42 protein-coding genes, 2 pseudogenes and 1 riboswitch are annotated in these 40,385 nt (G+C 47.6%); of the genes and pseudogenes, 10 read left to right on the forward strand and 34 right to left on the reverse strand.

Annotated elements, in window-relative coordinates; translation table 11 throughout:
- Window positions 1-80: 80 nt before the first annotated feature.
- The 4 genes from ACTRXH_RS14620 to ACTRXH_RS14635 form a co-directional block, all read right to left on the reverse strand.
- Complete coding sequence (locus ACTRXH_RS14620; protein ID WP_474282761.1) at window positions 81-557, reverse strand: S-ribosylhomocysteine lyase; 477 nt, start codon at window positions 555-557, stop codon at window positions 81-83.
- Between the two features lie 120 nt (window positions 558-677).
- Window positions 678-1,754, reverse strand: a complete 1,077-nt coding sequence (dctP, locus tag ACTRXH_RS14625) for a TRAP transporter substrate-binding protein DctP (RefSeq protein WP_474263749.1) — start codon at window positions 1,752-1,754, stop codon at window positions 678-680.
- 90 nt (window positions 1,755-1,844) lie between these two features.
- Window positions 1,845-3,119: a TRAP transporter large permease gene (locus ACTRXH_RS14630; RefSeq protein WP_474263751.1), complete on the reverse strand. Its 1,275-nt coding sequence runs from the start codon at window positions 3,117-3,119 to the stop codon at window positions 1,845-1,847.
- 28 nt (window positions 3,120-3,147) lie between these two features.
- A complete protein-coding gene (locus tag ACTRXH_RS14635; RefSeq protein ID WP_474263753.1) occupies window positions 3,148-3,690 on the reverse strand; it encodes a TRAP transporter small permease in 543 nt (180 codons plus the stop codon).
- A gap of 439 nt (window positions 3,691-4,129) precedes the next feature.
- Here ACTRXH_RS14635 and ACTRXH_RS14640 point away from each other — a divergent pair, with 439 nt between their 5' ends.
- Window positions 4,130-4,609 (forward strand): divergent PAP2 family protein, encoded by a 480-nt coding sequence (locus ACTRXH_RS14640; protein WP_474263756.1) that lies wholly within the window; start codon window positions 4,130-4,132, stop codon window positions 4,607-4,609.
- A gap of 84 nt (window positions 4,610-4,693) precedes the next feature.
- Here ACTRXH_RS14640 and ACTRXH_RS14645 read toward each other — a convergent pair whose 3' ends face one another.
- The gene (locus ACTRXH_RS14645) at window positions 4,694-5,896 is read right to left on the reverse strand and encodes an NAD(P)/FAD-dependent oxidoreductase (RefSeq protein WP_474263758.1); all 1,203 of its coding nucleotides are present in this window, start codon (window positions 5,894-5,896) and stop codon (window positions 4,694-4,696) included.
- A 388-nt stretch (window positions 5,897-6,284) separates the two neighbouring features.
- Between ACTRXH_RS14645 and ACTRXH_RS14650 the strand changes: the two genes are divergently transcribed.
- Entirely contained in the window at window positions 6,285-7,274 is a 990-nt protein-coding gene (locus tag ACTRXH_RS14650) for an NAD(P)/FAD-dependent oxidoreductase (protein WP_474263760.1), read from the forward strand.
- A gap of 38 nt (window positions 7,275-7,312) precedes the next feature.
- On the opposite strand, the gene ACTRXH_RS14655 is transcribed toward ACTRXH_RS14650, so the two are convergent.
- Together ACTRXH_RS14655 and ACTRXH_RS14660 are read right to left on the reverse strand one after the other, a co-directional pair.
- A complete protein-coding gene (locus ACTRXH_RS14655; RefSeq protein ID WP_474282763.1) occupies window positions 7,313-7,783 on the reverse strand; it encodes a hypothetical protein in 471 nt (156 codons plus the stop codon).
- Between the two features lie 107 nt (window positions 7,784-7,890).
- The gene (locus tag ACTRXH_RS14660; protein WP_022794136.1) at window positions 7,891-8,244 is read right to left on the reverse strand and encodes a HesB/IscA family protein; all 354 of its coding nucleotides are present in this window, start codon (window positions 8,242-8,244) and stop codon (window positions 7,891-7,893) included.
- A gap of 181 nt (window positions 8,245-8,425) precedes the next feature.
- On the opposite strand from ACTRXH_RS14660, the gene ACTRXH_RS14665 reads away from it, so the two are divergent.
- Window positions 8,426-10,051: an aryl-sulfate sulfotransferase gene (locus tag ACTRXH_RS14665; RefSeq protein ID WP_474282765.1), complete on the forward strand. Its 1,626-nt coding sequence runs from the start codon at window positions 8,426-8,428 to the stop codon at window positions 10,049-10,051.
- A 217-nt stretch (window positions 10,052-10,268) separates the two neighbouring features.
- Window positions 10,269-11,366 carry an aminofutalosine synthase MqnE gene (mqnE, locus tag ACTRXH_RS14670; protein WP_474282767.1) on the forward strand — a complete coding sequence of 366 codons (1,098 nt, stop codon included), beginning with the start codon at window positions 10,269-10,271 and terminating at the stop codon, window positions 11,364-11,366.
- Between the two features lie 36 nt (window positions 11,367-11,402).
- Here the strand turns inward: mqnE and dapF are convergent, their stop codons facing one another.
- Genes dapF through ACTRXH_RS14685 form a run of 3 tightly spaced genes read right to left on the reverse strand, consistent with a single transcriptional unit; the run spans window position 11,403 to window position 12,788 of the window.
- Window positions 11,403-12,260, reverse strand: coding sequence for a diaminopimelate epimerase (gene dapF, locus ACTRXH_RS14675; protein ID WP_474282769.1), 858 nt, complete (start codon window positions 12,258-12,260; stop codon window positions 11,403-11,405).
- The gene (locus ACTRXH_RS14680) at window positions 12,257-12,634 is read right to left on the reverse strand and encodes a hypothetical protein (protein WP_474282771.1); all 378 of its coding nucleotides are present in this window, start codon (window positions 12,632-12,634) and stop codon (window positions 12,257-12,259) included. The genes dapF and ACTRXH_RS14680 overlap by 4 nt, the downstream gene beginning before the upstream one ends.
- On the reverse strand, window positions 12,576-12,788 hold the full coding sequence (locus ACTRXH_RS14685; RefSeq protein WP_040880932.1) for a DUF1450 domain-containing protein: 213 nt from the start codon (window positions 12,786-12,788) through the stop codon (window positions 12,576-12,578). Before ACTRXH_RS14685 ends, ACTRXH_RS14680 begins: the two co-directional genes overlap by 59 nt.
- Window positions 12,789-13,063: 275 nt before the next feature.
- Between ACTRXH_RS14685 and ACTRXH_RS14690 the strand changes: the two are divergent.
- The 3 genes and pseudogenes from ACTRXH_RS14690 to ACTRXH_RS14700 form a co-directional block, all read left to right on the forward strand.
- Window positions 13,064-13,183: pseudogene (locus ACTRXH_RS14690) on the forward strand (TetR/AcrR family transcriptional regulator); the annotation flags it as partial.
- 450 nt (window positions 13,184-13,633) lie between these two features.
- Window positions 13,634-14,713: an NAD(P)/FAD-dependent oxidoreductase gene (locus ACTRXH_RS14695; RefSeq protein ID WP_474263812.1), complete on the forward strand. Its 1,080-nt coding sequence runs from the start codon at window positions 13,634-13,636 to the stop codon at window positions 14,711-14,713.
- Between the two features lie 246 nt (window positions 14,714-14,959).
- Window positions 14,960-16,429 (forward strand): alkaline phosphatase, encoded by a 1,470-nt coding sequence (locus ACTRXH_RS14700; RefSeq protein ID WP_474282773.1) that lies wholly within the window; start codon window positions 14,960-14,962, stop codon window positions 16,427-16,429.
- 63 nt (window positions 16,430-16,492) lie between these two features.
- Here the strand turns inward: ACTRXH_RS14700 and ACTRXH_RS14705 are convergent, their stop codons facing one another.
- Window positions 16,493-16,819, reverse strand: a complete 327-nt coding sequence (locus ACTRXH_RS14705) for a DUF1462 family protein (protein WP_322526327.1) — start codon at window positions 16,817-16,819, stop codon at window positions 16,493-16,495.
- A 183-nt stretch (window positions 16,820-17,002) separates the two neighbouring features.
- Between ACTRXH_RS14705 and ACTRXH_RS14710 the strand changes: the two genes are divergently transcribed.
- On the forward strand, window positions 17,003-17,245 hold the full coding sequence (locus tag ACTRXH_RS14710) for a NifU family protein (protein WP_022793950.1): 243 nt from the start codon (window positions 17,003-17,005) through the stop codon (window positions 17,243-17,245).
- A 71-nt stretch (window positions 17,246-17,316) separates the two neighbouring features.
- Here ACTRXH_RS14710 and thrB read toward each other — a convergent pair whose 3' ends face one another.
- The 5 genes from thrB to ACTRXH_RS14735 all read right to left on the reverse strand — a co-directional run bounded on the left by thrB (window position 17,317) and on the right by ACTRXH_RS14735 (window position 21,995).
- On the reverse strand, window positions 17,317-18,246 hold the full coding sequence (thrB, locus tag ACTRXH_RS14715; RefSeq protein WP_474282775.1) for a homoserine kinase: 930 nt from the start codon (window positions 18,244-18,246) through the stop codon (window positions 17,317-17,319).
- Window positions 18,239-19,306, reverse strand: a complete 1,068-nt coding sequence (thrC, locus tag ACTRXH_RS14720) for a threonine synthase (protein WP_091616396.1) — start codon at window positions 19,304-19,306, stop codon at window positions 18,239-18,241. Before thrC ends, thrB begins: the two co-directional genes overlap by 8 nt.
- Window positions 19,307-20,608 (reverse strand): homoserine dehydrogenase, encoded by a 1,302-nt coding sequence (locus ACTRXH_RS14725; protein ID WP_474282777.1) that lies wholly within the window; start codon window positions 20,606-20,608, stop codon window positions 19,307-19,309.
- Between the two features lie 142 nt (window positions 20,609-20,750).
- The gene (locus ACTRXH_RS14730) at window positions 20,751-21,521 is read right to left on the reverse strand and encodes a TIGR01457 family HAD-type hydrolase (RefSeq protein ID WP_474263778.1); all 771 of its coding nucleotides are present in this window, start codon (window positions 21,519-21,521) and stop codon (window positions 20,751-20,753) included.
- 15 nt (window positions 21,522-21,536) lie between these two features.
- A complete protein-coding gene (locus tag ACTRXH_RS14735) occupies window positions 21,537-21,995 on the reverse strand; it encodes a DUF86 domain-containing protein (RefSeq protein WP_474282779.1) in 459 nt (152 codons plus the stop codon).
- Between the two features lie 156 nt (window positions 21,996-22,151).
- Here ACTRXH_RS14735 and glpX point away from each other — a divergent pair, with 156 nt between their 5' ends.
- The gene (glpX, locus tag ACTRXH_RS14740) at window positions 22,152-23,123 is read left to right on the forward strand and encodes a class II fructose-bisphosphatase (RefSeq protein WP_474282781.1); all 972 of its coding nucleotides are present in this window, start codon (window positions 22,152-22,154) and stop codon (window positions 23,121-23,123) included.
- 28 nt (window positions 23,124-23,151) lie between these two features.
- Here glpX and ACTRXH_RS14745 read toward each other — a convergent pair whose 3' ends face one another.
- From ACTRXH_RS14745 to ACTRXH_RS14830, 18 genes are all read right to left on the reverse strand, one after another.
- The gene (locus ACTRXH_RS14745) at window positions 23,152-23,523 is read right to left on the reverse strand and encodes a YutD family protein (protein ID WP_474263785.1); all 372 of its coding nucleotides are present in this window, start codon (window positions 23,521-23,523) and stop codon (window positions 23,152-23,154) included.
- 41 nt (window positions 23,524-23,564) lie between these two features.
- Window positions 23,565-24,488 (reverse strand): lipoyl synthase, encoded by a 924-nt coding sequence (gene lipA, locus ACTRXH_RS14750; RefSeq protein ID WP_474282796.1) that lies wholly within the window; start codon window positions 24,486-24,488, stop codon window positions 23,565-23,567.
- A gap of 195 nt (window positions 24,489-24,683) precedes the next feature.
- Window positions 24,684-24,788, reverse strand: a complete 105-nt coding sequence (locus ACTRXH_RS14755) for a methionine/alanine import family NSS transporter small subunit (protein WP_022793941.1) — start codon at window positions 24,786-24,788, stop codon at window positions 24,684-24,686.
- Window position 24,789: 1 nt separating this feature from the next.
- Window positions 24,790-26,301, reverse strand: coding sequence for a sodium-dependent transporter (locus ACTRXH_RS14760; RefSeq protein WP_474282783.1), 1,512 nt, complete (start codon window positions 26,299-26,301; stop codon window positions 24,790-24,792).
- A gap of 223 nt (window positions 26,302-26,524) precedes the next feature.
- Window positions 26,525-27,013, reverse strand: coding sequence for a dihydrofolate reductase (locus ACTRXH_RS14765; protein ID WP_474282785.1), 489 nt, complete (start codon window positions 27,011-27,013; stop codon window positions 26,525-26,527).
- Window positions 27,010-27,804, reverse strand: coding sequence for a thymidylate synthase (locus ACTRXH_RS14770; RefSeq protein WP_474263793.1), 795 nt, complete (start codon window positions 27,802-27,804; stop codon window positions 27,010-27,012). Before ACTRXH_RS14770 ends, ACTRXH_RS14765 begins: the two co-directional genes overlap by 4 nt.
- Window positions 27,805-27,901: 97 nt before the next feature.
- On the reverse strand, window positions 27,902-29,305 hold the full coding sequence (locus ACTRXH_RS14775; protein ID WP_474282787.1) for a bifunctional metallophosphatase/5'-nucleotidase: 1,404 nt from the start codon (window positions 29,303-29,305) through the stop codon (window positions 27,902-27,904).
- Between the two features lie 75 nt (window positions 29,306-29,380).
- Window positions 29,381-30,250 (reverse strand): DUF72 domain-containing protein, encoded by an 870-nt coding sequence (locus ACTRXH_RS14780; RefSeq protein ID WP_474263815.1) that lies wholly within the window; start codon window positions 30,248-30,250, stop codon window positions 29,381-29,383.
- Between the two features lie 121 nt (window positions 30,251-30,371).
- On the reverse strand, window positions 30,372-31,772 hold the full coding sequence (gene sufB, locus ACTRXH_RS14785) for a Fe-S cluster assembly protein SufB (protein ID WP_298785231.1): 1,401 nt from the start codon (window positions 31,770-31,772) through the stop codon (window positions 30,372-30,374).
- 69 nt (window positions 31,773-31,841) lie between these two features.
- Complete coding sequence (gene sufU, locus ACTRXH_RS14790) at window positions 31,842-32,288, reverse strand: Fe-S cluster assembly sulfur transfer protein SufU (RefSeq protein WP_091616365.1); 447 nt, start codon at window positions 32,286-32,288, stop codon at window positions 31,842-31,844.
- The gene (locus tag ACTRXH_RS14795; protein WP_474282789.1) at window positions 32,275-33,498 is read right to left on the reverse strand and encodes a cysteine desulfurase; all 1,224 of its coding nucleotides are present in this window, start codon (window positions 33,496-33,498) and stop codon (window positions 32,275-32,277) included. The genes sufU and ACTRXH_RS14795 overlap by 14 nt, the downstream gene beginning before the upstream one ends.
- Window positions 33,498-34,808, reverse strand: a complete 1,311-nt coding sequence (sufD, locus tag ACTRXH_RS14800; protein ID WP_474263800.1) for a Fe-S cluster assembly protein SufD — start codon at window positions 34,806-34,808, stop codon at window positions 33,498-33,500. The genes ACTRXH_RS14795 and sufD overlap by 1 nt, the downstream gene beginning before the upstream one ends.
- 25 nt (window positions 34,809-34,833) lie before the next feature.
- Window positions 34,834-35,622 (reverse strand): Fe-S cluster assembly ATPase SufC, encoded by a 789-nt coding sequence (sufC, locus tag ACTRXH_RS14805; RefSeq protein ID WP_474263802.1) that lies wholly within the window; start codon window positions 35,620-35,622, stop codon window positions 34,834-34,836.
- Window positions 35,623-36,023: 401 nt separating this feature from the next.
- A complete protein-coding gene (locus ACTRXH_RS14810) occupies window positions 36,024-36,860 on the reverse strand; it encodes a MetQ/NlpA family ABC transporter substrate-binding protein (RefSeq protein WP_474263804.1) in 837 nt (278 codons plus the stop codon).
- Between the two features lie 26 nt (window positions 36,861-36,886).
- On the reverse strand, window positions 36,887-37,540 hold the full coding sequence (locus tag ACTRXH_RS14815; protein WP_474282798.1) for a methionine ABC transporter permease: 654 nt from the start codon (window positions 37,538-37,540) through the stop codon (window positions 36,887-36,889).
- Between the two features lie 7 nt (window positions 37,541-37,547).
- The gene (locus tag ACTRXH_RS14820) at window positions 37,548-38,567 is read right to left on the reverse strand and encodes a methionine ABC transporter ATP-binding protein (protein ID WP_474282791.1); all 1,020 of its coding nucleotides are present in this window, start codon (window positions 38,565-38,567) and stop codon (window positions 37,548-37,550) included.
- 156 nt (window positions 38,568-38,723) lie between these two features.
- Window positions 38,724-38,829, reverse strand: a riboswitch (SAM riboswitch).
- A 156-nt stretch (window positions 38,830-38,985) separates the two neighbouring features.
- The gene (gene gcvH, locus ACTRXH_RS14825) at window positions 38,986-39,369 is read right to left on the reverse strand and encodes a glycine cleavage system protein GcvH (RefSeq protein ID WP_079475537.1); all 384 of its coding nucleotides are present in this window, start codon (window positions 39,367-39,369) and stop codon (window positions 38,986-38,988) included.
- Window positions 39,370-39,399: 30 nt separating this feature from the next.
- A complete protein-coding gene (locus ACTRXH_RS14830; protein WP_474282793.1) occupies window positions 39,400-39,759 on the reverse strand; it encodes an arsenate reductase family protein in 360 nt (119 codons plus the stop codon).
- Between the two features lie 438 nt (window positions 39,760-40,197).
- On the opposite strand from ACTRXH_RS14830, the pseudogene ACTRXH_RS14835 reads away from it, so the two are divergent.
- A pseudogene (locus ACTRXH_RS14835) lies at window positions 40,198-40,385 on the forward strand (ectoine hydroxylase); the annotation flags it as partial.

Here is a 40,385-nt window from a genome sequence, read left to right on the forward strand (position 1 = left end):
CTTTTTTACATACTGATATTTACAAACACTGCAAACTAATAAAAGCATCCTTCCGGGTGTTCCGGAAGGATGCTTAATAATTATGATTCAAATACGCGTTCGAGTGAAGCTTTGTCCTGGTTGAGCCAGTTGCGGAATACCTGCTTGGCGCCTTCAAGATCATGAAGCTTCGCCTGGCCGCACTGCAGTTCAGTTGCTGCAGGCACTTCGGTAACTTCTACTCCGTCTTTCATCGTCTTCTCAAGAATATCGATGATCTCACTTACCGCCGGCTCCCCATTCATAATCAGATAAAAGCCTGTCTGACATCCCATTGGCGACAGATCAATAACTTCAAAATGGTCGTAGTCTTCAGCATATTCGCGAATATTTAAAGCAAGCAAATGCTCCATCGTATGAATCGTCGGTGGCTCAAGGTTATCTTCGTTCGGCTGGCAGAAACGAATATCAAATTTAGTGACGATACCGTCGCTTCCAACCTTCTGCACGCCTGCCTGACGGACGTACGGAGCAACTACCTTCGTATGATCGAGTTCAAAGCTTTCTACTTTTGCCATATTGTTACGTTCACTCCTTTATCATTTTCTTCTTTCCATTGTATCTTTTCCCGTCCGTGATTCCAAATTAAACAATTGCGGACAAAAAACCCCGAGCAGATGTCGGGGTTTAAAAGTATACTATTCGACTGATTCACCGGTGATTTCTTCAATTTCGCCTTCAAGCGTCGTCAGAATTTCTTCTGCGTCACCGCCGACTTCCTCTACATAGTAATCACGCATCGGCATAGTCACTTCCCGGAATTCAGCACGCTGGTCTTCACTCAGTTCCACCTGTTCAATATCGGATTCACTGGTCATGGTCTCACGGGCCTGCTCGTTCTGCTCAACCTGTTCGTCATACACCCAGTCCTGCATTTCCGTTATTGTTTCGTCAAATGTTTCTTTCAGATCATCCGGAAGCTCATTATAGAACTGCGGGTTCACTGTCGTCATTGCTACATAAGAGTTTTGATTGGAAATCATCAAGTGACTCTGTACTTCGTCGTAGGATGAAGCTTCGATGAAGAACAATGGATTCTCCTGTCCGTCCACTGTACCGTTATCAAGGGAAGTATAAAGCTCCCCGGCACTCAGAACCTGCGGATCCGCACCGTATTCACGGTATGTCTGCTGAAGCAGCGGGGAGTTCTGGGTTCTCATTTGGAAGCCGTTGAAATCATCCGGGGACTCAATGGCCTTGTTCCCGGTCCACTGCATCGCTCCTTCACTCCAGAAGGAAAGCGGCATAATGTCCTCTTCTTCATATCTGGCAGCTAACGTATCATTTAGTGCTTCACTTTCATTCAACACCTGCTGCACGTCTTCCTGATCATTTGGAAGCAAAAACTGAAGCGAGAAAACCTGGCCTTCCTCTACCATCGTTCCAGTAAATCCAGGGGAGACCACAGCCATTTCAACCGCTCCCTGCTGGAGCTGCTCCACCTGGTCAACTTCACTGCCGAGCCCGCCGAACTCCACCGGCTCGATTGTCACCTGGCCGTCTGTCTTTTCATCCATACGGCTCGCGAATTCCTGCGCATACTCATACTGCACCTGGCCTTCGTTTTCCTCTGTCACAAAGGTCCATTCATATGTTTCTTCACCGTCGCCGCCACCGCCGCTTTCCTCACCGCCACCGCCGCCACCGCAGGCTGCGAGTACTGCTGCGGTAGAGAGCGTTGTCCCCATCAACAAACCAAGCTTTTTCTTTTTCATGTATAAATTCCCCCTTTTGAGTAGTAACACGAATGATACAGCTGTCGGAGAGACGGCCATCCGCAACCACCTTCCTCATCCAGCCCCCCGTTAATTATCAGGAAGTAAAAACGTTGAAATAGGCTCAAACGAAATCAATAGAACTGCTATAATCAGCATCATTACAATAAATGGAGGTGTCCCGCGGATCGTATCGAGATACGACCGGTTAAATACCGCGCTCGCCGTGAATATATCCACGCCAAATGGCGGAGTTGCAGAGCCAAGCGCTGCCTGGAAGGTAATAACCACCCCTAGATGGACCGGATCCACCCCTGCCTGGATCGCTGCTGGATAGAAAATCGGAGTCAATATCAGAATAACTACAATTGGATCCACAAACATACAGCCGATAAAGAAGAAAATGGATACAATAATCAAAACATAAATTGGCCCCGGATCTCCTCCAAGAAAAGTATCTGTAATCATTTGAGGGATACGGGCAAACTGAATGACCCATGCAAATACCTGACCGCCGGCTACGAGCATAAAAACAGCTGACGTTACGAGTCCTGAAGATAAAGCAATACTGAACATCTGCTTCAGCTTTACTGTACGGTAAACAATAACTTCCAATACAAAGGCATACACGACAGCCATTGCTGCTGCTTCTGTCGGTGTGAAAAGCCCGGAGTAAATTCCCCCAATAATAATGACTGGAAATAATAAAGGGAAGATTGCATCAAAGGTCATTTTCCCGCGCTCTTTCCAGGGAATTTTAGCTGCGAGCGGAATGCTGTAAATTTTTGCGTGTATGTAAGCATAAAGAGTAAAAAAGACAAATACGAGAAGGCCCGGGCCAATACCCGCAATGAACATATCTCCCAGGGAAGTACCGGAGATTAAGGAATACATAATCATCCCTATACTCGGTGGTATGAGGAGCGCGACATCGCTTGCATTAATAATAAAAGCAATAGCTGTGGAGTCTTTGTACCCTACTTTTAAAAGCCTCTGTCTCATCGGCCCGCCGATCGCTACCACTGTAGCCTGCGTAGATCCGGAAATCGAACCGAAGATAGTACAGGCAGCAGCTGTTGTAATTGCATAACCGCCCCGCAGGTGGCCGACGAAAGCGCCAATAAAATCAAGCAGCCTCTTTGATGTGTGGCCCTGGGACATAATGTCCGCTGCAAAGATAAACATGGGAACCGCTAAAAGCACGTAGCTTGATATCCCTTCAAGCATCTGCTGCAGCATGATGAACGGATCAACGGCATCAAAGAAAAACAACACTATCACCAGCGGAGCCAAAATTAATGGAACCATCATAGGGAAACCGAGTGCTAAAAAGATGACCATTATCGCAAGTAATGTAAAAAGCATAATTGGTTCCTCTCATTCTCCGAATATTTTATAGTTGGTTGGATTCTTTCGCTTCTTTTTCTGTATCGTAGTCTTTTCGTTCCGCTGCGATATATACATCTTTATTTTTCACATTTACCCAGAAGTTCCGTAAAAACTGAATACCTCCGAGCAAAAAGCCAATGGGTGCCCAAACAACCATCCACACATAGGAAATCCGGAGGTAGTTGGTGACCCTGTTCTGCGAGGAGAGCACGTAATCATAGGAATAATATGCCAGGGTAAACAGAACAAAAGCTGTAACGAGCGGAATAATGAGCGCCAGTGTTTTTCGGAACTTATACGGTACATTATCAAACAATGCCGTCATGCTGATATGCCTGCCCTGCCTGGCCACATAGCCGAGACCGAGAAACGTGGCCATGTAAATCGCAATCTGGCTGATTTCTTCTGCGAATGCCCACCCGCCGAGACCGAGGTTCCTGCTGATGGTGTTACCTGCCACCATTACCGTTATTGTAATGATCGCAAGCGACAGGACTGTCTCTTCAGTGCGTTTGAGACCTAAGTCAAGCCATTTCAATATTTTCAATTTTCAAACACCCATTTCTGCATTTTTTTCAATTTTTAAAAAATATTTGCTGCAATTTGAGCTGGATGAAGACCTGACATTCTGTTGGAATATGTAGGTATGGAATTTTTTTATAATAAGTTAGTGTAAGTATACTTAACATATACAATTGTTGCAAATGGTTTAGGTATATTTTATCTCTTTCATCCTTTATATACTAGCACCTAATCCCCAGTATTTCGTGCTGACGCCTGCTTTAGACCCGAGATCCTCCGTAGCAGCGATTTTTCTGGGTTGAATTTACTTTTTAGTTTATTTATCTTTTCCTGCTTTCTTCGAGCAATGGCACGACGAACCTGATACCATGTGATAAAATATGGTTGCCTGTACTTATATTTATCATAATGTGGGCTGTTCCTTATCCTTACTAACTGCCAAAATTCAGAAAGGACGTTCGTGAATGGAATTACTGCAGAACTTCCCACTCTTAGTGGCATTATCTTCTATTTTATTAGCACAGGCGATTAAAATACCTCTCGGTTTCATTGCTGCCAAAACCTGGGACGCTTCCCTCATCACAAGCACCGGCGGCATGCCAAGCTCCCACTCCGCAGCGGTCACTTCTCTTTCTACAGCTATCGGTATTGAGCGGGGCTTTGATTCAAGTCTTTTTGCCATCTGCATCGTTTTCGGCGTTATTGTAATGTTTGATGCTACCGGCGTCCGGAGGCACGCGGGCTATCATGCCACCGTTTTGAATCAGCTGGTTAATGACTTCAACCGCCTCGTGACCGAAGCCCGGTCCTGGCAGCAGAAACGCGAGCCCGAAAAACGCCAGGAGCTGAAGGAACTTCTTGGCCATCAGCCGATTGAAGTTATTTTCGGTGCTATTTTCGGTGTGGGTATAACGTTTGCGGCTCATGCTATTTTCATTGTGTGATCAATTCTTAGTTTGTATAGCTTCTCATGCGAAAGAAGCCCCCGGCATAGTTTGCCGGGGGCTTCTTATTTTCCTGTATTCCTTTTAGAACGGGCTCTGTCCTTTGCGGAGCAGGAAACCAAAGCCACCGAGAACCCATAGTGCACGGTTTTCGATCACTTTTTTCATAAAGTAAGCAGGACGGCCGTAAAGCTTTTTCGAACCTACGACGCCAATCGCCTCTTTTCCACCGAGAGAAGCCACTGTACCTTTGATATCAGCTACAAATGCTTCTGTCGGACGTCCTTCCATCAATGCTTTGATATTGTCGGCAGCTGTTTCGCCCTGCTGGAGAGCGATTTGAGCTGTCGGCGGGAACGGACGGTCGATTTCTGTATTGATGATCAGAGAACAGTCACCGATAATGAATTCGCGTTCATGACCGGGAGCACGCAGATCGTCATCAACTTTCACACGGGCACGGTTGTTTTCAAAACCGGATTCCTCGATAAGCGGATTGCCGCGGACACCAGTTGCCCAGATTACTGTCGATGTTTTCACGGATTCACCAGTATTCAACTCTACACTGTTTTCCGTTACTGCTTTGATCGGTGAATCCAGTTTGAATTCCACTCCGCGGTTTTCGAGTAGATTCATGGCATATTCCACAAGCTCCGGATCGAAGCCTGGAAGTGCTGTTGGCATCGCTTCGATAACGTACATTTTCACTTTATTGCGCGGTACATCGTACTCTTTACAAAGCTTAGGTACACGTTCACTCAGCTCGCCCATGAATTCCATACCGGTAAAACCAGCGCCTGCTACAACAAACGTCAGGTCTTCTTCTTTTGCTTCGTCGCTGTGATAACGGGCAAACATATACTCAATGCGGTCTTTCATCTGGCGGGCGCCGTCCACCGTCCAGCGGTGATAGGAGTTTTCATAAACGCCTTCGATGCCGAATGTTTCAGAAATAGCCCCAACGCCTACGATAATGTAGTCGTACTGCAGTTCGCCGCCGGAAGCAAGCGTTACTTTCTTTTCTTCTGTAACAACTTTTGTAGCTTCGTCCTGTACGAAGTTAATTTTATTTAAATCAAGAATTTTACTGACTTTAATACGGGTGCGGTCATGGTGAAGCGTTCCTGCAGCCGGCTCGTGCAGCCAGGTTGTCTGATAGTGATAATCGTGCCTGCTGACCAGCGTAATGTTTGCATTGTCTGTTCCTACTTCTTTTGCAAGCTTTGAAGCGGAAACGAGACCAGCATAGCCAGCACCTAAAATAACAATATTTGTTTTTCCTGCCATGTCAATCACTTCCATCTTTTAGATTTTTGTTAAAAGCAGCCCATGTATGTGATTTATTTCACGTACACAACTATATCAAACCGACTTTTCTTTAATAAAAAAGAAAAGTTCGCTTCGTTTTCTGCTTTTAACGCGTTGCTTTTTGTAAAAAAATAGACACAAACCCCGTATTTAATATTATGGGTTTTGCTATAATATTTCAACCTTTTTCCCGATTTTCACCTTTTTTTCATCCCTTCTTCCTAAACGCAGCAGGGAAATACCCTTGGCACTGATTTTGCTTATGTTACAATGTAACTCTTGAAACAATTTCTCAATTGGTTTCTATTTTTCTCAATCAGTATTATAATGGATTGAAATTTGAAAAGATTCTTGGAGGTGTACCTTAGTGGTATTAGAGTCAGATATATATGATGTGACCATTATTGGCGGCGGCCCTACCGGTTTATTTACCGCATTTTACGGAGGAATGCGCCAGGCTAAAGTTAAAATTATTGAAAGTATGCCACAGCTCGGGGGACAGCTTGCTGCCCTCTACCCCGAAAAGTTTATATATGATGTGGCAGGGTTTCCGAAAGTCCGTGCCCAGGAGCTTGTGGATAATTTAATTGAACAGATGAACCCGTTCAATCCGGAAGTAGTGCTTGAACAAAGCGTAGAAAATGTTATCCGCAACGAAGATGATCTTATCGAGCTCCATACGGATAAAGGAGTCCATTACACCCGCACTATTATTATCACTGCCGGTGTAGGCGCCTTTCAGCCAAGGAAGCTTCAAATCGACGGCATGGAACCATACGAAGATTCCAACCTTCATTATTTTGTTAACGATCTTCAGGCGTTTGCCGGTGAAAAAGTAACAATTCTAGGCGGCGGCGACTCGGCTGTTGACTGGGCAAATATGCTCGATCCGATTGCAGATGTCACTCTTGCCCACCGCCGGGATAAATTCCGTGCCCACGAGCACAGTGTCGAACAGCTTAACCAATCGAATGTGGATATTCTCACACCGTTTCAGGTTAAAGATGTTATCGGAGATGGCGAACGTATTCAGCAGGTCGTTTTCGAAGAAGTGAAAGGCTCCGATGAGCAGATCGTCGACGTTGATTCCCTGATCGTCAACTACGGATTCGTTTCTTCACTGGGCCCTATTAAAGAATGGGGACTTGATATTCATAAAAATTCCATCATTGTAAACACGAAAATGGAAACGAATATTCCGGGCGTATACGCAGCAGGAGACGTTACTTCCTACGACGGCAAAGTAAAATTAATTGCTACCGGCTTCGGAGAAGCTCCTACAGCCGTCAACAATGCGATGAATTATATTAATCCAAAGGCAAAAGTCCAGCCAGGACACAGCTCCCATATGTTTTAATAAAAAAACGATCCCGAATACGGATCGTTTTTTTTTTGCTATTCAAAGCTGATCTCTTCGCCGGTTTCTTCCTCCACCGTGTCGGCAAAGCTGCTCTCCTCATCTTCCATCCGCTCAAGCACCGGGTTGATGTTTTCTCCAATCGACTGCTGCAAATCCTCGGTGCTCATTAACTCTTCAGCAATAAACACATATTGGTTTGCATAAGAAACGTGCGCGTCATACACTGCCTGCATGTCTTCGCCCTCCGGCACGCTGATTGCTTCGACGTTATCATAGGCTGTTACAAAAATATCTTCCTGCATGCTTTGCAATTCTTCGGCTGCCCCTTCTTCTTCATTTTCTACAGCGTTTACGGCTTCTGTAAGCTGCGTATCCAGCTCGTGAATGTCTGTGGCACTTTCGTCCACTTTGTCTATGTAATGCTTTTCTTCGTCTGATAAGCTGCTTCCACAGCCTGTCAGCATAAGTATTCCAAGCGTTCCTGTAAAGATTATTCGTTTTTTCATAACTGACTCCCCTGTTTTCACATTTTACAAATTATGCCTGTATGTGACCAGTAAAACACAAAAAAAGCAGCTGTGCACTGACAGCCGCTTTTTCTAAAGCTATTTTTCTAGCATTTCTCCGGTGTACCTTCTTTGGTTGCGGTCTTAAACGATGCGCCGCAGCCGCAGGAAGCGATGGCGTTCGGATTGTCGATCGTGAAGCCGCCGCCCATCATGTTTTCCTTGAAATCGATGTTTACGCCGTCCAGGACAGGAGCACTCTCACTGTCTACTACGATTGGAACACCTTTGATTTCAAGCACCTGGTCAGTTTCTTCTACTATAGAATCAAAACCCATGCCGTAGGATAGGCCGGTGCATCCGCCGCCTTTTACACCTACACGCATATATAGTGAACTGTCGCCTTCTTCTTCAATCATGTCGAGCACACGCTGTGCTGCTGCATCCGATAATACTAACATTAGTGTTTCCTCCTTTGTGTATCTGAGGCTCATTTATATTATAGACCCTTATCCTCCGTTCTTCAAATATTCCTCTTTTGTTTTTTCTGGCGAACGTTTTTGTGGGCAAACACTTTCATTTTGCTTATACTTGTGAGAAAGTTCTAAAAAATTTAAAGTATGGAGGAGTTTTTTGAAAATAATGACTTTTCTGATCCTCGCCCTTGCCGTCGGATGGATCATTATTGCAGAAAATACTAACCAGACCGTTTCTTTTTCAATTTTCCAAAGTGCTTCCACCACGGGCAGCGAGGCCAGTTTAATCGAAGAACAGGAGGAAATGGAAAAGGAGTGGCAGCAGGAATATATCGACGGAAACCATACGTTTAACAATCCAATGATTATCCAGGACCCTTACGGAGAGGCTCCACTTACTGCTTTGACGAAATTCCGTACAGAAAGTCCCAGCCGTATCACCGTAACGGTTGCCAGCCGTGGCGGGGCCCAGGACATTACACATACATACCCTGCCTTTAACCAGGAGCATGACGTGCCTGTTCTCGGACTTTACCCTGGTACGGACAACGAAGTTACTATAGAAGCCGAAGACCGTCAGGGAAACATTCAGGAGCAGACCGTTTCCATAGAAACTAATGATACTCCTGCTTTCGCTCATGACAGAGAGGTAATAGAAAGCTCTCCAGCGGAGATGGAACCCGGTCTTACTTTTTTAACTCCTGGTAAATCCAAAGCTTATGGAGTGGATGAGCAGGGAGATATCCGCTGGTATTCTTCCCGGACCGGGGGTTTTGTGTTTAAACGGCTCTCCAATGGAAATATGCTGCTCGGGGCCTCGCAGTCTGAGGATAACCGCAATGAGTATCTTTTTGAAACGGATATGCTTGGAAAGATTCAGCATCAGTACAAAATTAATCTGCCCAGCTACGAGGACACTAACGTCATTCACCATGACGCCATCGAATTGCCAAATAACAACCTTTTAGTTACCGTGCACGACAACAGCAATTCTTACGAAGAAGATACTATGGTGGAAATCGACCGATCTACCGGCGAAACGATGGAAACGCTTGATTTGAAAGACATTTTCCCTTCTGAAGCATACGAAGAATATTCCGGCCCGAACGAAAGCGATGGTGACTGGATGCATCAAAACGCTATCTGGTACGACAAAGATAACAAAAGCATTCTCGTATCCGGACGCCATCAGGACGCCGTCATGAGCCTGACTTACCCGGATATGGAAATTAACTGGATTCTGGCTGCACCGGAGGGTTGGGCTGCAGATATGTCCGAAAAAGTACTCGATCCAGAAAACGGCAATATTAAATATCCCGGCGCCCAGCACGCTCCGATGATTCTTCCGGACCAGGATGACAATCCGGACACTAAGGATGTCCTCCTGTTTGATAACAACAGGGTAGTCACCCGCGGCGATGAATCCATCAGTCAGGACTTCAGCCAGGGCATTCAGTACCGTATCAATGAAGCGGAAGGCACCGTGGAGACCGTTTGGAGCTACGGTGAGGAACGCGGAAAAGATTTTTTCTCCAACGTGGTCGGCGATGCTGATTATTTGTACGAAACCGAAAACCGCCTGCTCACCTCCGGCTATCAGAAGGTGGAGGAAGGCTATCAGGCCACTGTGGTTGAAACTGCCGGCACCACAGATGAAGTAGTCTACGAACTCGAGCTTTCCGGCATCGAGGAAGGAGACGGCCGGGTTGTTTACCGTGCCGAGAGGCTGCCTCTCTATCCGGAGACATGGAATTACTCTTTGGTCTCCCCTGCGGACACTTCTTCCGAATGAAGAACTGCTTTGGGCGTTGTTACTTTCCTTCCGGAATACCACGATGTATAATAAGAAACTGAGCCCCGGAAATTCTTGTTAGCTTGATGTCTTTCCCTGGCAGCACACCTTTTATATACCTATACAGCAGATAAGGTTTTGCACGGCGGTACGGAAGCTGCCTGCAGAACCGCTGAACTTTACAGTATTTCTTGTACATCGGAAAGGAAGGATTAATATGGCGATCACCTTGAATCGCGACGCCGACATGCAGCGCATTGCCGACAAAGTCCGAGAAGGAGAACGGTTATCCATTGAAGACGGCCTCTATCTCTATGAAACAGCAGATCTGTTAACCGTGGCCCAGTTGGCAAATGAGGTGAACGAAAGAAAAAACGGGGATAACGTTTATTTTATCGAAAATATGTACATCAACCCGACCAACGTATGCGAAGCGAGCTGCTCGTTTTGCGGATTCAAGCGCAAACCCGGCGAAGAAAACGCGTATACAATGCATGAAGAAGAACTGCTTGAATACGTGGAAAAACGCTGGAATGACAACATCCGGGAATTTCACATCGTTGGCGGTCACAACACGGACGTGCCGTTTGAGTATTATTTAAACACCATCCGCGTGCTGAAAAAGCATTACCCACAGGCAAAGGTTAAAGCCTACACAGGAGCCGAAATCGAATTCTTTGCCCGTCACGCAGGGATCAGCATGCGCGAAGTCCTCATAGAGCTGCAAAAGGCAGGACTCGATACGCTTCCAGGCGGCGGCGCTGAAATTCTTACAGAGAATTACCGTGCGAAAATGAGTCCGGACAAGGCTACGACATTTGAATGGTTAGAAGCTCACGAGCTCGCTCACGACCTTGGCATGCGTACGCACGCCACAATGCTGTACGGGTCGATTGAATCGAAGGAGGAACGGCTCATTCATATGGACCGCGTCCGTGCCCTGCAGGACAAAACCAATGGCTTCATGGTCTTTATCCCGCTCGCCATGCAGCCTCGCAAGCTCGATGCCGGCCTGCACCAGCGTACCTCCGCATTTGATGATCTGCGAACCATAGCAATTTCACGGCTGATGCTTGATAACTTTGATCACATCAAAGCGTACTGGATTAATATCGGCGCCCAGCTGACCCAGATGGCACTCACATTTGGCTCCGACGATATTCACGGCACACTGATCGAGGAACGAATTTCTCATTCTGTCGGCGCGCTGACTTCCCAGGGGATCACCCGGAAGGAATTGATCCACCTAATTAAAACAGCCGGAAAAACCCCTGTGGAACGGGATACCTTCTATAACATTGTTAAATCCTATTAGACGTAAAAAGAGAGCGGGCGCCCGCTCTCTTTTTGTTTATATTGATGCCCTTCTTGTTTCATAGTCACCTGTACAGATAACCTCAGCATTTCCCGTCATCAGTATATTTCCTGATGACTGCCACGTAATATACAGATCACCTCCGGGAAGATGCACAGTAACCTCTTTGTCTTTTTCACTCTTACCAGCTGCCACTGCAGCTGCCACGGCTGCACAGGCACCTGTTCCGCATGCCTGGGTAATACCGGAGCCGCGCTCCCACACTCTAAAATCCATCACATCACTGCGGCGCATATGCACGAACTCAATGTTTGCCCCTTCCGGAAAGGCTTCATGTGTTTCAAGCTCCGCCCCGGCAGTTTCCACGGGTGCCTGCTCTGTGTCATCCACAAAAATGACTCCGTGCGGGTTGCCCATGGATACAGGCATCAGCTGCCACGACCGGCCTGCAGCTTCAAGGGACAGCTCTCCCTCTCCGGACTCTTTGACGGGAACCTGGGCCCAGTCAAATTCCGGAGCTCCCATATCGACGGTTACCAGGCTGACGGTCTGACCGGTATTGTCCGGATGAACGGTGGCTTTCATCGTTCCTCCAAGCGTTTCGATCGTAAAACGCTCTTTGTTAACGTAACCATGCTCGTAAGCATACTTAGCTGTGCAGCGCAGCCCGTTCCCGCAGTTTTTCGCCTCCGATCCATCAGCATTGAACACCTGCATTTTCACGTCTTCATGCGTCGACGGCCCAATCAAAATCAGCCCATCTGAACCTATCCCTTTATTTTTATCGGCTACCTGCCGGGCAAGCCTTGGAAGCTCGTGCTCTTCAAGCGTTTCTTCAAATACGTCGACATAAATGTAGCTGTTGCCAAGCCCGTGCATTTTTGTAAATCTCATGACCTTCTCTCCCTTCGTCTCAGCGGCTCTGTCGTCCATAAGTAATCTTCATCTGCAAATACAATATGCATGCGTGTATGGCAGCACGGCATATTGATATATGTTTTTATTTCCTCTTTTGCCCATTCTAAATCTTTTACTTTCATCGCTGTTAATATATTTCTGGTTCCGCAGTACGGGCATTCATTAATATAAATATCTTCACCTATTTTGTCATATGGCCATGTATTTTCAAAAGGAATAATATCCATTTTTTCCCCCTCTTTAAACGTTGAGAAAAAAGCGCCTTTCCTTCTGCAGAAAGACGCTTTTGCATTAAAACATTGGGTTTTCTTCAAGATGAGTATAAATATTGGCAAGAAGGTCTTTTTCATCTTCCCCTTCTACCGGCTCCCCGTTCACAAGTGCGTACATATTCATAGAGCAACGGCCGCAGTAGCCTAAGCATATATCTTCAATAACATCCAGATTCGGATCTTTTTCAAGTTCTTCCATTGCCCCGTGAGAGCCGTTCGCCAAATTACTCATGCAAAACTCAATAATTGGCCTCACCTTTCATCACCTCTTCCCGGGTTATACGAGTTTATATTAGTCGTCTGCGGCCGCTGCGTCAACCAATTCGTTTGAATATCCCGTTCACAAAATTGTTTGATATTTTTAAAATTGGTTGCCAAAGCAGCTGTACCTCTCTATAATCAAAATTGACCGCAGTCATTTTTAATGACTGCACGACCGAATCGTTCTCTCTCTATTGTAACTTTTTTATTTTTGCAAATGCTTTCAGCTGCGCAGAGGGGGATTCTATGAAACGAACGGAAAAACGAGAGCAGACACGTTCCCGCATTCTGCAGGCTGCCGTGCATTTATTTCAGGAAAAGGGCTTTGAACAGACGACTGTGCAGGAAATTACGGCTTCAGCCGAAGTCGCCAAAGGGACTTTTTTCAATTACTTCCCTACAAAAGAGTCGATCATGCGTGCACTCGCAGAGGACCGGCTGCTCAGAGTGCAGGAATACATGCAGACGTATAAAATTCAGCGCATGACACTTCCTTCCCGTATTCGTGCCTATGCCGGGTATTTCCTGGGGGACTTTCACCTGAATCCTTCCCTCACCAGGCACATCTGGCGGCATGTGGTCGAGCATGACAGTGCTTTGCTTCGCACGTGGGAACAGCTCCTTGAGAGCGGTGTCCGCCAGCAGGAAATAGACCCTTCCATTTCTTCGAATCGATGGGCACATATTATTAACAGCTATTTTTACTATCAGCTATCCATCGGAGCTGAAACCGATCGTGAAGAACTACTTCATCATTTTATGCAGCTGGTCCACGCGGGCATAGACAGCATGCTACTCAAAGGGGGACAAGAAACAATGGAAAAAATTATCGTATTAGGTGGAGGCTATGGCGGGATGCGCTTTCTTCAGCGCGTGCTCGGCAGCGACCTCCCCCAGGATGTTGACATTACATTAGTGGACAAACTTCCGTACCATTGTATGAAAACGGAATACTACGCACTCGCTGCCGGAACAGAATCTGACCACGAGGTGCGCGTTCCGTTCCCGGATCATTCCCGTTTAAAAATTCATTTTGGCACGATCGACCATATCGATATGGAAAATCAGATGGTGATCATGTCCGATTCTTCCTCGCTTCCATACGACAAGCTCGTTGCCGGGCTTGGCTCGGTCGACAACTTTCACGGGGTTCCCGGAGCAGAAGAGCACTCCTACAGCATTCAAAGCATGGAAGCAACACGCCGCACGTACGAAGCTATCAGTAACCTTCCGCCAAAAGCAGCAGTCAGCATCGTAGGCGCGGGCCTAAGCGGCGTAGAACTGGCCAGTGAACTGCGGGAGAGCCGCTCAGATCTTCACATACGCCTGTTCGACCGCGGGGAAACCATTCTTCCAATGTTTCCGAAGCGGCTCAGCAACTATGTGCAGAACTGGTTTGAAAAGCATGACGTCGAAGTAATCAGTAATTCCGATATCACCACCGTGACAGCGGAAGGCCTGTACAACCATGAAGACTGGATCCAGTCCGAAGCGATTATTTGGACTGCAGGCATCCAGCCCAACAAAATCATTCGCGAGCTTAATACGGAAAAAGACCGGAAGGGGCGCATCATTTTAACCCCCCACCATCATCTGACAAACGATGAAAATATTTTTATCGTCGGGGACTGTGCCAGCCTGCCTCACGCTCCAAGTGCCCAGCTTGCCGAGGGCCAGGCAGAACAGATCGCCACGATTATGAAAAAACGATGGAAGAACGAACCGCTTCCGGAAACGATGCCTGAGATCAAGCTTAAAGGTACTCTCGGATCGTTAGGCAAAAAGCACGGCTTCGGAGTGATGGGCGGTACTGCTAAAGCAGCAGTTACCGGCCGCGTTGCCCGTCTGTTAAAAAGCGGTGTGCTCTGGATGTACAAAAACCATTCCGGCGTATAATAAAAAAATAATTTCATGTTTCACAAGAAAGGATCTGCCCCGTGATGCAGATCCTTTTTTATGTCAGCAGACAGCCATTGATTTCTACTAATTAAATTATCATATATAATATGAAAAATTTAGAAAATTAAAAGTATATTTGGCTGAAATAAATATAACGCTGTTGACGGTTTCTTCGGGCCCATTTATTATTAACTAAAATTTCAAAAAATATCAAAAGTTATGAATTATCATGGGAGGGTCAGCATGTATTTTTCAAAAAAGTTAACTGTCGGGGTACTCGCAGGAATGGTTATCAGCTCAGGAAGCCTTCTTCACGCAAGTGGCTCAGCAAATGATAATGCCAATGACAACGGAGCTGAAAACAGCAGTAAAAATGCTAAGGACGACGTCCCGGAAAATGTCATCGTAATGGTGGGAGATGGCATGGGCATGGGTCAGATGGAGATTGCTTCCATGCTTGAATACGGCAAGGAAGGCGAACTGTTCATGGAGTCTCTTGAACATACTGGTATGACCAGCACCTACTCCGCCGATAACAACGTAACTGATTCAGCCGCGGCCGGCACCGCCATCGCTACCGGTACGAAAACAAATAACGGGAGCATCGGAGTCGATGAAGACGGCAATGAAGTAGACAGCATTCTGGATCAGTATCAGGACGACGGTAAAAAAGTCGGCGTTATTTCCAATAATACGGTCACAGATGCCACTCCGGCGGCGTTTACCGCAAGCGTAGCTGACCGCGGCAGCGAAGAAGACATTGCCGAACAGCAGTACGCAGAAGAATATGATGTTCTGCTTGGGGGCGGTGGTGAATTTTTCGGAGCTGACGAGGAAGAAAGCGAAGACAGGCTCGTGGATGATTTCCAGGAAAGCGGCTATGAGTATGCGACTACCGAAGAAGAACTGGAGGAAGCCGGGACTCCGGACAAGCTCCTTGGGCTGTTTAATGATTCGTACATGAACTATAAAACCGATAAAGACGACGTCGACAGCGAAGAGCCTTCCCTGCAGGCTATGACTGAGTCCGGGCTGGACGTGCTTTCACAGGATGATGACGGATTCTTTATGATGGTTGAAGGCGCCCGCATCGACCATGCGGCTCATGCGGCTGACGCTACCGGCGTATGGCAGGAAATGATCGAATTTGACCAGACGGTCGAACAGGTCGTTACCTGGGCAGAAGACCGGGATGATACGCTCGTTGTTGTGCTTTCCGACCATGAAACACTTGGCATGTCTGCAACAGAAACTATGGATGTGGAAGGTCTGAAAGATATTGAAGTTTCCCCTGAGTATATGGCCCAGCAGCTTGAAACCCGGGAAGACTCTGATGAATACACCGATGAAAGCATTCAGCAGGTATTTTCGGAATACGCAGATATTGATATAACTAATGAAGAATTAGAAGCCTTCCGTGCGAATATTGAAGACGATGAGGGAGAGGTCTACCCTGAATATCAGGTGGGCTGGGAAATTGGTTCCATTATTGCTGATCACTACAGTGTAGGCTCGCTTGATACCGAAATACGCGCGGAGAGTGACACCGGCGGACACACCGGGGAAATGGTTCCCGTCTTTGCTGCCGGCGCCGGCAGTGAGCATTTCACCGGCTATATGGACAATACCGACATTAAAGGGCTTATCGAGGAGGCTTCTGCCGAACAGACCAGTAATGGCAAGGAAAACAGCCGCGGAAACGGTGACAGCTAAACAGCGATGGATGTGACAGCAGTTGAAAAAGCCGGACGAAGCGTTAACTTTCGTCCGGTCTTTTTATTCCTTTGATTCTTCTGTCGTTCCCGGGGCCGGCGCTTTCGTCTTATCAATTTCCCTGTAGACAGCTTTGAGTCGTGGGTTTCCTTCTGCCACTACTGTTCCGTTCACTGTTACGAGCGGATAAAAATATTCTTCCTGCCGGACTTTTTCCGCCACAGCATCAGAAGCCGAGCCCGGATCTTCAATATCAATATGTTCTACATTGGGTGGATTTTCCGGATACTTTCGCTGCACTGCAGCTTCGAGCCACTCTGCTGTTTCCCGGCTTGATGGAAGATTCACGCAGCTCGGACACTTTTTTTCTGCTCCATAAACTTTTATCATGATCACACACCTGCCCTCTTTTCTATATCATACTATACCTTTGCTTTCTTCACTATTTCTCCTGCCCGGTTGATAATGATTGTCAAACAGCACCTGTTCATAGTAGAATGCATATATACGTGATGACATTTGAACATAACAGCCCTACGGTTTATAATAAAAGTATTGAAAGGAGAGATCAACATGCCACAAACGACAGAAGATATGCATGCACAGGTTCAGGAGGTTCTTGAAAAGCTCCGTCCCTTCCTGCTTCGCGATGGAGGCGACGTAGAACTTGTAGATATTGAAGACGGCATCGTTATGGTCCGCCTAATGGGAGCATGCGGCTCATGCCCTTCCTCTACAATTACACTGAAGGCCGGTATCGAACGAGCTCTTTTAGAAGAAGTGCCGGGAGTTAAAGAACTCGAGCAGGTATTTTAATAGACTGTAACCATAAAAAGCTCAGGGCGTTAAATGCCCTGAGCTTTTTTTTATATGCTTTCATTTCCATTTCAAACCGAGCTTGATACCCCGGCCGGCTGATTAACATAGTGGACGCTTGAACCGAAGGGAGCCGGTTTGGCTGTTTCGACCCGAAAGTCTGGATAGTCTTCCTGGATCGCCTGCTTCACTTCTTCCCCTCTGCCACTCGGAACGAAGCAGAGAATAGTCGGGCCAGCGCCGCTTAATGCTGCCCCGTAGGCCCCGTACTGGCGAATGCCGCTGAGCATTTCCTCCAGACCAGGCACCATATCTGCGCGGTACGGATGGTGAAAGACGTCCCGGACCATCATTTCACCGGCCATTTTCCAATCTTCTTTTAAAATAGCTGCCACCAGCACGTTACTTACTGCGCTTCCGTGAATAGCTGTGGCGTAAGGAAGTTCAGAAGGAAGCGCTCCTCTCGCTTTTTTAGTCAGAAGTTCACTGTCCGGGATGGCAAGTACAAGGTCCACATCCGGCACACCGCAGTGCATCACGTGTGTTTTTTCCTCTCCGTAGGCACCGACGATCAGGCCGCCATACAGCGATGGGCCAACGTTGTCAGGATGTCCTTCCCAACCGCTTGCAAACTGCATTTTTTCTTCCTTCGACCGGTGCAATCCGGCCATTTCGTCTGCCAGTTCGATACCGGCAATAATTGCCGAAGCACTGCTTCCGAGTCCTCTTGCGAGCGGGATATCACTTACCATTTCCACGCGGCAGGGGGACAGTTCCACATCGTATTCAGCGGCGTAAGCTGTTGCCGCCTGATAAACAAGATTATTTTCTTTGTTTGGCAGGCTGCTGAGCTCGGATGATTTCGAGAAAAATTCCCACTCCTCCGCCCGGTCGATGTAAAGCGTAAGATAGCGGTTGACTGCTAACCCTACAGAATCAAACCCTGGTCCTAAATTCGCTGAACTGGCCGGCACAGTGATCGACAATCTTTTATCAGCCACGAACGACTCCTCCCTTGATATGCTCCATAAATGCTTCTTCATTATTTGGAATAACCGTTGGTTTCACCGTCACTTTATCAATCGCTGTACTCGGGTCTTTTAGTCCGTTTCCGGTAAGGACGCAGACAACCGAAGAACCTTTTTTGATTTTTCCGCTATCGATCTGTTTTTTAAGTCCCGCCAGAGAAGCACAGGAAGCCGGCTCTGCAAAAACGCCTTCTGTTTTGGCAAGCAGCTGATAAGCTTCAACAATCTCATCGTCTGTTACCATATCAATTCGGCCGTCTGATTCTTCTGTCACCCGGATAGCTTTATCCCAGCTTGCCGGATTACCAATACGTATAGCCGTAGCGATCGTTTCCGGATCTTTGACGACTTCGCCGCGTACAATGGCAGCTGCCCCTTCTGCTTCAAAGCCAAGCATGTTTGGCAGGCCGGTCTGGTGCTGCTCATGGTACTCTTTAAACCCTTTCCAGTAAGCCGTGATGTTTCCGGCATTGCCTACCGGGATACAGAGGGCATCCGGTGCTTTTCCGAGCGCTTCACAAACTTCATACGCAGCAGTTTTCTGGCCTTCAATACGATAAGGGTTCACAGAGTTCACGAGAGTGATTGGCTCTTTTTCACTGATACTCCGGACGATTTCGAGCGCGTTATCGAAGTTGCCCTGGATTTCAAACACTTCGGCTCCGTACATAACGGCCTGGGCCAGCTTCCCGAGCGCAATTTTCCCTTCCGGAATGACAACGATCGTGCGGAGGCCTGCTCTCGTACCATAAGCAGCCGCCGCGGCAGAGGTGTTTCCTGTAGAAGCACAGATAATAGCTTTACTTCCCTCTTCCTTCGCTTTCGCTACCGCCATCACCATTCCCCGGTCTTTAAACGAGCCCGTCGGATTGGTGCCTTCTGTCTTCACGTGAATGTTCACGCCCCACTCTTCCGACAGTCGTTCAAGTGGTATTAACGGGGTATTACCTTCATTCAGGGAAAGCGCCGGCGTATTTTCCGTTACTGGTAAAAAATCTTTATACTGCTTTAAAAGTCCCTGCCAAGCACTCATTTAGCTTCCTCCCTCTACACGGTAGCTGCTTTTAATATCTATTACAACATCAAGACTGTTTAACGCCGTTTGAAGCCGTTTGTATACATCGAGTGATGTTGTATGCGTAATAATGACAATTTCTGCGGTGTTCACCATACCTTCTACCGGCCATTGAACGAGACGTTCAAAGCTTACATCCTCTTCAGCGAAAATCGAGGTGAGAGCTGCGAAGGTGCCGGTGGCGTCTTTCACGTGCAGGCGGAGAAAGTATTTCGAAAATACTTCATTATCCGGCTTAATGTGCTTTTCATTCAACGGTTCACCGACATGATGGCCGCTGACGCCGAGACGCATATTGCGTACAGAAGTGACAAGATCCGAAACTACTGCTGTCGCAGTTGGAAGCGCTCCGGCTCCCGGGCCGTAAAACATTGTTTCTCCTACCGCTTCACCGTAAATATACACAGCGTTGTATTCGTTCTGCACCGATGAAAGCGGGTGGTCATTTGGCAGCATCATTGGCTGCACTGCAAGCTCCACCTTCCCATTTTTCCGTTCAGCCAGGCCGATCAGCTTTAACGTATAGCCCATCTGCCGGCAGTAGGCGAGATCATCTGTTGTAATGGACGTAATGCCTTCAACGGTAACATCTGAAAGCTCCACGTTCATGGAAAAGCCGAGATTCGCCAGAATAGCTACTTTTCTGGCAGCATCAAGACCTTCAACATCTGCGGTAGGATCGCTTTCTGCAAATCCGAGCTCCTGCGCTTCAAGCAGGACTTCCTGGTAAGGACGGTCATCCTGGCTCATTTTCGTCAGCACATAGTTGGTCGTTCCGTTCACGATGCCCATCATTTTTGTGATCCGGTCGGAGGCAAGCCCTTCCGTAAGGCCCCGCAGTACCGGAATTCCTCCGGCTACGCTCGCTTCATAAAACAAATCACAGTGATTGTCTGCTGCGATTTTTAACAGCTCTGCCCCGTGGAGGGCCATCAAGTCTTTATTCGCAGTAACAACGCTTTTGCCCTGCTGCAATGCCTGGGTAATATACTTTCTTGCCTGGTCCACACTCCCCATCACTTCAACAACCGTGTGAATCTCAGGGTCGCCGAGCACGTCATCTGCCTCCAGCGTCAGCTGGTCTTCCCGCAAACTCACCTGACCAGTCCTCGGTTTTTCCAAATCACGTACCAGGGCTTTTTTTAAAAACACATCAGCACCCACCTGGTGCTGAAGCTCTTGTTTATGCTCTTCAAGCAGCTGAGCCACACCGGCTCCAACCGTTCCAAATCCAAGCATACCTACGGCAATTTTTTCCATTCCTGCTACACTCCTAACTCCCTCTAAAACCTTTATTACATTCTTTATTTGTATAATGTTTATTTTAGGTAAACAAATGTCTTTCTATAAAGGACATTATAACGATATTATTTTCAACTCGCAACCATTACAGCAAAAAAAGCTATAGATAATCAGCCCACTCTGCCAGTGTTTCCACCTGGTAGGCAGGAGGAATTTCTTTGCCAGCTGCCGCCTCCCTGCTGGTAACTCCCGTGTTCACATGAATTGTATCTATTCCTGCTCGTATCCCGGCGAGAATATCGGTATCATAATTGTCCCCGATTAACGCCACTTCTTCTTTGGCCAGTCCGAGCGCCTGCATCGCCATGTCCACCATAATAGGCTGTGGCTTGCCGATAAACACTGGTTCTTTCTGCGCAGCGGTCGTAACGACTGAAGTGAGCGCCCCGTTGCCAGGATGAAAGCCCTGCTCGGTGGGAACAGCGGCATCTTCATTTGTCGAAATGAACATAGCACCGCTCCGTACCGCTACCGTTGCCCTGCTCAGTTTATCGTATGTAATACTGCGGTCAAGTCCCATTACGACGGCATCCGGGTTGGTTTCCGTAAGATGAAAGCCGTAATTCTCCAGCGCTTCCTGAAGTCCCTGCTCTCCAACTACATACACCCTGGCAGAGGGTGCCTGCTCATATAAGTATCTGGCTGTCGCAAGTGATGTTGTCATCACCTGGTCTGCTACGCACTTCACTCCCATGCCTGCCAATCGTTCAGCAACCGTTTCGGGGGCTGAGGTGGAGTTGTTGGTCATATATAAATGCGGGATACCTTTATCATGAAGCTGATTCACAAACCGTACAGCTTCCGGGATCGGTTCGCTTCCCCGGTACACCGTCCCGTCCAGATCAATTAAATATGCTTTATACTTTTTCATGGCCGTCCGCCTCCTTTATTCCTTTGTATCCTTCTCCTCGGGCAGGAAGGCAGATACCGGTCCGAGCTCCTCCTCGAGATAATTCCTTACCGACGGGCTCACCTTCTCTACAGCAGGCTCCGCTTCCTCGAGCACCTGCCTGATTTCGGTGGATTCAATAGCAGTAAATTCCTGCACAAGTTTTTTCCGGAATGCTACCAGCGGTTTCAGCCGGCTAATCACTTCAGATTCGAGTACCCGTTCGTCCTCAAGGATATCGAGAATATCTTCATAGCTGCCCGGATCCCTCATAATAAAACCATCAATCATCTGATTGCCGACATCTATCAGCGCTTCGATCCACCCGTGCGCTAGTCTTTCGAGCGCGAGCTGCGTGCCTGCCGTCCTTTCCTCCCGGATCTGCTTATATATACGCCCAAGCTGCTCCATATACTGCAGACGGTCCTCAATTTGTTTTCGGTCTACAAAATACATTACTCTGCCTCCTTTTCTCATTCTCTATGGTAGCATATCTAACCGCATCTGCAGATAAAACCACCGCTGAAGACGACACATAAATATGGTAAGATAGTTAAGCATTTTGCAAGTTTTACATATGCATCTTCTTAAAGGAAAGGATGAAATCTATTTATGGATAGAGAACTGGCGCTTGAAATTGTACGTGTTACAGAGGCAGCCGCTGTTTCTTCTGCTCAGTGGCTTGGACGTGGGAGAAAAATAGAAGCGGATGATGCTGCTACGACTTCGATGAGGTCCATGTTTGACTCTGTGCACTGCCGCGGAACGGTCGTCATAGGTGAAGGGGAGCTCGACGAAGCACCTATGCTCTATATTGGAGAAGAAGTGGGAGACGGAGAAGGCCCTGAGGTTGATATTGCTGTTGACCCGCTCGAAGGAACAAATATCGTTGCGAGCGGCCGGGCCAACGCTGTCGCTGTCATTGCCATCGGGGACCGGGGCACACTTCTTCATGCGCCGGACATGTATATGGAAAAAATCGCGGTTGGACCGAAGGCTGCAGGGCATGTCCGCCTGGACGATCCGATCGAGACCACCATCGATACAATTGCTAAAACAAGCAACAAACGGGTCCGGGACGTCACGGTTATTATCCAGGACCGCGATCGTCATCAGCAGCTCATCGACCGCGTCCGGGCCAAAGGCGCCCGGGTAAAACTCTTTGGTGACGGGGATGTAGGAGCTTCCATCGCAGCTGCGCTTCCGCGCACCGGGATTGATTTATTCCTTGGCACCGGCGGAGCTCCCGAAGGCGTCATCTCAGCTGCCGCTATTAAAGCACTCGGCGGAGACATGCAGGCCCGCCTTGTACCCTCAGACGCCGAAGAAAAAGAGCGCTGCAGAGTTATGGGAATTACGGATACGAGCAAGGTGCTTCAGCTGTCTGACCTCGTTAAAGGAGACGATGCTATCTTCGCGGCCACCGGTGTTTCGAGCGGTGAACTGCTGGACGGGGTTCGTTTTCTTGGAGGAGATCTTGCTGAAACAGATTCTATCGTCATGCGGGCCAAAACCCGTACTGTCCGCTACATTAAAGCCCAGCATCACCTTGACTACAAACCCCACCTTCTCGCTGAAGAATAATAAACAAAAACCCCCGCGACGGGGGTTTTTACGTTACTGATTCTTCTGCTTCTTCCTGCGTTTCTTCCTTTTGCTCCTGGCGAACCTTTTTTAATACAAAATAGGCACAGCCAAAATTACAGTACTCCAGCAAGTAATCTTCAAGGGTACCGATTTTAAAATCGTGGGGGACTTTTTTACGGTCGTTTTCAAAGAAGCCGCGCATGCGGAGCTGCTCATGCCCCCAGTCCCCGACGACATAATCATACTTGTTCAGTACTTCACTGTAACGCTCTTTAAACGCTTCTTCACTCCAGCCATCCCGAAAGTTTTCGAGCAATTCATAACGCTGTCCCTGAACCTGAATCAATGAGCTCCCCTCCTTTGCTGAGCCTGGCCCTTCCAAAAGAAAAACCAGCATCCGAAAAGAGGAACTGGTTTTTCCAGGGGGCGGTCTCTCATTTATTGATACTTGCTTGCTTCCATCTGTACCTGTGCTTCGTTTACCTGCTCGTCAGCATGGTAGGAAGAACGCACAAGCGGCCCGGATTCACAGTGGCTGAATCCTTTTGTCATTGCAATTTCTTTCAGCTCTGCAAATTCCTCCGGCGTATAATATCTTTGTACTTTTAAATGCTTCTTCGTCGGCTGCAGATACTGTCCGATTGTCATAATATCCACGTCGTGTGCCCGCAGGTCATCCATAGCCTGAATGATTTCCTCTTTTGTTTCCCCGAGGCCGACCATCAGGCTCGATTTGGTTGGAATGTCCGGATGAAGCTCTTTAGAATACTGAAGGAAATCCAGGGAACGACGGTATTTTGCACGGGCGCGCACCCGCGGCGTTAACCGTTCCACTGTTTCAATATTGTGGTTCAGGATGTTCGGTCTTGCTTCCATCAAAATATCCAGGTTTTCCGGAGTGCCGGACATGTCTGATGGGAGCACTTCGATTGTCGTGCCCGGGTTTTTCCGGCGGACCGCACGGATGGTTTCGGCAAATACTTCCGAGCCTCCGTCTTTAAGGTCATCTCTTGCCACCGCTGTAATAACGACGTGCTTCAGACCCATTTGTTCGACGGAATCCGCAACACGTTCAGGCTCGCCCCAGTCCAGTTCGTTTGGAAGACCGGTTTTAACGGCGCAGAAACGGCAGCCGCGCGTACAGGTATCACCGAGAATCATGAATGTAGCCGTTTTTCTGACTGCCCAGCATTCGTGGATGTTCGGGCATCTGGCTTCTTCACATACCGTGTGAAGATTTTTTTCCCGCATCATCTTTTTCAGTCCTTTGTAGGACTCATTGGTGTTTAGTTTTATTTTCAGCCATTCCGGCTTGCGAACGTATTCTTCCGTTTTTGTCATGATGCTCTCACTCCCAGTTATGAATAATAAAAAGCCTGTTTGTACTCTATCTGTAGTATATGTTTGATTAGACTGGCCAGTTTCTACTGTTTTCCTTTATACTTTAACACGTTCCACAGGTTCAGACAATTCATAGACGTCCTTCTTCATCACCTGCAAATCCGTCAGCAGGCGGAAAAAAAGCAGCCCGGCTGCTTCCTCCCGGGCTGCTTCATTTTATTTTTGTTTCGAGGCTTTTTTTGCGTTTAAAAGACTTGCCACAAGACCGCCCCATATAATAACCATTCCTACGACCATTGTTATAATTGCTCCAGCTGTCAATTTACTCAGCCTCCTCTTTGGATAAGCCTTTCCAGCGTATGAGGGACATAATAACACCCGCCGCTAAAGCAGCCAGGGCCACAGCCCAACCGCTGGCGAAAATAAATCCATCTGTATACCCGGCGTAATTTCCATTTTCGGTATCAAACTGCTTTAAAATGTTTTGCAGGAATAAATCAATCATCATGTAACCAAGCACAATTGGCGTGATCACACTAAGACATACCTTCCACCAGCCGCCAAGACGGATATCAGAAATGGCGTTGGCGTGCTGTTGAAATTCCGGCAGCTTGCGGAGCACCCAGGCAATCAATACTACTTCCACCAGCCCGAGGAGGGCCACACCAAATTGGTTGATAAAGTAATCGGCCGCATCAAGGAAGTTCAAGCCGCCACGGGTAGCAAATATCAGAGAACACAGTGCCGCTGCACCGCCGCCGATACCGACTGCTTTCCCGCGCGTCCAGCCGAATTTTTCCTGCAGTCCTTTAATGTACGTTTCAGCGATAGAAATCAGTGATGACAACCCGGCCAGGGCGAGCGACAGGAAGAAAAGAACACCAAACAGGCCGCTGAGCGCCGGAAATTCACTGATGATCTGCGGAAAGACAACAAAGGCAAGTCCAACACCGCCGGCTACTACTTCTTCTACTCCCACATCCAGCTGTTGAGCCATAAACCCGAGAGCTGAAAAGACGCCAATCCCAGCCAGCAGCTCAAAGCTTGAGTTACTAAAGCCCGTAATAAAGGCATTGTTTGTAATGTCCGATTTTTTCGGCAGATAACTGGAATAGGTAATCATAATCGCAAAAGCGATTGATAAACTAAAGAAAATCTGCCCGTATGCAGCTACCCAGACGCCTCCCTGGGTGAGCGCCCCGAAATCCGGTTCAAAGAAAGCCTGAAGCCCCTCTGCTGCGCCCGGAAGAGTAACCGCGCGGATGCAAATGATAAGGAAGATAACGACCAGCGTCGGAATAAAAATCCGGTTCGCCAGTTCAATACCTCGCTGCACCCCTTTAAATAATATGCCGAGCGCGATCGCCCAGACGATGATTAACGGAATAAGTACTCCGATCGTCATACCACCGAACTGCCCGGGATCTGCCAGCTGCAGATAGTCGTTAAACAAAAATGCTTCGGTGTCTGCCCCCCAGCTTAAATTGAAAGAAAAAATCGTATAGGAGAGGGACCAGGCGATGATAACAGGATAATATGTAGAAATAACAAATGCTACCGCCACGGCCCACCAGCCGATCCACTCCACATTTTTGTTCATTTTTGAATACGTTCTTGGTGCTGCGCTCCGGTATTTATGACCCATGGTAAATTCCATGATCAAAAGTGGAATACCTGCTGTCAGCAGCGCAAATAAATATGGGACAAAAAACGCGCCGCCGCCGTTTTCAAATGCCGTCGCCGGAAAGCGCCAGATGTTTCCGAGCCCGATCGCAGATCCGACTGCTGCCATAATAAAACCCGCACGTGTTCCCCATTGTTCTCTTGCAGCCATGAAGCTTCCTCCTTTTTATCTGTTACATGACTATGTGGACATCTGCCGATGCACAACTTTTGTCTGATAATTCATTATATTTATCTTTCTTTGCCTTGTCAAAGTACATAACGGAAAAGTTTTTTGGAAGCGTTCTTATATTTGCTGCTTTTGTTTTTAATTTAGATAAATAAAATTATCCTGCTACAACCAGAAAGTTGCAGCAGGACTTTTAGATACTACATTAATTATTTTTTCGCTTATAGGTTACGTAACGGTGTGGATGCTTGTTTTTCTCATCCACGGGCCCTTCTTCCTGTTCAACAATCTCCCATTCTGATTCGTTCCATTCCGGAAAGTACGTATCTCCCGAAACATCGGCGTCAATATGGGTTAGATACATGTAGGAGGCATCCGGCAGCAGCTCCGTAAAAATGCCGCTGCCTCCGATAACATAGTAAAGCTTTTCTTCTCCGGCAAGCCGGCGGATTTCTTCAATATCGTTCACCACCTGAGCACCTTCGTGCGACCAGTCCGTATTACCTGTAATAACGATATTGGTGCGTGACGGGAGCGGCCCGTTCATCGATTCGAACGTTTTCCTGCCCATAATAACAGTTCCGTGCTTTGTTACCTGCTGAAAATGCTTCAAGTCAGCAGGAAGATGCCAGGGAAGGTCATTTTTATATCCGATCACCCGGTTGTTTGCGACTGCAGCTACAAATGCGATCATACAGACACCTCTCCTTTAATATGGGGATGCGGGTCGTACCCTTCGAGGGAAAAATCATCAATAGTAAAATCGAAAATGGAATCCACCTTCCGCGTGATTTTCATTTCCGGAAGGCTTCGCGGCTCGCGCTCAAGCTGAGTTTTGATTTGTTCCACGTGGTTGTTATAAATATGAGCATCCCCAAATGTATGAATAAACTCTCCGGGCTCAAGGTCACATACGTGCGCGATCATTTGCGTCAAAAGAGCATACGAAGCAATGTTAAACGGCACGCCGAGAAAAATATCTGCACTCCGCTGGTAGAGCTGGCATGACAGCCTGCCGTCCTGGACGTAGAACTGGAACAGGCAGTGGCAAGGCGCAAGCGCCATATCTTCAATCTCTGCTGCGTTCCAGGCGCTGACGATCAGTCTCCTTGAGTCTGGATTTGTTTTGATCGCTTCCACCACGTCAGAAATCTGGTCCACTGTTTTTCCTCCAGATCCCTCCCATGACCGCCACTGCTTGCCGTAAATCGGCCCTAAATTGCCTTCTTCGTCTGCCCAGGCATCCCAGATTTTCACTTTATTTTCTTTCAGGTAGGCAATGTTCGTTTCTCCCTGTAAAAACCAAAGCAGTTCATGAATAATGGAACGCAGGTGCAGCTTTTTTGTAGTGATCACCGGGAAACCCTGCTGCAGGTCAAAGCGCATCTGCCATCCAAAGGTGCTGATTGTTCCAGTGCCGGTTCTGTCATTCTTCTTTCCGCCATTTTCAAGTACATGCCGACAGAGATCTAAGTATTGTTTCACGTTTGTGCCTCCCTATGTTTTTACTTCAATTACCGCTTGACAGAAGCACCTTCAAGCTTAACAGCAGGCTGAAGGCTTTCCATCTGCAGGCGGTTCATCAGGAACCGGCCGTATACTGCTTTACCAGCACATCGGCCAGAATGTCCCGCATCATTTCCGGCATATAGTATTGTTTCGACTCTGCGTTGGACAAGCCGGTGTACAACGGCCCGAGTGTGAACATATCAAGCGTGGCCAGCTCATACGTTTCTTCGTGATTAAGCAAATCGTGTCCGATACGGATACTCTGCACCGTCCACTCTCCATATTCGTAGTCCGCTTCAATCTGCATGCCACTGAATACCATGTGGCCAAGCATCTCCCCGCGGAAGCCAAAGCCTTTCAGCGGCAGACGGATCATTTCCTCCGTAAAAGCTTTTTTCACTACCTCTTCAAGCACATGCCCTTTTACTGCCACTACGCATGGGTTAATCGGGTGAGGACACAGGCGGTGAATATCTTTTTTCGTCACCGGTCCTGCCGGCAGCGAATGAAGCAGCAGTCCTGAATTCAGCATAGATATCTCCGTTTTACACCATTCCCGCAGCCCATCGGCAAGCAGCGAGGCAAATGGAGACTCCTGAGTCCATGACACGGATAATGGCTCTGCAATTTCTGTCACTATTTCATTCATGTCTTTATCTGCTTCGTCCTCGAGCGCTCCCAGAAGCCTTTCAGTCATTGGGGAAGGCTTTAGCCTGCGCATATCCACCGTTTTGCCCACGATGCCGGAGAGGCGCTGAGTATCCCCTTCAAACAGGAGCTCGAGCTCCCCTGCGTGCGTGCCAAACTTGCCGCATTGTGTAATTAATGTATTGTTCACCCATTCCGGCTCTTCAAGCAGATGGTGGGTGTGCGCTCCCAGAATAACATTAAAATCATAGGAGGAAGCGAGCTCCAAATCCTTTGGATAGCCCAGGTGCGACATTAAAATCATTACGTCAGACTGTTCCCGGAGCTCGGGCAGAAATGTTTCTATCACGTGCTCCGGGTCTGTAATTTTCCAGTCCAGCCCTTCATAAAACGGATAAAAAGGAACGGTTACCCCGAGCAGGCCAATCCGTACCCCTTCTTTTGTCGTATGGATACTATATGGCTCCGCCCAGCTGGGACGGCGGCCGTCGGTATCAAACAAGTTCGCCAGAAGCACCTGAAACCCGGCGTCATCGTACATATGATTCAGCTCTTCTTTTGCAAACGTGATGCCTTCATTGTTTCCAACCGCTGCATACTGAATGCCGGCTTCGTTCATCAGCTCCACGTTTCCTTTTCCACGTGTAGCTTCTGTGACGGCGTGTACCCGGTCGGTGTGGTCCCCGAGATCCAGAAGAAGGACTGACTCCCCCCGGTCCTGCCGGTATTTTTCCCGTTCTTTTAAATATGCTGCTGTGCGTGTCCATTGATCCAAATCGCTGTGAATATCGTTAGTATGGTACAGGTAAACAGAAAAACTGGAGGACAACAGGTCTCACCGCCTTTGTGCTCGTCTCCACATGCTGAGGTGCAGAACGAGTGCATTTCATCTTCTTTTATCTTACTACGAATCGCGGGGCTCGTCATTAAAGAGCGAAGTTTGTTTTGGAGTAAGCCCTTCGTATTCTATACCGGAAAGCTCGAGCAGCCGGCGCGCGTTCGGGGCTGCATGGCGCTCGGAATTATTATTAAAAATCATGTAAACGTCGCTGCTTTCTTTCTGCAGCCTTTCTGCCCGTTCCCGCCATTCCTGAAGCTCTGCGTCGGAATAGTTATAACGGTAGCGCACCTTGCGCCACTCCTGTCCCCGTGCCGGCTTCAGCCACGCGTTCTTGTCACGGCCGTGCAGACGAATTAAAGTTTTGGAAGACGTGGTGGCCTCCTCCACAATCGGCACCGATCCGCCTTCGATCTGTGGCTCATCTACCACCGAATGGATCCAGTCTTCATTTTTCATGAATTCGAGCGTTTTTTCCCGGAAGGTCGGATGGAACCAGGATTCATGGCGGAACTCAAGGGCGCAGGGGAATTCGTGCAGCTGGTCTCTCAAGTAACGGAGGTAGTCCACGTTTTCCCGGTTGCATTCAAACCAGGGTGGAAACTGGCACAGCACCATCGCCAGCTTGCCTGCTTCCTTCATCGGGCGTACCGATAGGGCGTACTGCTCAAACATTTCCTTTTTTGATTCATATTTACTCGGGCCGCGCTGGTGTCCGGTCATTTCCTGATAGGCCTTCATAATAAATTGAAACGATTCCGGCGTCTCCCGGAGCCATTTATCAATATTTTTCTTTGGCTGTATAGCGTAGAAGGAAGAATCCACTTCTACCGTGGGGAAATATTTACTGTATTCTTTCAGCTTGTCAGTCTGCTTCAGTCCTTTTGGATAAAGGGAATCATGGTCCCCCCAGCCGGTTAAACCAACATATATCATCATTTATTCACCTCCCTTTTCTTTTCACGTTCTTCTTTAAAATAAAACAAAAAAACTGCCCTTTTCAGAGCAGTAACAGCTCTTTAAAGGACAGTTTCCATTTTCGTACCGGGCCGGGAAATTAACCGATCGAGCCTTCCATTTCAAAGCTGATCAAACGGTTCATTTCTACAGCATATTCCATTGGCAGTTCTTTTGTAAACGGCTCAATGAAGCCCATAACGATCATTTCAGTTGCTTCCTGTTCACCAACGCCACGGCTCATCAGATAGAAGAGCTGCTCTTCCGATACCTTAGATACCGTCGCTTCGTGTTCAAGAGCAATGTTGTTGTTATAAATTTCGTTGTATGGAATCGTATCCGAAGTGGATTCGTTATCCATAATCAACGTATCACATTCGATTTTCGATTTGGAACCGTCGGACTTGCGTCCAAAGTTCGCAATACCGCGGTACGTTACTTTTCCGCCCTGCTTCGAAATGGATTTCGAAACGATCGTGGAGGAACAGTTTGGAGCCAGGTGCATTACTTTTGCGCCTGCATCCTGGTGCTGACCGCGTCCGGCGATAGCGATGGAAAGAACGGTACCTTTCGCACCTTCGCCGCGCATAATAATCGATGGATATTTCATCGTCAATTTGGAGCCGATGTTACCGTCAACCCATTCCATGGTCGCACCTTCGTCGGCAACTGCCCGTTTTGTTACGAGGTTGTAAACGTTTGGCGCCCAGTTTTGGATCGTTGTATAACGGCAGTACGCATCCTTTTTCACGATGATTTCAACAACGGCACTGTGCAGGGAATCCGTGGAGTAAACTGGTGCGGTACAACCTTCCACATAGTGCACGGAGCTGCCTTCGTCTGCAATGATCAGCGTACGCTCAAACTGTCCCATGTTTTCCGAATTAATCCGGAAATAAGCCTGAAGCGGCGTTTCTACTTTTGCACCTTTTGGTACGTAGATAAAGGAGCCGCCGGACCATACTGCGGAGTTAAGCGCCGAGAATTTGTTGTCAGATGGAGGGATAACTTTCCCGAAGTGCTCACGGAACAATTCTTCGTTTTCCTTCACTGCTGTATCTGTGTCTTTAAACACGATACCCTGATCTTCAAGCTCTTTTTCCATGTTGTGATATACAACTTCGGATTCGTACTGTGCAGAAACCCCTGCCAGATACTTTTGCTCCGCTTCCGGAATACCAAGCTTGTCGAACGTGTTTTTGATTTCTTCCGGCACTTCGTCCCATGATTTTTCAGAACGCTCAGACGGTTTTACGTAATACGTAATAGCGTCAAAGTCCAGTCCGGAGAGATCGCCGCCCCATTGCGGCATTGGTTTTTTATAGAAGATCTCGAGGGATTTCAGACGGAAGTCGAGCATCCACTGCGGCTCTTCTTTAATTTTAGAAATTTCTTTTACAATTTCGTCTGTGAGGCCTTTACCAGAACGGAAAATGGAAACGTCTTTGTCATGAAAACCATACTGATAGTCTTCACCAATTTCCGGCATTTGTTTTGCCATATGAAAATACCTCCTTAGAGTCGGGAATAAATATTGTCATCCCCGCTGTGTTTCAAGCGCGTTGCTGTATTATGAACGGTTTTCTTCTTCCACTAACCCTTTTTCCATGGCTTTCCACGCAAGTGTTGCGCATTTAATACGGGCAGGAAACTTCGTTACGCCCTGCAGAGCTTCGATATCGCCAAGGTCGTATTTCGTATCATCGATTTCTTCGCCCTGCATTAACTGCGAAAACATCTGTGCCATATCCAGTGCTTCTTCGACAGTATGACCTTTGACAGCCTCTGTCATCATCGAAGCGGAGGACAAGCTGATCGAGCAGCCTTCCCCGACAAACCTTGCATCGGCGATTTTTTCCTCTTCCACTTTCAGCTGAAGCTGAATGCGGTCGCCGCAAGTTGGATTGTTCATGTTGACATGAAGTGTTTCTTCCTCCAGGTCACCTTTGTTTCTTGGATTTTTATAGTGATCCATGATGACCTGGCGGTAAAGTGTATCTAAATTATGCGAAGACATCACCGAAATACTCCTTTACTCTTATTAACCCCTCTGCCAAAGCATCAATATCTTCTGTGGAGTTATAAAGATAAAAACTGGCACGGGCGGTAGAAGCTACATCAAGCCACTTCATTAACGGCTGGGCACAGTGATGGCCGGCGCGTACCGCAATGCCTTCCGCATCGAGCACGGTGGCAACATCATGCGGATGCACATCCTGCACATTGAATGTCACAATGCCAGTCCGTTCCTTCGGTCCGTATATATCCAGTCCATCCACCGCCGATAACTGCTTCAGCGCGTATTGGCCGAGCTCTTTCTCATGAGCAGCAATGTTATCCAGGCCTATCTGTTTCAGGAAATCAATTGCTGCTCCTAAACCAATAGCACCAGCAATGATCGGTGTGCCCCCTTCAAACTTCCACGGGGTTTCCTTCCATGTTGAATCATACAGCCCTACAAAGTCAATCATTTCACCGCCAAATTCCACCGGCTCCATATTTTCCAGGAGAGATTTTCTGCCATAGAGTACCCCTATACCGGTTGGACCTCCCATTTTGTGGCCGGAAAAGGCGTAAAAGTCCACACCCAGATCCTGTACGTCCACTGCCATATGCGGTACGCTCTGCGCCCCGTCCACGACGATGACCGCTCCATGTTCATGGGCGATAGCAGCGATATCTTTAATAGGGTCCACCGTGCCAAGTACGTTTGACACATGACTGACCGCCACAATTTTTGTTTTTTCGGAAACGGCCCTGCGTACATTTTCTGCCGTCACCGTTCCGTCTGCTTCTAGCTCCACGTACCGGAGACGGGCTCCGTTACGTTTTGCTGCCTGCTGCCACGGAATAATATTGGAATGATGTTCTTTTTCTGTAAGGACGATTTCATCGCCTTCCTGCAGATGAGCATCTCCGTAGCTCGAAGCTACCGTGTTGATGCCGACGGTCGTACCGCGGTTAAAAATGATCTGCTGCGAGGAAGGGGCATTGATGAAGGAGCGGACTTTTTCCCGCGCCCCTTCGTACTCATCCGTCGCCATGCTTCCAAGTGTATGCACGCCCCGGTGAACGTTTGAATTATAACGGCGGTAGTAATCACTGACCGCTTCAATTACCTGCAGCGGCTTTTGGGAAGTAGCCGCCGAGTCAAGATAGACAAGCGGACTTCCGTTTACTTCCTGCTGCAGTATAGGAAACTGTTCACGAATGGCTTTTACATCCATTAGTACACTTTCCTTTCGATAACCTCCGTCAGGCGATCTTTCACAGCTTGAATTGGCAGTGCGTCTACTACTGGAGCAAGGAAGCCGTGAATAATCAGGCGCTCTGCTTCTGTCTGCGGAATACCGCGGCTCATCATATAGTAAAGCTGAACCGGATCAACACGGCCTACAGAAGCTGCGTGACCGGCCGTAACGTCGTCCTCATCAATAAGAAGAATCGGGTTCGCGTCGCCACGGGCACGTTCGCTGAGCATAAGCACACGCTCGGTCTGTTCCCCGTTGGCTTTTGTCGCTCCGTGTTCAATTTTGTTAACGCCGTTGAAGATAGCAGAAGCTTTGTCTTTCATAACGCCGTGGGTCAAAATCTGGCCGTCTGTGTTTTTACCAAACTGGATAATATGGGCCCAGAAGTTCTGGCTCTGCTCTCCGCGTCCGATAGCTACAGATTTTTTGTCAGAAGTCGAACCATCGCCTACAAGTGCAGTCGTATTGTCCGATACTGTGTTACCTTCGTTCATCTGGCCGAGTGCCCAGTCGATGCTTGCATCTTTGAGGGCGTAGCCGCGGCGGTTGGTATAAACCGTAGTCGCTTTCTCTAAGTGGTCCACGCCGCCAAAGGAAACGTTCGCGCCTTCTTCTGCATAAACCTCTGCGATCGCATTAACAACGGAAGGCGTCTCTGTATCATAGGAAACGTAGTTTTCAAGGTACGTCACTTCGCTGTTCGCTTCGGCTACAATAACCACGTGGTTGAACAGTCCCATATCAGCCTGTTCGAGCCAGTAGATTGTTTGAAGCGGAGCTTCAACCTTTACGTTTTTCGGAACGTAGATGAATGTACCTCCGTTCATGAGCGCTACGTTAAGCGCTGTAAAACGGTGCTCATCCACCTGTACCGCGTTGCCCATGAAATAACGCTCAAGCAGATCGCCGTGCTCGATCGCCGCTGTTGCGATGTCTGTGAAAATTACGCCCTGTTCTTCAAGCGTAGCGCTTGCTTCATACAGAACCGTCTGGCCATCTCTTTGCACAAGGAGATTCTGCTGCGCAGCGTTTTTATCGATAAGGCCCTGTACCTGTTCGTGCAGTTCGTCAGCCGAAGAAAAACTTTCCTTCGGAGTGCCTTCGTGTTCGAATTCGGTGAAATTCCACGTTTTAATGTTCGTTTTTTCCGGCTTTGGCATTTCCAGCTTTTCCGCTAAGCGGCTGGCGCTTAGCCGCTGGTCCTTCAGCCACTTTGGTTCGTTCTGTTTATCCGAGAAATCTTCAACGTATTTCTCGTCATATTTCCAAGTAGTATCTATAGACATAATTTCGCCTCCCCTGCTGTTAAAATTATTCCTGTGGTTCTCCGACGCGTTCGTTTTCAATGCCGAGTTCTTCCTTAATCCACTCATAGCCTTCGTTTTCAAGGCGCTGAGCTAATTCGGCGCCGCCGGATTTAACGATGCGTCCCTGCATCATAACGTGCACTTTATCCGGAGTAATGTAGTTTAAGAGACGCTGATAGTGAGTGATGATCAAGCAGCCGAAATCCGGGCTTTTCATGTCATTTACGCCTTTGGAAACGACTTTGAGTGCGTCGATATCAAGACCGGAGTCGATTTCGTCCAGGATAGCGATCTTTGGCTCCATCATGAGAAGCTGAAGAATTTCGTTACGCTTTTTCTCACCGCCGGAGAACCCTTCGTTTAAGTAACGCTGGGAAAACGATTCGTCAATTTCAAGCATGTTCATTTTTTCATCCATCTGGCGGATAAATTTCATCAGTTGAATTTCATTGCCTTCTCCGCGCTTAGCGTTAATGGCCGAACGCATGAAGTCAGAGTTTGTTACACCGCTCACTTCGCTCGGATACTGCATAGCGAGGAACAGGCCTGCTCTTGCACGCTCGTCAACCTCCATGTCGAGAACGTCTTCTCCATCAAGAGTGATGGTTCCTTTAGTGATTTCATACTTCGGGTGGCCCATCACTGCAGAAGCAAGGGTGGATTTACCCGTTCCGTTTGGTCCCATGATTGCGTGAATTTCTCCGCCGTTCATTTCCAGATCGAAACCTTTGATGATTTCAGTACCTTCAATTTCTACGTGCAAATTCTCAATTTTCAAGTTTGGCGCTGCCATTTTGCATACCTCCATATTTTGGAATCAAGCGGAAACCGCTGTTTTTTCTCTATTTATTATAATTATTATTTTATAACAAATGTAAACTGACTTCAAGCAAACTCGCTTTCTCTCCCGATATATTTCATTTTTTTGCTACTATATGGCAAAAAAACCAACGGGAAATAAATGAGAATACATCCTCTTCATTCTCAATAAAAGCGTTCATACAAAAAGGAGGGCACCTATACAAACCATTTGCAGGAACGACCCTCCCTATTCAATGCTTTTCTTCATTCACTCTTACAGTATACCAAACCTCACCGAGAAGTAAAAAAGGAAAAACTTTTTCAATGAAGATTCTCTTCTATTTTTCCCCCAATGTAAAAAACCGGACTCAGTAAACGAGTCCGGCCTGACCGCTATTCCTGCTCTGCAGGAATGACGGCTCCGTCATATTCTTCTTCAATAAATTCCTGGGTTTCATCCGACTGCAGCACTTCTACAAGCGTCTGAATTGTTTCATTGTCTTCATCCTCTGCCCGGGCTGCTATCACATTCACATACGGATTATCTTCCGGACTTTCAAGCGCAATGGCATCCTCCTGAGGGTTCAGCTCTGCATCAATTGCATAGTTGGAATTGATGAATACTGCATCCCCTTCGCCGTTATTATACACCTGCGGAAGCGTAGCCGCGTCAATGTCCGCCTGGAACTGCAGGTCTTTCGGATTTTCGGCAATATCATCCACTGTTGCTTCAACGCCGGCGCCTTCTTCAAGCGTGAGGACGCCTTCCTGCTCAAGCATCTGCAGAATCCGGCCGTGGTCTGCAACCGAGTTACTCATAATTATTTCTGCTCCGTCCGGAAGGGCATCAAGGCTGTCATACTCCTGGGAATAAACACCGATTGGCTCGATATGAATGCCGCCCATATTAACGAAGTCAAACTCTTCATTTTCTTCCATCTGATCTTCAAGATAAGGAATATGCTGAAAATAGTTTGCATCAATTTCTTCCGAAGCAAGCGCTTCGTTTGGAACAATATAGTCATTGAATGTTTCGATTTCAAGCTCCACATTTTCTTCCGACAGCTGGTCTTCGGCAAACTCCAGAATTTCTGCGTGCGGGACGCTTGTAGCCCCTACCGTAAGTGTCTGTGTTTCTTCTTCGGAACCGCCGCCTGATTCTGAATCAGAGCCGCAGGCTGCCAGTACTGCCGTAGAAAGTAGTGAAACGCCAAGTAGTGTTTTTTTCATGAAAAATTCCCCCATTAATATAATAATTATCGTTTATCTATCTGTCTCGTCCAAATATCGCCGATCCACTGCAGAATGAAGACAATAACAAGAATCAGCACTGTAGCAACAAATACTACTTCATTATTGCTGCGCTGGAACCCTTCCTGATACGCAAGGTTCCCAAGACCTCCGCCACCTACAACACCGGCCATGGCAGTATAGCTGACCAGCGTAATACCAGTCACGGTGATGCCGGAGATTAAGGACGGCAGCGCTTCCGGCAGAAGCACTTTTTGAATGATCTGCCACTGGCTCGCTCCCATTGCCTGAGAGGCTTCAATAACGCCCTTATCCACTTCTCTAAGTCCAATTTCCACCAGGCGGGCGTAAAACGGAGCTGCGCCGATAATCAGTGCCGGCAGTGCTGCACTCGGGCCCAGCATCGTACCAAGCAGGAAGGTTGTAAACGGAATAAGCAGAATGATCAGGATAATAAATGGAATAGAGCGGAAAATATTAACGATCGCTGCTGTCACTGTGTGCACCGGCTTGTTTTCCCACATGTTCCCTTTATCTGTTAAATACAGCAGAACTCCGAGTATTGTACCAAGTAAAAATGTGGCTGCTACCGCGATCAGACTCATATAGACGGTTTCCCACGTAGCAACCCACATGTTTTCCCAATTAATTTCTTCCATCCATGTGTTAAGCACGCTCCATCACCTCTGCTTCTATTTCTTCCTCGCGGAGGTAGTTCAGCGCTTTGTTTATTTCTTCACTGCTGCCTTTGATGCGGATAAACAGGGAACCGTAGCTGCCGCGCTGCGTCTGGGAAATTTTTCCCTGAATAATATTTACGTCCACATCAAACTGGCGGATGACTTTGGAAATGAACGGCTGCTCTGCCTTGTTTTCCAAAAATTTCAGCTGCACAACTGTGCCGGTTTCTTCTTCATTGAATACGATTTCCGACGCGTCTTCCTCCGGCTCCGTAATCTGACGAACAAATTCTTTAGTCATATATTCCTTCGGGTTCCGGAATACCTGAAGTACAGGCCCTTCTTCCACGACTTTGCCGTTTTCCATTACTGCCACCCGGTGACAGATTTTACGGATCACGTGCATTTCGTGCGTGATCAGGACAATGGTAAGCCCCAGCTTTTTATTAATGTCTGTGAGCAGAGCAAGAATAGAATCTGTTGTTTTCGGATCCAGCGCCGAGGTCGCTTCATCGCACAGCAGCACCTTCGGATTGTTTGCAAGGGCTCTTGCAATGCCAACCCGCTGCTTCTGCCCCCCGCTCAGCTGGGAAGGGTACGAGTCCTCCCGGCCTTCGAGGCCGACAAGGTTCACCAGCTCCTGCACCCGTCTCGCCCGTTCCTGTTTTGACTGTTTTGCAATTTCGAGCGGAAACGCAATATTTTCTGCTACCGTCCGGGACCACAACAGATTAAAATGCTGAAACACCATGCCAATTTCCTGGCGGGCGCTGCGCAGAGACTGCCCCTTCAGGGAAGTGATGCTTTCCCCTTCAATGGTTACTTCACCGCTGGTGGCGGTTTCGAGCTTATTTAACAGCCTCACAAGCGTACTTTTGCCTGCGCCGCTGTAGCCGATAATGCCGAAAATTTCTCCTTCATCAATAGAAAGGCTGACGTTATCTACGGCGGTGACGGTTTGTGTTTTTGTCTGAAAGGCTTTGGATAAACCTTTTAATTCGATCATACCGCTCTCTCCTTCATCGCTTTTCTTTATCTTTATTAAAACGATGTAATTAGTATGTTTTAAATCGTCATGATTCCGGCAATGATTCTTTCCATACCGGATCATAAAGAAAAAACCCTTCTGCACACGAGCAGAAAGGTTTTAAAGGATCCTTTCCACTCATCTTGCAGACGTTTGCCTGCAGGAATTGGCACCATGTCTGCTTATGCAGACTGGTTGCCGGGTTTCACAGGGCCAGCCCCTCCACCTCTCTTGATAAGTGAACGATGATTATCCGTTCATATTTGACGATGCTACTGATAATAGCACCTTTGCCTGTAAGCGTCAACCTTTTAGTTCCTGTCCCTGCAAGGCTCGAAAACAGCTGCTTATAAAAAGGAGCTGCCTCCCAAGAGGCCAGCTCCTATGTAAATCAGTATTAATCGTCGCTTACCATGTCCGAATACTGGGCTGGTGACATCAGGTCATCCAATTCACTTTCATTGGAGGGTTCTACCACAATCATCCAGGCTTTTTCATACGGAGATTCGTTGACAAACTCAGGAGAATCATCCAGGTCTTCATTAATTTCTACGACCTTTCCTGTAACCGGGGCGTAAAGCTCTGAGACCGTTTTAACAGATTCTACACTTCCAAATGGCTCTCCGGCCTCGAGTTCATCTCCTACTTCCGGAAGTTCCACGAATACAATATCGCCAAGCTCGGACTGGGCAAAATCTGTCACACCGACGCGAAGACGGCCATCTTCTTTTTTCACCCATTCATGTTCTTCTGAATATAAAAGTTCATCTGGTACACTCATACACAATCATCCTCCTTCAAATGAATACTATTACGCTTTCCACTTTTCCTCAAAAACTGGTTCCTTAAACCCGAGGGTAACACTCTCGCCGTCTGTCACAATAGGCCTTTTTAAAAGCATTCCGTCAGAAGCGAGCCATTCCAGAATCTCTTCTTCAGATGCTTCGGGCAGCCGTGTTTTCAGGTCCATTTCCCGGTACTTCTTCCCACTGGTGTTAAAGAACTGCTTCCATTCAAGTCCTTCCTTTTCTTTCCATGCCTTTAATTCTTTTTTCGAAGGCGGATGTTCCACAATATGATACTCGTCAAAAGAAATATTCTCTGCTTCCAGCCACTTTTTTGCTTTGCGGCATGTACTGCACGGGGGATACCCGTAAAAAGTAAGTGCCAATGCCAGGCCTCCTCCATACGCTTTCTTCCCTTTTATTGTAGCGGAAACCTTCCTCATTGGAAAGTTTCATTTTGCTTTTTAATGCCGGGCGAAGCCTTTAACACTCGATTAGATGAAGAGGTGAATTTAAAAGCAAAGGCAGCGCTTCATATTTCACCGATCCTGTCCAGAAGGACGAAATTCATTCGCAAGCTCCCGGCACATCAGGAAGTACGCAAATATATACTAAGTGATCCAGAGATGATGTTACCGCTTAAAAAAAGTGAATTTTTTTAATATGCTTCCAGTACGCATCATATCCGCCTTAGAAGTTTTCCTGCTTATTTAATTATTTAAAATTTTCCGTTTCTAATGTTTATTCCTTTTTAAGCCGGGAATGTGTCTGACTGACCGGGGATTTAATCCTTTGGTTAAAATATAAAGGAGGTATTTGCAACAATGGCAGTCGATAAATATCCATCCAGACAAGGCGATCATAAGGAAATCATGGACCGGAAGGATCCGGTAGTCCACGGAAGCGCCGGCTATGATGGCCCATTGCAGCAGAAGGAACTGGACTTTTACGACGAGAACGGCTACCTCATGCTCCAGAAGCTGTTTACCGATGAGGAAGTTGAAATGATGAA

This window comes from Marinococcus sp. LNHM5E3-2.1 (genome assembly GCF_056034365.1).

Coding starts and splice junctions, on each gene's coding strand:
- ACTRXH_RS14620 (WP_474282761.1), bottom strand. CDS start 557: ATGGCAAAAGTAGAAAGCTTTGAACTCGATCATACGAAGGTAGTTGCT.
- dctP (WP_474263749.1), bottom strand. CDS start 1,754: ATGAAAAAGAAAAAGCTTGGTTTGTTGATGGGGACAACGCTCTCTACC.
- ACTRXH_RS14630 (WP_474263751.1), bottom strand. CDS start 3,119: ATGCTTTTTACATTACTTGCGATAATGGTCATCTTTTTAGCACTCGGT.
- ACTRXH_RS14640 (WP_474263756.1), top strand. CDS start 4,130: ATGGAATTACTGCAGAACTTCCCACTCTTAGTGGCATTATCTTCTATT.
- ACTRXH_RS14645 (WP_474263758.1), bottom strand. CDS start 5,896: ATGGCAGGAAAAACAAATATTGTTATTTTAGGTGCTGGCTATGCTGGT.
- ACTRXH_RS14655 (WP_474282763.1), bottom strand. CDS start 7,783: ATGAAAAAACGAATAATCTTTACAGGAACGCTTGGAATACTTATGCTG.
- ACTRXH_RS14660 (WP_022794136.1), bottom strand. CDS start 8,244: ATGTTAGTATTATCGGATGCAGCAGCACAGCGTGTGCTCGACATGATT.
- ACTRXH_RS14665 (WP_474282765.1), top strand. CDS start 8,426: ATGACTTTTCTGATCCTCGCCCTTGCCGTCGGATGGATCATTATTGCA.
- mqnE (WP_474282767.1), top strand. CDS start 10,269: ATGGCGATCACCTTGAATCGCGACGCCGACATGCAGCGCATTGCCGAC.
- dapF (WP_474282769.1), bottom strand. CDS start 12,260: ATGAGATTTACAAAAATGCACGGGCTTGGCAACAGCTACATTTATGTC.
- ACTRXH_RS14680 (WP_474282771.1), bottom strand. CDS start 12,634: ATGAAAAAGACCTTCTTGCCAATATTTATACTCATCTTGAAGAAAACC.
- ACTRXH_RS14685 (WP_040880932.1), bottom strand. CDS start 12,788: ATGAGTAATTTGGCGAACGGCTCTCACGGGGCAATGGAAGAACTTGAA.
- ACTRXH_RS14695 (WP_474263812.1), top strand. CDS start 13,634: ATGGAAAAAATTATCGTATTAGGTGGAGGCTATGGCGGGATGCGCTTT.
- ACTRXH_RS14700 (WP_474282773.1), top strand. CDS start 14,960: ATGTATTTTTCAAAAAAGTTAACTGTCGGGGTACTCGCAGGAATGGTT.
- ACTRXH_RS14705 (WP_322526327.1), bottom strand. CDS start 16,819: ATGATAAAAGTTTATGGAGCAGAAAAAAAGTGTCCGAGCTGCGTGAAT.
- ACTRXH_RS14710 (WP_022793950.1), top strand. CDS start 17,003: ATGCCACAAACGACAGAAGATATGCATGCACAGGTTCAGGAGGTTCTT.
- thrC (WP_091616396.1), bottom strand. CDS start 19,306: ATGAGTGCTTGGCAGGGACTTTTAAAGCAGTATAAAGATTTTTTACCA.
- ACTRXH_RS14725 (WP_474282777.1), bottom strand. CDS start 20,608: ATGGAAAAAATTGCCGTAGGTATGCTTGGATTTGGAACGGTTGGAGCC.
- ACTRXH_RS14730 (WP_474263778.1), bottom strand. CDS start 21,521: ATGAAAAAGTATAAAGCATATTTAATTGATCTGGACGGGACGGTGTAC.
- ACTRXH_RS14735 (WP_474282779.1), bottom strand. CDS start 21,995: ATGTATTTTGTAGACCGAAAACAAATTGAGGACCGTCTGCAGTATATG.
- glpX (WP_474282781.1), top strand. CDS start 22,152: ATGGATAGAGAACTGGCGCTTGAAATTGTACGTGTTACAGAGGCAGCC.
- ACTRXH_RS14745 (WP_474263785.1), bottom strand. CDS start 23,523: ATGCTGGTTTTTCTTTTGGAAGGGCCAGGCTCAGCAAAGGAGGGGAGC.
- ACTRXH_RS14760 (WP_474282783.1), bottom strand. CDS start 26,301: ATGGCTGCAAGAGAACAATGGGGAACACGTGCGGGTTTTATTATGGCA.
- ACTRXH_RS14765 (WP_474282785.1), bottom strand. CDS start 27,013: ATGATCGCATTTGTAGCTGCAGTCGCAAACAACCGGGTGATCGGATAT.
- ACTRXH_RS14780 (WP_474263815.1), bottom strand. CDS start 30,250: ATGATATATGTTGGTTTAACCGGCTGGGGGGACCATGATTCCCTTTAT.
- sufB (WP_298785231.1), bottom strand. CDS start 31,772: ATGGCAAAACAAATGCCGGAAATTGGTGAAGACTATCAGTATGGTTTT.
- sufU (WP_091616365.1), bottom strand. CDS start 32,288: ATGTCTTCGCATAATTTAGATACACTTTACCGCCAGGTCATCATGGAT.
- ACTRXH_RS14795 (WP_474282789.1), bottom strand. CDS start 33,498: ATGGATGTAAAAGCCATTCGTGAACAGTTTCCTATACTGCAGCAGGAA.
- sufD (WP_474263800.1), bottom strand. CDS start 34,808: ATGTCTATAGATACTACTTGGAAATATGACGAGAAATACGTTGAAGAT.
- sufC (WP_474263802.1), bottom strand. CDS start 35,622: ATGGCAGCGCCAAACTTGAAAATTGAGAATTTGCACGTAGAAATTGAA.
- ACTRXH_RS14810 (WP_474263804.1), bottom strand. CDS start 36,860: ATGAAAAAAACACTACTTGGCGTTTCACTACTTTCTACGGCAGTACTG.
- ACTRXH_RS14815 (WP_474282798.1), bottom strand. CDS start 37,540: ATGGAAGAAATTAATTGGGAAAACATGTGGGTTGCTACGTGGGAAACC.
- ACTRXH_RS14820 (WP_474282791.1), bottom strand. CDS start 38,567: ATGATCGAATTAAAAGGTTTATCCAAAGCCTTTCAGACAAAAACACAA.
- gcvH (WP_079475537.1), bottom strand. CDS start 39,369: ATGAGTGTACCAGATGAACTTTTATATTCAGAAGAACATGAATGGGTG.